Raw genomic sequence first — 53,778 nt, 5'->3', positions numbered from 1 at the left:
CTTGGCGCCGAGGATCGTCCGCACCCGGATCGCCGCGCCGGTCCGGGTGCCGAGGTCCGGGGCGCCCTTGATCGCGAAGGTGACCTTGACGTGGGAGCCGTCCAGGTCGACGTCCCGCACCTTGCCGACCTTGACGCCCGCGATCCGCACCTCGTCGCCCGGCTTGAGGCCGCCCGCCTCGGAGACGGCGGCGCTGTACGTGTCGCCGTCCCCGATCAGCGGCAGGCTGCTGACGTTGAAGGCGGCCAGGGTGAGCAGTCCGAGGACGGTGACGCCGACGGTCCCGATCACCACGGGATTGCGCTCGCGGAACGGGGTGCGCGGCCCACGAGGGAGAGTAAGCCGCTTCATGAGCCGCACCTCGCCCTCGCGATGTGCACCTTCGGCGTCAGGACCTGTTTCGTCTTCGGCAGCACGACGCGGCCGTCGAAGTCGCAGAGGTAGAAGTTGAACCACGAGCCGTAACTCGCCGTCCCCGTCAGCTTGTTGAGCTTGTTCGGCAGCCTTCGCAGGACGCCCTCCACGGTCTTCTCGTTGTCGTCGAGCGTCCCGGTGAGCCGGCCGAGGCCCGCGATGTCGTCCTTGAGGGGCGGCCGGGCGTCCTTGAGCAGACCCGACGTGGCCCCGGTCAGGTCGCCGATGCCCACCAGCGATTCCCCGATCGGTTTGCGGTCGGCGGCCAGGCCCGACACCACCCGGCGCAGCTGCTTGAGCAGTCCGGCGAAGCGGGCGCCGCGCTTGTCGAGCGTCTCCAGGACCGTGTTCAGGTTGTCGATGACCGAGCCGATCAGCTTGTCGCGGCCCGCCAGCGTCGTGGTGAGCGAGGCCGTGTGCACGAGCAGGCTGTTGACGGTGCCGCCCTCGCCCTGGAGCGTCTTGATGATCTCCGTGGCGAGCTGGTTGACGTCCCTGGGGCTGAGCGCGGCGAACAGCGGCTTGAAGCCGTTGAGCAGGGTGTTCAGGTCCAGGGCGGGCTGCGTACGGGACAGCGGGATCGTGCCGTCGGGCGCCAGGCGCGCGCGGTCGCCCGCGCCCTCGGTCAGCGCCACGTACCGCTGCCCGACCAGGTTCCGGTAGTGGATGACGGCGCCCGTGCTGCGCAGCAGCGGACGCTCGGCGGTGACGGTGAAGGTGACCTCCGCGAGGGTCCTGTCCTTGATGCGGGCGACCCCTATGTGGTGAACCTGACCGACCCGCACCCCCGCGACCCGCACGTCGTCGCCCTCCTCCAGGCCCGTCACATCGCTGAACACCGCGTGGTACGTGTCCTTGTCCGTGCCGGAGATGTTCACGATGGTGGCGGCGAGCAGGGCCGTCGCCAGGATGGTCACCAGCGCGAAGAGGCCGAACTTGACGAGTGGTCCTGTGGCCCGGCGGGCGGGGGAGGCCCGCAGGCGGCCGGTGCGACGCGGGCGCCCGGTGCAACTCAGGCGCCCGGTGCGACTCAGGCGCCCGGTACGACGCAGAGGGTTCATGCGACGCTCACCCCCGTCCCCCGCGCGAGCGGCCCGAACAGCAGCGTCGCGACCGGCGGCACGTCATCGGCCGGTACATCGAGGACGGGCGCCACGAGCGCGCCGACGGTGTGCTGCTCGGCGCGCGTCGCGGAGGCGTCGGCCGGGCCGTCCGGGGAGAGCGGCAGGCCGGGCGAACCGTGCTTCGACCCGTCGTCGTGCCGCACGCCGGGCGAGGGCACCTCGGGGTGCGGCAGGCCGTGGCAGTCGGGCCCCGAACGGGCGCCGTATCGGGGCTCCTCGCCCGGCCGGTACGGCTGTTGAGGCTGGACGACCTCCAGCGTGATGTGCATCCGGCCGCCCTTGAACACCTCCTGGGACAGTTGGTCCTGGCGCACCATGCCTTCGAAGAAGCACGGGTACACGGGCGAGTAGCGGGAGAGCAGGGCGAGGGTGGGGCGGGCGACCCGGTTGACGGTGATGAGGCGCTCGCCGTTCTTCCGCAGGACGTCGTCGGCCGTGCCCGCGACGCCGGTCGTCGAGGCGAGCGCGGACGCGAGCCGGTCCCGCTTCTCGACCAGCGTCCGGCTGGTGGTGACGGTGTTGCGCAAGGTGTCCAGGAGGTCGGGCGCCGCGTCCCCGTACACATCGGCGACCTCGGCGAGCCGTGCGATGTCCTCGGTGAGGTCCGGCAGATGCGGGTTGAGCTCGCCCAGATAGTCGGCGACCCGCGTGAGGTTGTCCCCGATCCTGTCGCCGCGTCCTTCGAGCGCGCCGGCGAACGCGCTGAGCGTGGCGTTCAGCTTGGCGGGCTGCACGGCACGCAGCAACGGCAGCAGATCGTCGAGGAGTTGCTGCACCTCGGTGCCCACGCGGGTGCGGTCCTGGGTGATGACGTCCCCGGCGCGGATGGCGCGGCCCGCGGTGTGCGCGGGTGCGATCAGGTCGACGAACTTCTCGCCGAACAGCGTCTTGGGCAGCAGCCGCGCGTGCACGTCAGCGGGGATCGAGGCGACGTGCCCCGGCTTCAGCGCGAGGTCGAGCGTCGCCTTCGCCCCGTCCGCGCGCACGGACCGCACCTCGCCGACGAGCACACCGCGCAGCTTGACGTCGGCCCGCTCGTCGAGCTGGTTGCCGGTGGAGTCGGCTTCGAGGGTGATCCGTACGACAGGGGTGAACTTCTGCTCGTAGACGGCCACGGACAGGGTGACCAGCAGGCCGAGTACGACGATGAACACCACCCCGTACAACCGCAGTTGAATCGCCTTCGCCCCTCTCACGCCGCTCACCCCGCGATCCGTACGGTCGTGGTGGCGCCCCAGATCGCGAGCGACAGGAAGAAGTCGACGACGTTGATCGCCACGATCGACGTCCGCACCGCCCGCCCCACCGCGACCCCGACCCCCGCCGGGCCCCCGCGCGCGTAGTAGCCATAGAAGCAGTGCACCAGGATGATCACGACGGCGAAGACCAGCACCTTCCCGAAGGACCACAGCACGTCGACCGGCGGCAGGTACTGGTGGAAGTACTGGTCGTACGTGCCCGCCGACTGCCCGTAGTAGAAGGTGGTGATGGTGCGGGCGGCGAGGTACGAGGACAGCAGCCCGATCACGTACAGCGGGATCACCGCGACGAACCCGGCGATCATCCGCGTCGTCACCAGGTAGGGCAGCGAGGGGATGCCCATCACTTCGAGGGCGTCCGTCTCCTCGTTGATCCGCATCGCGCCGAGCTGCGCGGTGAACCCGGCGCCCACGGTCGCGGACAGGGCGAGCCCGGCCACCAGCGGGGCGATCTCACGGGTGTTGAAGTACGCGGACAGGAACGCCACGAAGTTCGATGTGCCGAGCTGTTGCAGCGCCGCGTAGCCCTGGAGGCCCACCTCCGTGCCGGTGAAGAACGACAGGAACGCGATGACGCCGACGGTGCCGCCGATCACGGCGAGCGCGCCACGCCCGAAGCTCACCTCGGCGAGCAGCCGCAGGATCTCCTTCTTGTAGCGGCGCAGGGTGCGGGGCGTCCACGCCAATGACCGTCCGTAGAAGGAGAGTTGGGCGCCGAGGTCCTCCAGTGCGCGGAGCGGGCGGGCGACGAGTGCTCTGGCGAGGGGCGGGCGCATCGGCTATCCCCGCTGCGGGACGGCCTGGAAGTACACCGCGGTCATCACGAAGTTCGTGACGAACAGCAGCATGAACGTGATGACCACGGACTGGTTCACCGCGTCACCCACCCCCTTCGGGCCGCCTCTGGCGGTGAGTCCCTTGTACGAGGCGACGACCGCGGCGATCGCGCCGAACACCAGCGCCTTGACCTCCGCCGCCCACAGGTCCGAGATCTGCGCGAGCGTGGTGAACGAGGCCAGGTAGGCGCCCGGAGTGCCGTTCTGCAGAAGGACGTTGAACGCGTAGCCGCCGACGATGCCGACCACCGACACCAGTCCGTTGAGCAGCACGGCGACGACCATCGACGCGAGTACGCGCGGCACGACGAGGCGGTGCACCGGGTCGATGCCGAGCACCCGCATCGCGTCGATCTCCTCGCGGATCTTCCGCGCCCCGAGGTCCGCGCAGATCGCCGTCCCGCCCGCGCCCGCGATGAGCAGCGCCGTCACGATCGGCGAGGCCTCCCGGAGCACCGCGAGGACGGAGGCGGCGCCCGCGAAGGACTGTGCGCCGAGCTGCCGGGTCAGGCTGCCGATCTGCAGGGCGATGACCGCGCCGAACGGGATGGACACGAGGGCCGTCGGCACGATGGTGACGCTCGCGATGAACCAGGCCTGCTGGATGAACTCCCGTGCCTGGAAGGGGCGTTTGGGCAGCATCCGCAGGACGTCGAGGGCGAGCGCGAAGAGGCTGCCCGCGTGCCGAAGCCCGGCCGTCGGAGACAGGCTCATGCGTCCGCCTCCTGGTGTGCGGGCGAAGGGGCCTGGCGGCGCGCGATCTCCTCCCAGCGGGGCGGTCTGGTGATGCCGGGGCCCGGAAGGAGACGCGGGGGAGGGGTGCGGACCTCGGAGGACGCGTCTGTGAGCCGGGCCAGTTCCTCCTCGACGAGCGCGGCGTCCTTCTCCTCCGCCATCCCGATCGGGCCCTCGGTGCGACCGTCGAGAAACTGCCGCACGACGGCCTCGTCGCTGGTCAGCAGCTGCTCGCGGGGGCCGAACAGGACGAGCTCGCGTCGGAAGAGGAGACCGATGTTGTCGGGGACGGTGCGGGCCGAGGCGATGTCGTGCGTGACGATCAGGAAGGTCGCGCCTGTCCGCGCGTTCAGGTCGACGATCAACTGGCTGATGTAGGCGACCCGTACGGGGTCGAGTCCGGAGTCCGGCTCGTCGCACAGCACGATCTGCGGATCCATCATCAGCGCCCGCGCGAGCCCCGCCCGCTTGCGCATCCCGCCGGAGATCTCGCCGGGCAGCTTCTCCTCGGCGCCGAGCAGCCCGACCATGTCGACCTTCTCCATGACCATGCGCCGGATCTCGGCCTCGGACTTGTGGGTGTGCTCGCGCACCGGGAACGCGATGTTGTCGAAGAGACTCATCGAGCCGAACAGGGCGCCGTCCTGGAACATCACGCCGAACATCCGCCGCACGTCGTACAGTTCGTGCTCGCGCAGCCGCGTGATGTCGCGCCCCGCGACGCTCACCGAGCCGCGGTCCGGCTTCAGCAGCCCGACGAGCGTCTTCAGAAAGACCGACTTGCCGGTCCCCGAAGGGCCGAGCAGCACCGAGATCTCACCGGCGGGCAGCGTCAGCGAGACATCGCGCCAGACCACTTGCCGGCCGAAGGACTTGGCAAGTCCTTCCACACGGATCTCGGCACCCATCCGGTCCCCCTCCGGCCGTGCTGACGCACTTCTGACACCTGCTCTACGGGGAGGCGGGGCCGGTCCGTCGCGGCGGAGGGGAACTTTTTTCGAGGCTCGTCAAGCCGCGGGGCAGGCGTGGCCGGCGGCGGGTTCCGCCCATCGAACCCCGCTTCCGGACGAGACCCGGCGGGGTCCGGGGCGGAGTCCCGTGGCGTGGGCGGAGGCGCGGGCAGCGACACCGTCACGCCCGGCACCGACACTCCCAGTACCGAAACGGAGTGCAGTGTCACCGCCGGCAGGGCAAGCGCCGGCAGCGCCACGGTCGGCAGCCCTTGCAGAGGGGCCTCCTCGGTGGAACGGGGACTCGGACGCGGACTCGGAAGCGTGCGTCCGGGCGGCGTAGCGGCCCCGTGGTGTGCGACCTGCGTCTCGCGGACGCGAGGGAGTGCGGAGGGATCGCGCACGGGCCGTACGTATCCCGTGGGTGCCTCGGCCACCCGTGGCCCGGCGGCCGGTGGGGCGACCCGCCCGCCGGCGTCCGGCACCACGAACCCCGCCACCACCAGGCCCGCCGTCGCCGAGGACACCGCCACGGCCTGCGCGGGACCGCTCGCGAGGAGCTTTCCGCGGCCCCACAGGAGCGCGGCGAGCCCCAGCGTCCCCGCCAGGGTGTGGCGCAAGGTGCGCCGGGCCCGCGCGAGCAGCGATTCGACGGTCCGGTAGCCGAGCCGCATCCGCTGGGCGACCTCGCCCACGTCGAGGCCCTCGGACTTCAGCCGCAGCGCCTCGGCCTGGCGCTCGGGCAGCTGGGCGCTGCGGGCCGCCAGCCAGCGCGCCTCGTCCCGGTCGCAGACGGCCTCGTCGACGGGCACGGGGCCCGGGACCGTCAGCGTCGGGCTGCGATGCACCTCGGCCTCCCGCGTGACCTGCCGGTGCCGGTCGACGCACAGCCGCATCGTCACCGTCGTGAGCCACCCGCCGAGCCGCTCGTCGTCCAGGCCGGGCCGCTCCGCCGCGCGCAGCATCGCCTCGTGCACCGCGTCCTCGGCGTCCTCCGGCGACATGGATCTGCGCCGGGCGACCCTGAGCAGGTCCTCGCGGTGGCTCCACACGCGCAGCCAGCGCTCGGGGTACGTGCCGCGGCCCGTGGCCGCGGCGGCATTCGGTGTGTCCGGCCTGTCCATCGGCATGAGGGCCCCTTCGCGCTCATCCGCCGGTCCTGTCCCGTCCGGCCCGCGAGAGTACAGCCGGAGATCAAAGGTGGGGAGAGGCACAGACGATCGAACGTCCGTGCCTTGCCGGTGCTAGCACGACGGCGCTAGCGTGGAGGTATGGCCAAGACGCAGCTGAACGTCAGGGTGGAAGAGGGCACAGCCCGCGCCGCCCGGGAGCGCGCGCTCGCCCAAGGGGTGAGTGTGAACCGGTACATCGAGGACCTGGTGCGGCGTGACGCGGGCGAGCAGGGGCGGACGTTCGTCGACGCCGCCGCCGACTTCATGAAGCAGTACGAGTCGGTGTTCGCCGAGGAGTTCGGCACGGACACCGAAGGCCGGCGCCGTCCCGTTGAGTGAACCGTCGCACGAGCCGCTGAACGAACCGCCGCATCTCACCATCGACCTCGCCTGGCTGCTGATGGTCGCGGAGCAGAAGACCCCCGGCGATCCGCAGGTCACCGACTGGGGCGCCCTCGTGAGCGCCGTCGCCCGCCACCGGGCCGCGATATTCGACGTGCCGGTCTACGACTCGCCGCACGCGCGCGCCGCGTCGCTCCTCCAACTCCTCATCCACGTACCGGCGTTGGAGCGCTCGAACGCGATGTACGCGACGGCCGTCGCCTACGCGTACCTCGTCGCCAGCGGGCTGAAGATCGTCACGTCGCCCGAGCAGATCCGCGACCTGGCGCGCCTGGTGAAGACGGGCACGGCAACGATCGACGACATCGAGAAGGAACTCCGCACCTGGTGCTTGTGAGGCCTGGAGCCGCGGCGGCTACGACTGGTCCTCGGGCTGCGCGGGGCGCCTGGCCGTGCCCAGGACGCAGTACGACGTCGGCAGGCGCGGCCCCTGCTCCGGCACGGTCAGGGCGCGGTGGGCGCCGAGCTCGAAGCCGGCCGCGCGCAGCGAACCGAGGGCGTCCCGCCGCAGGTGGCAGCCGCCGAGGCACAGGGGCCAGACGGTCCGGTCGAGGGCGCCCTGCACGAGGCGCATGCCGCGCCCCGGAGCCCGCACATGTTCGAAGAAGCGCACCTCGCCGCCCGGACGCAGCACGCGCCGCACCTCGCCGAGCGCGCGTTCCACGTTCCGTACGCTGCACAGCACGGTGCTGAGCACCACGGCGTCGTACGCCTCGCTCTTCACGGGCAGCGCCTCCGCGGCGCCCGGCACCACGTCGACCGGCACGTCCACGCGCTGCGCCGCGTCGACGGCGATCCGGCGCAGGGTGCGCTCGGGTTCGATGGCGACGACCTCGGAGACGGTGGTCGGGTAGTGCCCGAAGCCGATGCCGGTCCCGGCGCCGATCTCCAGTACGCGCCCGGAGAGCCCGGCGACGAGCTCGCTGCGCAGGGGTGCCATGACGGGCTCGGCGCGCTCGATGGCCTGCGCGTAGTACCGCGCGAACACGGGGTGGTGCACGGCGTCCCCGCGCCGCGCCGCCCTACCGGCTGACCGTGCCAGTGCCTTGCCCACGATGGCGCCTCCTCCGGGTGGCGGTGGCCGCCCCCTCACCTTCCTTCTTGCCCGCGCACGCGGGTGCGGACCCCTGGGCAAGGCCGGGAAGGCGGGCAGGCGGCCCCCGGTGCCGCGCACCCCTCACGAAGGCGTCGGCACCGGAAACGCCTCGGGACACTCGCGCCGCGCGAACGACTCGGCGTCCCACGCCCCGCCCAGGGACGGCGCGAGCCACCCCCCGGCCCCGGCCCGGAACACCTCCGGTGGCATCGCCCCGGCCCCCGCGGGCACCGCGCCCAGCAGCTCCGCCCCCGCCACCACCGGCAGGTCCGCCACATTGCAGCGCTCCGCGAGCCCCGGGTCGCCGGGCCAGCTGCCGATGACGACACCCGCCTGGCGAAGGCCGCGCGACCGCAACGCCTCACCCGTCAACTGCACGGAGTTCAACGTCCCGAGCCCCGCCGCCGCGACCACGAGGACCGGCGCCCCGATCGAGCCCGCCACATCCGCCAACGTCGCCCCCTCCGCGTCGAAGCGCACCAGCAGCCCGCCCGCCCCCTCGACCAGCACGAGGTCGTGCGACGCCGCCAACTTCTCGACGGCGTCCGCGACGTGCCACGGCCGCACGGGCGCGAGCCCGGCCCGCGCCGCCGCCGTCCCGGGCGCGAGCGGCTCCGGATACCGCGCCAGCTCGACCCCCGTCACCGCGTCCCCCGCGAGCCGCACCACCTCGTCCACGTCCCCCGGCTCCCCGGGCGCGACGCCCGTCTGCGCCGGTTTGAGCACGGCCACCGAACGCCCGGACCGCGCCGCGACGGCCGCCAGCGCGGCCGTCGTCACGGTCTTGCCGACCTCGGTCCCGGTCCCGGTCACCACCAGCACACCCATCCCGGCACTCACCCTTTCCCTGTGGCAGCGGCGGCGACCGCGCACACCGCGCGACCGATCCGTGCCACGTCCTCGTCGTTCGTGACGTACGGCGGCATCGTGTAGACGAGGTCCCGGAACGGCCGCAGCCACACACCCTCCGCGACCGCAGCCCGCGTCGCCGCGGCCATGTCGACCTCGCGGTCGAGCTGGACGACGCCGATGGCGCCGAGGACGCGCACATCCCGAACCCCGGGAATCTCGTGCGCTTCTGACAGGGCATCACTCAGCCCCGCCCCGATCCGCTTCACCTCACCGCGCCAGTCCTGCGACAGCAGCAGATCGATCGACGCGCAGGCGATCGCCGACGCCAGCGGGTTCCCCATGAACGTGGGCCCGTGCGCGAGCACCGGCACCTCGCCGCGCGAGATCCCCTCGGCGACCCGCGCCGTGCACAACGTCGCCGCCATCGTCAGATAGCCGCCGGTCAACGCCTTGCCGACGCACATCACATCGGGCGACACCCCCGCGTGCCCTGCCGCGAACAGCTCACCGGTGCGCCCGAACCCCGTGGCGATCTCGTCGAACACCAGCAGCACGTCGTGCGCGTCGCACGCCTCCCGCAGCACCCGCAGATACGCGGGGGAGTGGAAGCGCATCCCGCCCGCGCCCTGCACCACCGGCTCCACGATCACGGCCGCCACCTCGTGCGCGTGCCGCGCGATCGCCTCCCGCAGCTGCTCCGCGTACGACTCGTCGTACGCGTCGAAGCCGCTCGGCGGCTCGTCCACGAAGATCTGCTCCTGGAGCACACCCGCCCACAGTCCGTGCATCCCGCCCTCCGGGTCGCACACGGACATCGGCTGCCAGGTGTCACCGTGGTAGCCGCCGCGCCACGTCAGCATGCGCCGCTTCTCGGGGCGGCCGAGGGAGCGCCAGTACTGCAGACACATCTTCAGGGCGACCTCGACCGACACGGATCCCGAATCGGCGAGGAAGACATGCTCCAGTCCCTCCGGTGACATGTCGACAAGGCGTTCCACGAGCCGTACCGCCGGCTCGTGCGTCAGGCCACCGAACATCACATGGCTCATCCGCCCCAACTGGCCGCGCGCCGCCTCGTCGAGCACCGGGTGTCCGTAGCCGTGGATCGCCGACCACCACGACGACATCCCGTCCACCAGTTCGCCGTGCCCCGCGACCCGCAGCCGCACCCCGGCCGCCGACTCGACGACCAGGGGCCGCTGCGTGCCGGGCATCGGACCGTACGGGTGCCAGACGTGGCGCCGGTCCAGGTCGAGCAGTTCATCGAGGTTCAGTTCAGGCATTGGGCGCGACGTCCGTCCCCGCACCCCGGCGACGTACGGCGACGAGATCGGTACGCGCCCCCTCGACCTCGGTAGCTGCCTTGGTAGCTGCCTCGGTTCCGGTCTCGGGCGAAGGCGCACAGGTCGAACCGCATCCACCCCCGGCCCGGTGCTCCGGCAGCGTCACCCGGTCGGTGCCCTCCACCTCGAAACCGGCGTCCGCGATCATGTCCAGGTCGGTCTTCCCGGCCTGGCCCTCGCTCGTCAAGTAGTCGCCCAGGAAGATGGAGTTGGCGATGTGCAGCGCGAGCGGCTGCATCGAGCGCAGATGCACCTCGCGGCCGCCCGCGATCCGCACCTCCACGTCCGGGCACACGAACCGCACCATGGCCAGGATCCGCAGACACCGCTGCGGCGTCAGGTTCCACTCCTTGGCCAGCGGTGTCCCCTCGAACGGGATGAGGAAGTTCACCGGCACCGAATCGGGGTCGAGTTCGCGCAGCCCGTAGACGACGTCGACCAGGTCCACGTCGCTCTCGCCCATGCCCGCGATCAGTCCCGAGCAGGCGGAAAGACCCGCCTCGTGGGCCTTCTTCACGGTGTCGACGCGGTCCGCGTACGTGTGTGTCGTGGTGATGTCGGCGTACGTCGCCTCGGAGGTGTTGAGGTTGTGGTTGTACGCGTCGGCTCCCGCGCCGCGCAGCCGCTCCGCCTGTCCCTCGCCGAGCAGACCGAGGCAGGCGCACACCTCCACGCCCTCGTTCTCGGACTTGATCGCGTCGATGGTGCGTGCGACCCGGTCCACGTCCTTGTCCGTCGGTCCGCGCCCGCTCGCCACCAGGCACACCCGCTTGGCGCCGCCCGCGACCCCGGCGGCCGCCGCCTTCGAGGCCTCGTCGGGCTTCAGCCACGTGTACTTGAGGATCTCCGCCTTCGAACCGAGGCGTTGCGAGCAGTACGAGCAGTCCTCCGGGCACAGGCCCGACTTGAGGTTCACCAGATAGTTGAGTTTCACCCGCCGCCCGAACCATTGGCGGCGCACCTTGCCGGCCGCGGCCACCACGTCGAGCAATTCGTCGTCCGACGTCGCGAGTACCGCGAGCGCCTCTTCACGGCTCGGCAGTTCGCGCCGAAGCCCCTTGTCCACCAGCGTGTTCAGCAGGTCCATGGGCCCTGATCCTTACCTATCCCGTGGTCCCGGGGAAAGGAGAGTCTCTACAAAGGACGGCGTACGTCGTGTGGGTATTGCCACACCCTGCCCGAGTGGCGTGGGCGCTAGTGTCTGTGCATTACCTACAAAGCACCGCTCACCCATTGCCGGACTCGCAGAGGGACCCATGGCCACGCCCCACACATCCGCGTTCGGCTGGATCGGCGCGCAGCGGCGCGCCCGCGAGGCGGCGGGACTCGTCCGCACGCTGCGCCCGCGCCCCGCGGACAGCCCGGTGCTCGACCTCGCGAGCAATGACTACCTGGGCCTCGCCCGGCACCCCGAGGTCGTCGAGGGCGCGGCCGAGGCGGCGCGCCGGTGGGGCGGCGGGGCCACCGGGTCCCGTCTGGTGACGGGCAGCACCGAGCTGCATGCCCAACTGGAGTGGGAGCTGGCGGAGTTCTGCGGTTTCGAGGCGGCCCTCGTGTTCTCCTCCGGGTACGCGGCGAATCTCGCGGCCGTCACTGCGCTCGCCCCGCACGGCTCACTGATCGTGTCCGACGCGGGCAACCACGCCTCGCTGATCGACGGATGCCGGCTCGCGCGGGGCGCCACCCAGGTGGCCCCGCACGCGGACCCGGAAGCCGTCCGCAAGGCACTCGGCACGCATGAGGGACCGGCCGTCGTCGTCACCGACTCGGTCTTCTCGGTGGACGGCGATCGGGCCCCGGTCGGTGAACTGGCGCAGGTGGCAAGGGAGTTCGGGGCAGGGTTGATCATCGATGACGCGCACGGGCTCGGCGTCGTGGGCCCCGGCGGGCGCGGCGTTCCGTACGCGGCCGGACTCGCGGGCACGGCCGACACCGTCGTCAGCGTCACCCTCTCCAAGTCGCTCGGCAGTCAGGGCGGCGCGGTGCTCGGCCCGGCCCATGTCATCGACCATCTCGTCAACGCGGCCCGCACCTTCATCTTCGACACGGGTCTCGCCCCTGCCGCGTGCGGCTCGGCCCTCGCGGCGCTGCGGCTGTTGCGCCGCGAGCCCGAACGCGCGGCGCGCGCACGGGACGTGGCGACGTCCCTGCATCAACTACTGCTGAAGGACGGCTTGTTGGCTGTCCGTCCCGACGCCGCGGTCGTCTCCGTGCGTGCTCCCTCGCCCGATGCGGCGGTCCGCTGGGCGGCGGACTGCCGGGACGCGGGTCTCTCGGTGGGGTGCTTCCGGCCGCCTTCCGTTCCCGACGGGATCGCGCGGCTGCGGCTGACCGCCCGCGCCGACCTCACGGAGACCGAGGTCGCCGGGGCCGTCCGGGTGATCAGCCGCACCGCTCCCAACGGTGCGTCTACCGCAGGGAGTTGACGAACGCCCGCCATGTCGCGGACGTGAACAGGAGCGCGGGCCCTGTGGTGCGCTTGGAGTCGCGGACGGCCAGCAGGCCGCCCATCGCGCTCGTCCTCAACGGGGCTGTTTCCACACAGTTGTTGGCGCCGGTGCTGCGGCTGCTGCGCCGCCATCGGACGCCGCTCAGCGACGTACTGCGGGCAATGGCCATGGTGCCTCCTCACGCGGTGCCGGCGCACGACGAGGTGTCGGCGTCCTCGCTTACCCGGCAATCTCTGCGATGAATTCCAGTGAATCCTCGGGTGACCTGGCGTGGAGCAGAAGAGCGTCGAAGGCGTCTGTGTACGCCTTGAGGTCTTCTTTCCGTTCGAGGTAGAGGCTACTCGTCAAATGGTCGAGAACAACCACATCCAGATCAGATGTGTTCGGAAATGAGAACACAACGAAAGGTCCAGTCAAGCCGATATGGCCACCCGTCGAGAACGGAAGCACATGGATCCGGACATGCGGCATTGATGCCGCCTCGGCCAGATGTGCCAACTGCCGCCGCAGCACTCCGCTCCCGCCCACCTCCCTGCGCAGCACGGCCTCGTCGAGCACGGCGGTGAGCCGCAGCGGCGGCTCGGCGCGCAGCACGTCCTGACGCGCGAGCCGCACCTCCACCAGCGCGTCGATGTGCTGGTCCGACGCCCCGTTCAATACCGAACGTGTCACCGCGTGCGCGTACTCGGGTGTCTGCAGGAGTCCCGGTACGACGCTCGTCTCCAGGGTCCTGATGCGACACGCCTGGGACTCCAGGCTGATGAAGTCGCGGTACGCGGGCGGCAGCAGACCCCGGTACGCGTGCCACCAGTGGTGCCCGCCCGCCTCGTCCCCTCCGGCCAACGCGATCACCAGTTCGCGCAGGCGGGGATCGCGGGCCTCGAAGGCGTCGAGCAGCCGCAGCACGTCCGAAGGCTTCACGCCGCTGCGCCCTGTCTCGATCCTGCTGACCTTCGACTGGTGCCAGCCGACGAGCCGGGCCGTCTCCCCGCTCGTGAGGCCGGCCTGGACGCGCAGCGTCCGCAATTCGGCTCCGAGCTTGCGGCGGCGTACCGCGGGACCGTATTTCATGGAGGACTCCTCGGGCTCCTCGCGCCACCCGGCCGGACTCGCTCCCGGCCCGCACGGGGCGCGTGTCTGAGCCGACGGTAGAGGACGGAGCGCACCTCGGCCCAAATACGGTCCACCGTGGCAGAGTTCACCGCATCGAGCGACAGATATATGCATATCTTGGGGGATCGGCACCACGGTGGTACGTCCAAGTGGCAATCTGGCGCGAAGCAGTTGCCGGGGGCCCCGCGCGAGCGATCCGTGAGGCCGGACGAGCCACCTCGGCGGGAAAGGGACACGTCGCCATGGCAGACCACCAGGAAGCATCCGTCACGCTGCCGAGCGATCCCGCCTCGGTCTCGGCCGCCCGCAGGTATGTCGCCTCCGTTCTCACGGAGTGGGGGATGGCGCCGGGGAGCGACGAGGCGGACACCGTCCGCCTGATCGTGTCCGAACTCGCGACGAACGCGGTGCAGCACACCCTCGGGCAGTCACCCACGTTCACCGTCGACATGGAGCTGGAGCGCGACGAACGGCTGCGCATCGGCGTCACCGACAGTCACCCCCGCTACCCCAAGCGGCTGCCGGCCGCGGTCCAGCAGGACAACGGCCGGGGCATGGTCATCATCCGCTGCCTCACCGCGGAGTACGGCGGCACGCTGACGGTGCGGCCGACCCCCGAGGGCGGCAAGACGGTGTTGATCACGCTGCCCTGGGTGGTCCCGGTCAGTCGTCCCGCCTGCTGACCGCTCGCCGCAGCAGCCACGGCAGCAGCCCCCACAGGCCCGTGAGGACGCAGAACGCCCCCGCGCCCGCCGCGATCCCGCCGCCCCTGCCGACCGTCACATCGACCACGAGCAGCACGGACCCGGTCAGCGCCAGCACCAGCGCCGCCATCCCGTACGCGGCGAGCCGCGAGGACACCCGTACGATCAGCCGCTTCGCGCCCAGTTGGAACAACATCCGGTGCACCGCGGCCGGCGCCGTGAACAGCGCGGCCGCGATGACCGTCAGGAGCAACGTCGTGACATACGTGGCTCGTTGAACCGTGTCGAGCGACGGGAAGCGCGGCGTGAACGCCAGGGTCAACAAGAACGCGAAGAGGAACTGCACGCCGGTCTGGGTGACCCGGAGCTCCTGAAGGAGTTCTCCGAAGTTCCGATCGGCGCGTTCCAACGGCGTCTCGTTGCGCTCGTTCATCTCCTCCGAGTATCCGCTCGCGGCATGCTCAAGCGCGAGCGCTGCGGCTCACCGCACCCGGCCGTACAGCACGCTGTTCGTCCAGATCCGCTCGAGACGCACCACGGAACCGGTCTTCGGGGAGTGCCAGATGCGGCCCTTACCGGCGTAGATGCCGACGTGGTAGATGCTCCTGCCGGAGCGGAAGAACACCAGGTCACCGCGTGTGCGATGGGACCTGGAGACATGCCGGGTCCTGTTGTACTGCTGGGCCGCCGTGCGCGGCAGCTTCTTGCCCGCGCGCTTGAACGAGTAGAGCGTGAGGCCCGAGCAGTCGAACCGGTGCGGCCCGGTGGCGCCCCACTTGTACGGTGCACCCTTCTTGGACGCGGCGACGTGCAGTGCCTTGACGGATGCCGTGGCCGCTGATGCCTCGGAAGCGGCGCCCGGGACCATGAGTCCCGCGCCGGCGACGGCGATGCAGAGGGCGGAAGCGGTACCCGCCCGGGTCAGCAGCGACGGAACACGATTCAGCGCAGTCATGCGCAACCCTTCGTCAGCTGGCGCCTGTGAAGGATGACCTGTCGGGTTCGGGCCGGCGAAGTTGCCCGGCCGCATGCTGCGGCTTCACCCCAAGGACCGTCCGGCGCGGCCTCTGACGAGGCGCGGCGGGGGCCCGTCGTGCTCGGGTCCTCCACTCCTGCCGATGCACTCCTGTCGACCTGGCATCCGCACGGCGGCAGGACTCGGCGTCCGTGCGGACCGCCCCGCCGCGGTGGCGGGGGCTTGTCGTCGCAACGGATCTTCACGCACTGCGGAGGCGAAAACCGAGTTGAACCGGCGGTAAGTGAGGCTCGTCACGCTTGACCCGTTCGGGTGGACGGTGCGGCTTTCGCCCCCGACCGCCGACACCCGACGAGCCCCGCACCAGCGACGGAACGCCGGATTCCGGCAGCGGCCTACGGCTCGGGCGCAACTTTGCCGGGCTCATTGGCGTACCGGAGGTTAGGCCGTACGGGGGACCCCATCCGGGTCGTTTGGATCGCGGCGTGGCGGTTCGGGATGAACGGTGAGCGGTCCCTGACTTCAACTGACCGGTTCTGATGGCAAAGTGACCCGCTGGGTGCGCCGCTCGCCGTCCAGAACGCGCAGTGCCCGTGCCAGCGTGCCGGCGTGCACCCGGCTCTCGCCCCTCTGGTGCATCAGGTTCAGCGCGTCCCGCAGTTCCGTCGCCCGGCTCACCAGTGCCTGTGCCGCGCGCAGCCCGCTGTAGGTGTCGTCGCCCCGGGCCGGGTTGATCCGCGCGATGAGGTCGACCACCTCCAGATAGCGGTCCACGAGCTCGCACTCGGCGCGGGTCATCGCGGGCAGCGGCGGAAGTTCGGGCGGATACATCGGCCGATCACCTCGCGCCGGGGGAGTACGGAGTGGCGGTCCGGTTCTCCACGACGTGGTCCACCAGGCCGTATTCGAGGGCCTGTTGCGCCGTCAGTACGGTGTCCCGCTCGATGTCGGCACCGACCTGTTCCTTGGAGCGCCCACTGTGCTGGGCGAGCAGTTCCTCCAACTGGTCGCGCATGCGCGTGAGTTCGCTCGCGTAGATCTCCAGGTCGCTCGGCTGTCCCTGGGCGGGCTCGGGCAGCGAGGGCTGGTCGATCACCACGCGCGCGCCGGGCAGCGTCATCCGCTTCCCCGGCGCCCCCGCCGCGAGCAGCACGGCGGCGACGGACGAGCACTGCCCCAGACAGGTCGTCGCCACGTCGCAGCTGACGAACTGCATCGTGTCGTAGAGCGCGGTCATCGCGCTGAACGAGCCGCCCGGGGAGTTGATGTACAGGGCGATGTCCCGGTCGGGCGCCAGGTACTCGAGGTGCATGAACTGCGCCATCACATCGTTCGCCGAGATGTCGTCGATCGGCGTCCCGAGGAAGACGATGCGCTCTTCCAGGAGCTTCGAGTACGGGTCGAGGGTGCGGCTCCCCGAACTGGTGCGCTCGGTGAACTCGGGCAGGACATAGCGGCCGGACGGACGGGTCATGGTGCCTCCTCAAGGCGCTGCTTCAGGGACTGGCTTCACTACCTGGCTTCACTACCTGGTTCGGTAAAAATGTACAGGACGTACATGACGTACGATGGTGAGCATGGCCTACGAGATTCCGGTGACGCAAGCCAGGGCTGAGCTCGCCGACCTGATCAACCGCGTCGTGTACGGCAGTGAGCGCGTGGTCGTCACCCGGCACGGGAAGCCGCTCGTCGCCCTGGTCTCGGCCGCCGACCTGGAGCGACTCGAGGCGATGGGGGAGTCCGCCGGAGATGCCGTGGATGAACCGGTGATCACGTCTGTGTCACGAATTGGCACCCTGACGTCCGCTCCCGGCGAACAGCAAAGGTTCGGTATTGCCGCCGAGCACCGCGGCCCCGAGATGAGGTAGCGCGGTCGGCGTTCAGCAATAAGACGGTCAAGCGTCGGTTAACGCCGTTGAAACTCCGCTCAATTACCCTCCAGTCCCAGGTCATCGGCCGCTTTTCGGGGCAGGGTCCGCACGGATGTGCACCTTTGTTGTGTGTTACATCTAGACCCGTCGCGGTGGCCGCGGCAGCCGGGCCCGCACGGTCCGGCATGAAGGACTGTGAGGTGGATTCGTGCAACTGACCCCGCACGAGCAGGAGAGACTGCTCATCCATGTGGCATCCGACGTCGCCGAGAAGCGTCGGGCCCGGGGTCTCAAACTGAATCACCCCGAGGCGGTCGCGCTGATCACCTCGCACATTCTCGAAGGCGCCCGGGACGGGCGCACCGTCGCCGAACTCATGGCATCCGGCCGCAAGTTGCTCACCCGCGACGACGTCATGGACGGCATCCCGGAGATGATCCACGACGTGCAGGTCGAGGCGACGTTCCCGGACGGCACCAAGCTCGTCACCGTCCACGAGCCGATCGTCTGACGGGGGAGCGGCAGTCATGATTCCCGGAGAAATACTCTTCGCCGACGAACCGGTCGTATACAACGAGGGCCGCGACGTCCTGCGTATGACGGTGCTCAACGCCGCCGACCGCCCCATCCAGGTGGGTTCCCACTACCACTTCTACGAGGCCAACCCCGGCCTCGACTTCGACCGCGCCGCCGCCCGCGGCAAGCGGCTCAACATCGCCGCGGGCACCGCCGTACGCTTCGAGCCCGGCATTCCCGTCGACGTCGAACTCGTAGCCATCGCAGGCAATCGCATCGTCACCGGCCTGCGCGGCGAGACCGGAGGTGCCCTCGATGCCTGAGTTGTCCCGTGCGGCCTATGCCGACCTGTTCGGCCCTACCGTGGGCGACCGCATCCGCCTCGCCGACACCGACCTGCTCGTCGAGATCGAGGAGGACCGCTCCGGCGGGCCCGGCCTCTCCGGCGAGGAGTCGGTCTTCGGCGGCGGCAAGGTCATCCGCGAGTCCATGGGTCAGTCGCGCGCCACCCGCGCCGACGGCACCCCGGACACGGTCATCACCGGCGCCGTGATCATCGACCACTGGGGCGTCGTCAAGGCCGACATCGGCATCCGCGACGGCCGCATCACGGCGATCGGCAAGTCCGGCAACCCGGACACCATGGACGGCGTCCACCCCGACCTCGTCATCGGTCCGGACACCGAAGTCATCGCGGGCAACGGCAAGATCGTCACCGCCGGCGGCATCGACACCCACATCCACTTCATCTCGCCGACCCAGTTCGACGAGGCCCTCGCCTCGGGCGTCACCACGCTGGTCGGCGGCGGCACGGGCCCCGCGGAGGGCTCCAAGGCGACCACCATCACCCCCGGCTCCTGGCACCTCGCCCGGATGTTCGCGGCGATGGAGAACAGCCCGGTCAACATCGGCTTCCTCGGCAAGGGCAACACCATGTCGAAGGAGTCCATGCGCGCCCAGCTGCGCGGCGGCGCCATCGGCTTCAAGATCCACGAGGACTGGGGCGCGACCCCGGCCGTGATCGACGCCTGCCTCGACATCTGTGAGGAGTCCGGCGTCCAACTCGCCGTCCACTCCGACACCTTGAACGAGGCCGGCTTCGTCCAGGACACCTTCGACGCGGTCGCCGGGCGCACGCTGCACGCCTTCCACGTCGAGGGCGCGGGCGGCGGGCACGCGCCCGACATGATCACCGCGGTGTCGCTGCCCAACATGCTGCCGAGCTCGACCAACCCGACCCGGCCGCACACCGTCAACACCGTCGAGGAACACCTCGACATGCTGATGGTCTGCCACCACCTCAACCCGGCGGTGCCCGAGGACCTGGCCTTCGCCGAGTCCCGCATCCGGCCCACCACCATCGCGGCCGAGGACATCCTGCACGACCTCGGCGCCATCTCGATCATGTCCTCGGACTCGCAGGCCATGGGCCGCGTCGGCGAGGTCATCATGCGGACCTGGCAGACCGCGCACGTGATGAAGCGCCGCCGCGGCTTCCTGCCCGGCGACACCCGCGCCGACAACGCGCGCGCCCGCCGCTACGTCGCCAAGTACACGATCAACCCGGCCGTTTCGCAGGGCATCGAGCACGAGGTCGGCTCCGTCGAGACCGGCAAGCTCGCCGACCTGGTGCTCTGGGACCCGAAGTTCTTCGGAGTGAAGCCGCAGCTCGTCGTCAAGGGCGGACAGATCGCGTACGCGCAGATGGGCGACGCCAACGCGTCCATCCCCACGCCGCAGCCGGTGCTGCCGCGCCCGATGTACGGCGCGTACGGCAAGGCCCCCCAGGCCAACTCGGTCAACTTCACCAGCGAGTGGGCGATCGAGGACGGGCTGCCGGAGCGGCTCGGGCTCGGACGGTCGTTCGTGCCGATCCGCTCGACGCGTGGCCGCGGCAAGGTCGACATGGTCAACAACGACGCCATGCCGCGCGTCGAGGTCGCCCCCGACTCGTTCGCCGTGACCATCGACGGTGAGCTCGTCGAGCCCGCACCCGCCGCCGAACTGCCGCTCGCGCAGCGGTACTTCCTGTTCTGATGCGGACTCGTACGGGCCGGGTGCGTACATCATGACGCGCGCCGCGCTGCTCATCCTGGCCGACGGCCGCTTCCCCGCCGGAGGGCATGCCCACTCCGGCGGGGCGGAGGCCGCCGTCAAGGCGGGACGCATCACCGACGCGGCGAGCCTGGAGGCGTTCTGCCGGGGCCGTCTGCACACCAGCGGCGCCGTGACCGCCGCCCTCGCCGCGGCGGCGGCGCTCGGCATCGACCCCGTCGTGCTCGACGAGGCCGCCGACGCGCGTACGCCGTCGGTCGCGCTGCGGGTCGTCGCGCGCAAGCTCGGGCGGCAGATGATGCGGGCCGCCCGCGCCACCTGGCCGCATCCCGAACTCGACGCCCTGGCACGGCGGTTCCCCAAGGGGGCGCATCAGCCCGTCGTGCTCGGGCTCGCCGCGAGGGCGGCCGGGCTCGGGGCCGAGGACGCCGCGTACTGCTCCGCGTACGAAGGGGTGGGTGGGGCCGCGACCGCCGTGGTGCGGTTGCTGAGCCTCGATCCGTTCGACGCGACCGGGGTGCTCGCGCGGCTCGCGCCGGAGGTCGACCGGGTGGTCGCGGACGCCGTGGAAGCGGCGCGGCGGGCGGTCGATCTCGGGGTCGACGCGTTGCCCGCCGGGTCGGCGCCGCTGCTTGAGATCGGGGCCGAGGCGCATGCGGCCTGGCCCGTGCGGTTGTTCGCCTCTTAGGTGACGTCGGCCCGCCGCACCCCGGGGGGCTTCGCCCCCGGACCCCCTTGTCCTCAATCGCCGGACGGGCTGGTGACGCCAGTCGACCACGGCTGGTGGCTATGCCGGCCGGAACGGTGAATCATCTCTTTGGAGTCGTGATCTTCATGCACCTCGGACACACCCACGACGAAGCCTCCGCCGTATCCGCCGACGCCCGTCGGCCCGACGGCACCCGGCGGGCGCTGCGCATCGGGCTCGGTGGGCCCGTCGGCTCGGGCAAGACCGCCACCGTCGCCGCGCTCTGCCGCGCGCTGCGCGAGGAGCTCTCGCTCGCCGTCGTCACGAACGACATCTACACGCGCGAGGACGCCGCCTTCCTGCTGCGTGAGGCCGTGCTGCCGCCCGAGCGGATCACCGCCGTGGAGACCGGCGCCTGCCCGCACACCGCGATCCGGGACGACATCTCCGCGAACCTGGAGGCCGTCGAGGACCTGGAGGACGAGGTCGGCCCGCTCGACCTGATCCTCATCGAGTCCGGTGGCGACAACCTCACCGCCACCTTCTCCAAGGGCCTCATCGACGCGCAGATCTTCGTGATCGACGTCGCGGGCGGCGACGACATCCCGCGCAAGGGCGGCCCCGGCGTCACCACCGCCGACCTGCTCGTCATCAACAAGACCGACCTCGCCCCGTACGTCGGCTCCGACCTGGCGCGGATGGAGGCCGACGCCAAGGAGGCGCGGGCCGAACTCCCCGTCGTGCTGCAGTCCCTGCGCTCCGAGGTCGGCGTCGGGGACGTCGCGACCTGGGCGCGGGCGCAGCTCGCCGCGTGGACCGCGTGAGCGCGGGGGTCAGGTCCACCGCCCGGATCGTCGCGCGCGGCGACGTGCGGGGCGGGACCGCGCTGCCCGTCCTGGAGGGCGAGGGCTCGTTCGCGCTGCGCCGCACGCGCGGCGCGAGCGCCGGTGAGGCCCGCGTCATGCTCGTCGGCGCCATGAGCGGCCCGCTCGGCGGCGACCACCTCACCGTGCAGGCGCGCGCCGACGAGGGCGCCCATCTGCACGTGGGCTCCATCGCCGCGACCATCGCCCTGCCGGGGCAGGCCAAGGACGAGGCCCGCTACGACGTACGGCTCGACGTCGCGGACGGGGCCCGCCTCGACTGGCTTCCGGAGCAGTTGATCTCGGCGGGCGGGAGCGATCTGCGGGTGACCACGCGCGCCGAACTGGCTCCGGGCGCGCGGCTCGTGCTGCGCGAGGAGCAGGTGCTCGGGCGTGTGGCGGAGGAGCCAGGTCGGCTCACCAGCCGGCTCACCGTGTACCGGGCCGGGCGTCCGCTGCTCGACCAGGAGCTGGCCTGCGGCCCGGGCGCGCCCGGCGGCTGGGACGGTCCCGCCGTCCTCGCCGGCCACCGGGCCCTCGGCCAACTCGTCGTCGTACGCCCGGAGTTCGAGACGGACAAGCCGTCCGCCGCGCTTCTCGACGAGGCAGGAACCGCCGCGCTCACGCCCCTCGCGGGCCCCGCCGTGCTGGTCACGGCGGTCGCGCCGGACGCCCTGCGGCTGCGCCGGATGCTCGACGAGGCGCTCGCCCGACTGGCCTGAACCGCTCACCGGGCGGGTCATACCGTTTATCGGATTGGTAAAGAACGCCCGCTGTCTCTGTTGTCAGGGGCACTGCACGCGTCAGGATCCGCGTACCGATCAGCAACACGATCGACGTACGGATCGAATCGATGTGCGGGAGGCCCCACTTGAGACGGACCAGACAGACAGCGCGCGGCAGCCGGAAGGCGGTGATCGGCTCAGCGGGCGCGTTCGCCGCGGCCGCGCTGATAGCGGGCGCGGTCAGCGCCCCCGCCGCCCAGGCCGACGCCCCCAGGTCCGGCAGCAGCACCGCCGACCTCCAGGCGCGCGGTGCGGCCCTCGCCGCCGCCAAGGCCGCGAAGGCCGGCATCGACTGGAAGGACTGCCCCGCGGACTGGGGCATCGCCAAGCCCATCCAGTGCGGCTGGGTCAGCGTGCCGCTCGACTACACGAAGCCGCACGGCAAGCAGATCAAGCTCGCCGTGGACCGGATCGGCAACACCGGCACCAAGGGCGAGCGCCAGGGCTCCCTCGTCTACAACCCGGGCGGCCCCGGCGGCTCCGGCATGCGCTTCCCGACGCGCGTGACGACCAAGAACCCGATCTACGCCAAGATGGCGAAGGCCTACGACTTCGTCGGCTTCGACCCGCGCGGCGTCGGCCACTCCGCGCCGATCTCCTGCGTCGACCCGCAGGAGTACGTCAAGGCGCCCAAGGCCGACCCGGTCCCCGACAGCGAGGCGGACAAGCTGGCCCAGCGCAAGCTGGCCAAGGAGTACGCGGACGGCTGTTACGACAAGAGCGGCGAGATGCTGCCGCAGATGACGACGCCGAACACCGCGCGCGACCTCGACGTCATCCGTGCCGCGCTCGGCGACAAGAAGCTCAACTACCTCGGCGTCTCCTACGGCACCTACCTGGGCGCCGTCTACGGCACGCTCTTCCCGGGCCACGTCCGCCGCATGATCGTCGACAGCGTCGTCAACCCGGCCAAGAGCAACATCTGGTACGAGGCGAACCTGAACCAGGACATCGCCTTCGAGGGCCGCTGGAAGGACTGGCAGGACTGGGTCGCCAAGAACGACGCCACCTTCCACCTCGGCGACACCCGCGCCAAGGTCCAGCAGCAGTGGGAGACGCTGCGCGCCGCCGCGAAGAAGAGCCCCATCGGCGGGGTCCTCGGCCCGGCCGAACTGATCGCCTTCTTCCAGAGCGCGCCGTACTACGACTCCTCGTGGGTGCCGGTCGCCCAGACGTGGAGCAAGTACGTCGCCGGTGACACGCAGGCCCTGGTCGACGCCGCCGCCCCCGACATGTCGGACACCGCGGGCAACGCCTCCGCGGAGAACGGCAACGCCGTCTACACGGCCGTCGAGTGCGCCGACGCCAAGTGGCCCACCAGCTGGTCCAAGTGGGACAAGGACAACACCGCGCTCCACAAGCAGTACCCGTTCATGACGTGGGCCAACGCGTGGATGAACCTGCCGTGCGCCACGTGGAAGACCAAGCAGCAGACGCCGCTGGACGTGAAGACCGGCAAGGGCCTCCCGCCGGTCCTCATCGTGCAGTCCACGCGTGACGCCGCCACCCCGTACGAGGGCGCCGTCGAGCTGCACAAGCGGTTCAAGGGCTCCCGCCTGATCACCGAGAAGGACGCGGGCTCGCACGGTGTCACGGGTCTGACCAACCCCTGCATCAACAACCGGGTCGACAGCTACCTGCTCACCGGCGAGACCGACGCCAAGGACGTGACGTGCGCGCCGCACGCCACCCCCAAGCCGTGACCGTCTAGTCGTGGTCTACGCGGCCGAGGACGCCAGCCAGGCGTCCTCGGCCGCGTAGTCGAAGAGACCGGTCGTGTACGACGCGACCATCTTCGGGAAGCCGCTCTCCCAGTCCTGCTCCCGCAGCCGCGCGGTCAGCCACTCGACCGTCTCCGGGAGCGCGTCGGCGTACGTCGTCACCGGCTTGTACCCGAGCTCGCGCTCGGCGGCGGACATGTCGAGGATCAGGGGCCGCGGCACCGACCACGGGCTGTCCCCGACGTTCGGCGCCGGGGGAGGACCGTCGACCAGCACCGTCCCGGTCTCCACGCCCATCAGCTCGTCGATCATCGCGCCGATCCCGGCGACCGAGGGATGGTCGGGGTCCGCCGCGTTCAGGACCCGGGATCCGGGCCGCGCCGCCGAGAGCCGCACCAGCTCCGCCAGATTCCGTACGCTCGCCGGATGGAAGCGGCTCTCGCCGTTGTACGCGAGAACGCGCGTACGGCGACCGTCCAGGTTCCGCTTGACGAAGTAGAGCTCCCGAGGCGTGCGGCAGTACGGGCCGTGCACGGCGGACGGCCGCAGCACGGTCGTCGGCAGCCGGTCACCGAGAGCCAGCAGTTCCTGCTCGATCCGTACCTTGCGCGCCCTGGATCCGTCCCCGGGCCCCGCCGTCCGCAACGTCTCCGGGATCGGCACCGGATAGTGCGGCCAGCCGTCCGGCTCCCCCTGCGTGTGGAAGCCGCGCCCCCGCTCGTCCTCGTACACCGCCGCGCTGGAGACCACGACCGCCGAACCGATCCGGTCGGCGAGGCCCGCGAGCTGCCGGCCGTGGACCGGCGTGAAGGCGATGAGGTCGACGACGAGGTCGACCCCGTCCCCGACGAGCGCCGCGACCGCGTCCCCGTCCTCCCGGTCGAGCCGCACCGCCCGTACGTCCCCCGACCAGCTCGCGTCCCGCCCGCCACCGCGCGAGGCCGCCGTCACCTCCCAGCCGTCCGCCGCGAGAGCCCGCACCGTGGGCCGCCCGATCTGCCCCGCCGCACCGATCACCAATGCCTTCTTCATGACCGGACCGTACGTGGGCGGGGGCCGCCCGGACCCCGGAATCTGCTCAGCGCAGAGCGCAGAGCGCGGAACCCGGGGGAGGTCAACTCAGCGGCAGCCGCGGGAACTTCCGGGCCTTCTCCTCCTCGGCCTCCGCCTTCACGAGGGCCGCGTACTTGTCGACGTACTCCTGCCCGGACAGCTCCAGGATCGCGTACATGATCTCGTCGGTGATCGCCCGCAGGATCGCCTTCTCGCCGTCCATCCCGATGTAGCGCGAGAAGTCGAGCGGCTTGCCGAACCGGATCGTCACCCGGTGCATCTTCGGGATCTTCTGGCCGGGCGGCTGCGCCTCGAACGTGCCGATCATCGCGCACGGGACCACCGGCGCCTGCGCCTTGAGCGCCATCGCGGCGACGCCGACCTTGCCCTTGTACAGGCGCCCGTCGTGCGAGCGCGTGCCCTCCGGGTAGATGCCGAGCAGCTCCCCGCGGCGCAGCACCCCGAGGCCCTCGCGGATCGCGGCCTGCCCGGCCTCCTTGCCCGAGCGGTCGACCGGGATCTGGCCCGCGCTGCGGAAGAACGCGGCGGTGAGGCGGCCCCTGAGTCCTGGCCCGGTGAAGTACTCGGCCTTCGCCAGGAACGTGATCCGCCGCTTGATGATCGCGGGCATCAGGAAGTGATCGGCGAACGACAGATGATTGCCCGCGACGATCGCCGCGCCGGATTCCGGTATGTGCTCCAGACCCTCGATCCGGGGCCGGAAGAGCAGCCGCAGAAGCGGCCCGAGGATCACGTACTTGAGCAGCCGGTAGAACATCCCGATCGCCTTCCCCCACAAACCACTTGGACCGCTTGTACCGCCGCGTGTTTGCGCACAGTAACCAATCGGAAGCGCCGGCGCGAGAGCCCGATCGGGCCCTGTCCGGGGCCTGATCGGCGCGTCCGCTTGGCGGTGGCGGCCCCGGCGGGTGCTCTGTTCCCACCCTGACGTCCCAGCACCGGAGGTTTTCCGTATGCGTTCCGTCCACGTAGCCGCGGCCGCGCTCCTGTCCCTGGCCGCGGCGGCCCCGGCCGCCCACGCCGCGACCGCCGGGCCCGAGCAGTCGCGGGGCCTGTTCCTCACCGTCTCCGGCTCCGAGAACACCTGGGTCCGAGGTGTCCGCCTGAACTGCGCGCCCCAGCCCTCGGGCCACCACCCGCACGCCGCCGAGGCCTGTGAGGCCCTCGACGCCGTGGACGGCGACCTGGACGCGCTGCCGGTCGAGCAGCAGATCTGCACCAAGGAGTACGACCCGGTCACGGTCGCCGCCATCGGCACGTACCGCGGCAAGGCGATCGCCTGGCACAAGACCTTCGGCAACGCCTGCGAGCTGGACGCGTCGACGGGCTACGTCTTCCGCTTCTGACCCCCGCGGGTGCCTGCCGTCAGCTGCTGCGGGAGGCCACCATCGCCACGGTGAGCAGACCGAGCACCACCCAGCCGAACCAGAGCCACCCATTGCTGCCGAGCGCCACCGTGTAGGCGGTCACGGCCACCAGGCCGCCCACGGTGAACGCACCCATCGTCTTCGTGGAACCGGGCATCACACCCTCCTCCCAGCAGCCGGACCATGTCCGAGCCGCGACCAGGAGGCCATATTCACCTGTAACGGGGTAGTGGCGCTACTGCCACGCGCGTGATGGTGCTACTGACCGCGCGCGTTGAGGGAGGCCAGGTAGGCGTTGTACGCCGCCAGCTCCTTGTCGCCGTCCCGGTCCGCGGCCCGGTCCTTGCGGCGCGCCTGCCGGTCGTCCGACTTCTTCCACTGGAAGAGCAGGGCCAGCAGCACCAGGACCGAGGGCACCTCGCTGAACGCCCAGGCGATGCCGCCCGCCGCCGTCTGGTCGGCGAGCGGATCGATGCCCAGCGAGGCCGGCGGGTTCTCGAACGTGCCGACCATCGTCGTCGACGCCATCATCAGCGCGATGCCGAAGAAGGCATGGAACGGCATGCCCGCGAACAGCTCCAGCATCCGCATCACATAGCCGGGCCGGTTCGGCCCCGGGTCCACGCCCATGATCGGCCAGAAGAACACCAGGCCCACGGCGAGGAAGTGCACCATCATCGCGAGGTGGCCGACCTTGGACCCCATGAGGAAGTCGAAGAGTGGCGTGAAGTAGAGCGCGTACAGGCTCGCGATGAACAGCGGGATCGTGAAGGCCGCGTGCGTGATGATCCGCATGTAGCGGCTGTGCAGCAGCCACAGGAGCAGCTCGCGCGGCCCCTTGCTGCCGCGCTTCGCGGCCACCGGCAGCGCCCGCAGCGCGAGCGTGATCGGGGCACCCATCAGGAGCAGGATCGGCGACAGCATGCTGATGACCATGTGCTGCACCATGTGCACGCTGAACATGACCATGCCGTAGTCGTTGAGCTTCGTGCACATCACCAGACCGATGGTGAGCACGCCCACGACGAACGAGATCGTCCGGGACACCGGCCACGCGTCGCCGCGCCGCATCAGGCGCACCACACCCCACCCGTACAGGGCGAGCGCCAGCAGGCAGCCGACGAGGAAAAAGGGGTCGGCCGACCATTCAAGGCCACGCCCCAGCGTGAACGGCGGCAGATCCATGTTCATGCCGTGCCCGCTGTGATCCATCCGCCGGCTCCTGTTGCTCGTTTCGTACGGATTGTGCGCACCCAGAGTAGAACTGCCCCCGGCCGATGTTTCGGCCGGGGGCAGTTCTGTGTGATCAGAGGTGGTGTGTGGTCAGAGCACGCACTCGGCTTCGGCGTACCGCTCGTCCGGCACCGTCTTCAGCGTCTCCACGGCCTCGGCCAGCGGCACCATCAGGATGTCGGTGCCACGCAGCGCGGTCATCTTGCCGAACTCGCCGCGGTGCACGGCCTCCACGGCGTGCCAGCCGAACCGCGTCGCGAGCACGCGGTCGTACGCGGTGGGGGTGCCGCCGCGCTGCACATGGCCGAGGATGACCGGGCGCGCCTCCTTGCCGAGGCGCTGCTCCAGCTCGATGGAGAGCTGCCGTGCGATCCCCGCGAAGCGCTCGTGGCCGTAGACGTCCTTGCCGCCCTCGTCGTACTCCATCGAGCCGACCCGGGGCTTGGCGCCCTCGGCGACGACGACGATGGCGAACTTCTTGCCGGCCTCGAACCGCTCGCCGACCTTCTTGGTCAGCTCGTCGATGTCGAAGGGCCGCTCCGGCACGACGACGGCGTGCGCGCCCGCGGCCATGCCGGAGTGCAGCGCGATCCAGCCGGTGTGCCGCCCCATGACCTCGACGATCAGCACGCGCTGGTGCGATTCGGCGGTGGTCTTGAGTCGGTCGAGCGCCTCGGTGGCGACGCCGACGGCCGTGTCGAAGCCGAAGGTCACGTCGGTGACGGCGATGTCGTTGTCGATCGTCTTCGGTACGCCGACGATCGGGAGGCCGCCGTCCGAGAGGAGGCGGGCCGCCTTCAGGGTGCCCTCGCCGCCGATCGGAATGATCGCGTCCAGGCCCAGGTCAGCGACGTGTCCCTTGGCCCGCTCGACGCCGTCGCGCAGCTGCGCGGGCTGTACGCGGGAGGAGCCGAGGATGGTGCCGCCGCGGGCGAGGATGCCGCCCACCGCGTCGAGGTCCAGCTTGCGGTAGTCGCACTCGAGCAGGCCCTTCCACCCGTCGTGGAAGCCGATGACCTCGTCGCCGTGATCGACGACGGCACGGTGCACGACCGAGCGGATCACGGCGTTCAGGCCGGGGCAGTCGCCCCCGGAGGTGAGGACACCAATACGCATAAGCCCGGATTACCTTTGCAAACGTGGGCCGATGGCCGGACCACGCCGTCCGGCTGGACCCCCGTACCTTATCGGCGTCCGGGGGCCCGTCCGCACCGGGCGTCCGACTGGTGGACCGGCCTGCTCACATGGGCGCGGGGGCGCCCTAAAGGGCCCTCGGTCAGGGCCCCGAGGGGGTCAGGCGGGCTGCGTCGTGGCCGCCGCGATCCGCTCGCCCCGGAGCTCCTCGTACCAGTGGTCGTTCACCGGCGGCAGCGCGTTCACGTCGAGCGCCAGCTTGATCAGCAGGTCGGCGATCTGCGGATTGCGCGCGAGGACGGGCCCGTGCATGTACGTGCCGAAAACGGTGTCGTTGAAGGCGCCCTCGGTGCCGTCCCCCGTGCCGTTGCCCTTGCCGATCCGGGTGCGGGCGAAGGCCCGCGCCGTGGGGCCGAGTTGCGTGATGCCCTGGTGGTTCTCGAAGCCGGTCAGCTCCGGCAGGCCCAACGACGGGTCGATGTCGCCCAGTACGTCACCGACGCAGCGCTCGCCCTCACCGCGCGTCGAGACGACGTCGAGCAGGCCGAGCCCGGGCTCGCGCTCACCGAGGTCGTTCACGAACTCGTGGCCGAGGATCTGGTAGCCGGCGCACACGGAGAAGACGATCGCGCCGTTGGCCACCGCGCGCTGGAGGCCGCCGTCGCGGCGCAGTCGCTCCGCCGCGAGACGCTGCGGACGGTCCTCGCCGCCACCGATGAGGTAGATGTCGCCGGAGGTCGGCACCGCCTGGTCGCTGCGCACGTCGTAGCGCTCGACCTGGAGGCGGCGCTGCTGGGCGCGGCGCTCCACCACCAGGGCATTGCCCTGGTCGCCGTAGGTGCTCAGGAGGTCGGGGTAGACCCACACGAGACGCAGGCTGTTGTCACTCATGCTCATGATCCTTCGCTGTTCGCGCTCGGTGTGGGGCTCGTCAGTTGCCCACGAGGCGGCGGACGTCCTGGAACGCGGTGTAGTTGGCGATCAGTTCGATCCGCCCCGGGGGCGACATCTGCACCGCCTCGTCGAGCGTGTCGCAGACCCGGAAGTCCAGGCCCGCGACCTCGAGCCGGACCGCGAGGTCGAGCCGACGGTCGCCGATCACGCAGATCGGGTGCCCGACCAGGCGCGTGTAGTCGACGTCCCACAGCCAGGAGGTGTCGGTGCCGTCGGCGCCCCGCGCGTTCACCGAGAGGATCACCGGGGCCGGCGGCGGGTCGATCAGAGTGAACGTTTCGAGCCAGCCGGCCGGGTTCTTGGCGAGCAGCAGCCGCAGTTCGCGCTCCTGGAACTGCACGACGTCATAGCGACCCGCCACCGCCTGCACCTGGTACATGCGCTCCAGGGCGACCTGCGGGGGCACCCCGAAGCAGGCGGCCACGGCCGCGGACGTCGCCGCGTTCGCCTTGTTGGCGCGGCCCGGCAGCTGGAGGTTGATCGGCCAGGCGGAGCCGTGCGGGTCGATGACGTGGTCGCCCTGGAGCGCCCAGCTCGCGATCGGGCGGCGGAAACCGCACTCGCCGCAGAACCAGTCGTCACCGGGGCGCTGCATCACGCCGCCGCACGCCGGGCAGGACCAGGCGTCGTCCTTCCACTCCTGGCCCGCCGCGACCCACACCACGTTCGGCGAGGAGGAGGCGGCCCAGACGATCAGGGGGTCGTCCGCGTTCGCGATCACGATGGCCTTCGAACCGGACAGGCCCTCGCGCCACTTCTCGGCGAGCATGCGGGTCTCACCGGCGCGGTCCAACTGGTCGCGCGAGAGGTTGAGCAGCGCGATCGCCTTCGGGTCGGTGTCGCGGGCGACACCGGCCAGGTACTTCTCGTCGACCTCGATCACGCCGTACTTGGCATCGCCGCCGCCTGCCAGGGCGGAGGTGATGCCCGCGGGCATGTTCGCCCCCAGCGCGTTCGAGACGACGGGGCCGCTGGCGCGCAGGGCCTCCGCGAGCAGTCGTGTGGTCGTCGTCTTGCCGTTCGTGGCCGAGACGAGCACCACGTCCAGGTGCTGGGCGACCCGCGCGAGCAGCTCGGGGTCGAGCCGCAGCGCGACCTTGCCGCCGATCACTGATCCGCTGCCGCGGCCCGCCGCCCGCGACACCGCGGCCGCGGCCCGGCCGGCCGTCACGGCCAGCTTGGCGCGCGGAGTCATCGGCTCCGAGTTGCCTGCCATCTTCCTGGGTCCTCCTTGCGTACGGCGCCGCGCCTGCCCCCGGCATCGTTTATGGGCTCAGCCTATCGAGATCCTCTGACAAGCCCGAACAGCGGCACCACCAGCGCTTCGTGGTGCGCTCAGGACCGTACCCTTACCGGCATGCGACACGGCTCGATCCCGGGCGCCTCAGGGCGCGTACGACCCCTGACCCTGCTCGGTGAATCCGTGCTGCACCAACCCTGCGCGCAGGTCACGGACTTCGGCCCGGCCCTCGCGCGCCTGGTCGAGGACATGTTCGCCACGATGTACGCGGCGCAGGGTGTGGGCCTCGCCGCGAACCAGGTCGGCAAGGGACTGCGGGTCTTCGTCTTCGACTGTGAGGATGACGACGATGTGCGCCATGTCGGCCATGTCGTGAACCCGCGCCTGGTCGAGGCCGACGGCGAGGTGATCCGCGGCCCCGAGGGCTGCCTGTCGCTCCCCGGCCTCGAGGCGGGCACGCCCCGCTTCGACCACGCGCGCGTGGAGGGGTACGACGTCGACGGCGAACCTGTGGTGATCCACGGCACGGGCTGGTTCGCCCGCTGCCTCCAGCACGAGTGCGACCACTTGGAGGGGCGTACGTACACGGAGCGGGTCACCGGGTGGCGACGCAGGAAGGTGCTGCGCCAGGCGGCGAAGGCGCCCTGGGCCTCATGAGGCGCTGAGGCGGCGCCGTCCCGGTCAGAACGCGGGGCCGCCCGCCTTGTCGCCGGCCGCGGCGAGCCGCCCCCACAGCAGGTCGGCGAGGCCGCGTACCAACTCGGCGCGCTCACACGGGCGGTCACCGAGCCACCAGTCGCCGGCGGCGTGCATCATGCCGACGATCCCGTGCCCCCAGACGCGCGCGAGCTGCTGGCTGCCGGGGCCGAGGTCCACGCGCTCCTCGATGACCTCGGCCAGCTCCTCGCCCATGCGGCGCAGCAGCGGCGCCGAGTGCCGTCCGACGTCGAACCCGGATTCGGCGGAGGTGCCCTCCGACGGATGCATCAGGAAGCGGTAGACCTGGGGGCGGGCCTCGATCGCCGCCAAGTAGGTGTCGAGCGTCGCCTCCACGCGCTCGCGCCGCTCCGCGGGCGCGTCCAGGGCGGCCCGCAGCGAGGCGAGCAGCGCGTCCGTGTGGCGCGTGGCGAGCGCGGCGTAGAGGCCGCCCTTGTCGCCGAAGTGCCGGTACAGGATCGGCTTGGTGATCCCGGCCTCCGCCGCGATCGCGTTCATCGAGGCGCCGGGGCCGTCCCGGAGCACCACGCGGTCCGCGGCCTCCAGCAGCTCGCGCCGCCGACGCTCGGCGGCGGACTGTTGGTCCGCGCGCTGATCGGTCCGCTGTGTGGTCTCCATGAGATCTCCCCGCCCCGTGCGATTGCCTGACGCACGCGAAAGGTAACACCCACCGGCCATCCGGTATCGAACGCGTACTCGGAGGTTGACATGAGCTACTCGCCAGTAACAGACTCGGGTTACCTTAAGTAACACAGTATTGCGTGCGCCCTGGAGGGGTTATGGCCGAGTTCACCATGGATCTCAGCGACGAGCAGAAGGAAGTCCGTGACTGGCTGCACGGCTTCGCCGCCGATGTGATCCGCCCCGCGGCCGCCGAGTGGGACGAGCGCGAGGAGACCCCCTGGCCGGTCATCCAGGAAGCGGCCAAGCTCGGAATCTACTCCCTGGACTTCTACGCGCAGCAGTTCTTCGACCCCTCGGGCCTCGGCATCCCGATGGCCATGGAGGAGCTGTTCTGGGGCGACGCGGGCATCGGCCTGTCCATCGTCGGCACGGGCCTCGCCGCGGTCGGCGTCCTCGCCAACGGTACCGAGGAGCAGATCGGCACCTGGATTCCGCAGATGTACGGCGACGTGAACGACGTGAAGGTGGCCGCCTTCTGCTCCTCCGAGCCCGACGCGGGCTCCGACGTCGCCGCCATGCGCACGCGTGCCGTCTACGACGAGGCCAAGGACGAGTGGGTCCTCAACGGCACCAAGACGTGGGCGACGAACGGCGGCATCGCCAATGTCCACGTGGTCGTCGCCTCCGTGGACGCGGAGCTCGGCTCCAAGGGGCACGCCTCCTTCATCGTGCCGCCGAACACCCCCGGCCTGTCCCAGGGCCAGAAGTTCAAGAAGCACGGCATCCGCGCCTCGCACACCGCCGAGGTCGTCCTGGAGAACGTCCGGGTGCCCGCCTCCTGCCTGCTCGGCGGCAAGGACAAGCTCGACGAGCGCCTCGCCCGCTCGCGCGAGAAGGCCAAGAAGGGCGGCGAGCGCGTGAAGAACGCCGCGATGGCCACCTTCGAGGCCTCGCGCCCCGCCGTCGGCGCCATGGCGGTCGGCACGGCCCGCGCCGCCTACGAGGAGGCCCTGGAGTACGCGAAGACGCGTGAGCAGTTCGGCCGCCCGATCATCGACAACCAGGGCGTGGCCTTCCAGCTCGCCGACATGCGCACCCAGATCGACGCCGCGCGCCTCCTGGTGTGGCGTGCCTCCTGGATGGCGTCCACGGGCAAGAAGTTCGAGAACGCCGAGGGCTCCATGTCCAAGCTGTTCGCGAGCGAGACCGCCAAGAAGGTCAGCGCCCAGGCCGTCCAGATCCTCGGCGGCAACGGCTTCACGCGCGAGTACCCCGTGGAGCGCATGCACCGCGACGCCGCGATCTACACGATCTTCGAGGGCACGAGCGAGATCCAGCGCCTGGTCATCGCCCGCACCCTCTCGGGCATGCCGATCCGCTAACGGGTCTCTTGAGCGGGCCTGTCAGCAGCCAGGACCAGAGCCCCGCACGATGGCGTCCGTGACCGCGGACGTCATCGTGCGGGGCTCTGGTTGCAGGCGGCGAACGCCCGTCAGGCGGCCCGGTGCGGGGAGCGAGTGGCGGTGCCTACCCGTCCTCGTCGGCGGAGCCGAGCGCGCCGGCCAGTGCCGAGGCGGGGTCGGACGCCGCGGGACCTGCGGGAGCCCAGCGGCCGCTCTGCTTGCGGTACGGCCACCAGCGCCCGTCCCGGCCGAGCCGCAGTTGGGCCTGCCCGTCGGCGGTGCTCCAGCGGCCGCGGGCGGCCTTGAGCGCGGGGCGCTCGCCGTCGTCCCAGGCCGCGTCGAGCACGGCACGCGCGCGTGCCAGGCCTTCCGCGTCCGGGGCCCACTCCTCGTCCAGCACGTCGAGCGCGGCGGCGCCCCCGTACTCCCAGGCGCGGACGGCGAGCGTCAGGCCCTCCCGGTCGCGGCCGCCGACCTCGGCGAGCCGTGCCCGGATGTGCTGCACGGGCGACGCGGAGGCCAGGCGTACGGCGTCCTGTCGCACGGTCATCTCCGGTGGGGCGGCCCGCTGTTCGTGCCCCGGGGGCAGCGCGTCCGCGAGCAGCCGGTGCGCCTCGGCCGCCGCCTGCGCGCCGAGGAAGCCGAGCGCGTCGACGTCCGTTCCCGCGGGTGGCGGTGTCTCCGTGTCGAGCGAAGGCGGCAGCCCGGGCTCGTCCGGCAGTGGCGGCGGACCAGGCAGCGGCGGCAGCACGATCGCCGACGCGTACGCCTCGGCCGCGTCCACGCCCTCGGCCTCCCGGTCCCCGCGCGGCGCTTCCGGTTCGGCGCGTACGGTGCTGCGCACCTGGAGCTCGTCGAGCAGCGCACGCTCGCCGCGCCCGCGCAGCAGGAGCAGCACGAACGGATCCTGGTCCAGCAGGCGGGCGAGCTGATAGCTCAGAGCCGACGTGTGTGCGCAGTGGTCCCAGGCGTCGCAGTCGCAGCGCGGCTCCAAGTCGCCGATCCCCGGCAGGAGTTCCACACCCGAGGCCGAGGCGTCCTCCACAAGATGTGGCGGCATGTCGCGGTCCAGGAGCGCCGCGATGTGCCCGGCCCGCGCGGCCGCCATCGTAAGGAAGGCGTCCCACTCGTCCTCGTCCAGACACTGCAGCAGCACGTCCGAGCGGTGTGTGGCGCCGCCGCGGTCCTCCACCACCGCGGTGATGCGACCCGGCAGGACCGACACCGCGCCCACCGCTCCCGCGCGCGCGAGCCGGCGCCCCGCCTTCAGTTGCGCGGTGTCGAGCGCGGTGTCCTCCAGGGCCTTCAACCAGGCCTGCCCCCACCAGGTCTGGGCGAAGGCCCGGCCGCGCGCGGGCGGCAGCGCCGCGAACGTGCGCATGTCGTCTTCCATGTGGCTCATCGGGTGCCCCCTCGCAACTCGACCAGGTCCGCCAGTTCCGCGTCGGTGAGTTCGGTCAGCGCCGCCTCACCGGAGCCGAGCACCGCGTCCGCCAACTCCTGCTTACGGAGCAGCATCTCCGCGATGCGGTCCTCGATCGTGCCCTCGGCGATCAGTCGGTGCACCTGCACCGGCCTGGTCTGTCCGATGCGGTACGCGCGGTCGGTGGCCTGCGCCTCCACGGCCGGGTTCCACCAGCGGTCGTAGTGCACGACGTGCTCCGCGCGCGTGAGGTTGAGGCCCGTGCCGGCGGCCTTCAACGAGAGCAGGAATACGGGGACCTCGCCTTCCTGGAAGCGCCGCACCATGGCCTCGCGCTCCGCGACCGGGGTGCCTCCGTGGAGGAACATCACCGGGACGCCACGGGCCGCCAGATGCCGCTCCAGAAGGCGGGCCATCTGCACGTACTGCGTGAAGACCAGCACGCCCGCGTCCTCGGCCAGGATCGTGTCCAGGAGTTCGTCGAGGAGTTCCAGCTTCCCGGAGCGGCCGGTGATGCGCGGCTTGGCCTCCTTGAGGTACTGCGCCGGGTGGTTGCAGATCTGCTTGAGGCCGGTGAGGAGCTTGACGATCAGGCCGCGCCGCTCGAACCCGGCCGCCCCGGAGATCTCCGCGAGCGTCTCCCGCACCACGGCCTCGTAGAGGCCCGCCTGTTCGGCGGTGAGGGACACCGCGCGATCCGTCTCGGTCTTGGGCGGCAGCTCCGGTGCGATGCCGGGATCCGACTTGCGCCGACGCAGCAGGAAGGGCCCCACGAGCTTGGCCAGGCGCTCCGCGGCCGCCGGGTCCTTGCCGCCCTCGATCGCCTGGGCGTAGCGCGTACGGAAGGTACCGAGGCGGCCCAGGAGGCCGGGCGTCGTCCAGTCGAGGAGGGCCCACAGCTCGGAGAGGTTGTTCTCCACCGGGGTGCCGGTGAGGGCCACGCGCGCGCGTGCGCCGATGGTGCGCAGCTCCTTGGCCGTCGCCGAGTAGGGGTTCTTCACGTGCTGCGCCTCGTCGACGACGAGCATTCCCCAGGAAGCGGTGCCGAGTTGGGCGGCGTCGAGGCGCATCGTGCCGTAGGTGGTGAGCACGAACTCGCCGTCGGCGAGGTTCTCCAGGGAGCGCCGCCCGCCGTGGAAGCGGCGTACGGGGGTGCCGGGCGCGAACTTCTCGATCTCGCGCTGCCAGTTGCCCATCAGGGACGTCGGGCAGACCACGAGCGTCGGTCCCGCGCTCTCCGGGGAGCCCTGGCGGTGCAGGTGCAGCGCGATCAGCGTGATGGTCTTGCCCAGACCCATGTCGTCGGCGAGGCAGGCGCCGAGGCCCAGCGAGGTCATGTGGGCGAGCCAGTTGAGTCCGCGCAGCTGGTAGTCGCGCAAGACGGCGTCGAGCGCGGCCGGTTGGCCGACCGGTGTCATGCCCTCGGGGTCGGTGAGGCGGTCCCGCAGGGCCGTGAGCCAGCCCGTCGGCCGCACGTCGACCCGGCGGCCCTCGACCTCCGTCGAGCCCGTGAGAACGGCGCTCAGCGCATCGACGGGCGTGACCTTGCGGTCCTGGTGGGAGCGGGCGCGGCGGGCCTCCGCGGGGTCGATCAGCACCCACTGGTCGCGCAGCCGTACGACGGGACGGTTCGCCTCGGCGAGCACGTCCAGCTCCGCGCGGCTCAACTCCTGGTCGCCGAGGGCGAACCGCCAGTCGAACGCCAGTAGGGCGTCGGCGGACAGGAAGGACGGGGCACCGGAGGTCAGTCCGTCGGCGCCCTCGCCCTCGGCCGGGCCGATCACCGCACGCGCCGTCAGCTTGCGGGCCAGCTCCTTGGGCCAGTGCACCTCGACGCCGGCCGCGGACAGCGCCCGCGCACCCTCTCCGAGCAGCTCCGTGACCTCCTCGTCGGCCAGTTCGACGGCGTCCGGCACGGTCGCGGAGAGCAACGGCGCGAGCGGTGGCCACGCGCGCATGGCGCGGCGCAGCGCCAACAACGCGTCCATACGGGCGCGGTCGCCGAAGGCCCGCCCCGAGGTGCCGGTCCCGGCCCACACCTGCGCCGCATCCGCGACCAGAGTGGGGTCGCTGACGCTGTGCAGTTGAAGCACCGCGTGGAACGCGGCGCGGGGCTCGTCGTCCGCGAGGTGTTCGAGATGTTCGAGCTGTTCGGGCGGTTCAAGACCAGGGACCTCTACGCGCAGCGAGATCCGCACGCCCGCGTCGAGCCCCGCCGCGACATCCCCCGCCCAGGGGCGCAACTCGGGCACCCGCTGCGGCTCCCGCGCCGCGAACGCCGGTCCAGCGGCGGCGTGCGCGGCGGCGGGGGAGCGCGGCAGGGCGTCGGCCACCGCGTCCAGGAACGCGCGCAGCAGCCGTTCCGGGGCGTGCAGGCGCGGCGGTTCGGTCCCGTCCAGCGGCACGGCGTGCGCCTCGGGCGGCATCGCGGCGGCCAGCTCCCTGACCCGGTCGAGGTCGTCGGCGCCCAGCGGACCGGCGCGCCAGGCGTCGTGCCCCTCGGCGCTCACCCCCGGCAACAGCAGTCCACGGGCCACGAGTTGGAGCGCCAGGAGCCCGGCCGTGCCCCAGAAGGTCGCCGTCGGGTCGGCGTCCGCGGTGGCACGCGCGCGGGTGAGCACCGGCAGCGCGGCGCGCACGGGCAGGGCAACGGCCGGTACGGTCACCGGCTCCAAGCCGTCCTCGACGGGCAGCGCGAGGCGCAGCTCGGTGCGGGTGCCCGCGTCCGGCAGCGGTGGTTCGCCGCCTTCGGGTCGCCAGAAGGCCACGGTCGACGTGCGGGCCGGGTCGGCGGGGGTGAACACGACGCCGCAGCGCGCGAGTTCGGTGGTCTCGGACGGGGTGGGCGGAGCGGTGTGGGTGTGCTCGGAGATGGCGAAGTCCTCGTATTCATCAAACTTGACTACTCACCCTGGAGGCGCCGAGGGTACACCCCCGGATCAGTCGGATGCGCCTCCATATGTCGTGACCTGGGTCACTGAACCCTTAAGGGTGGGGCTTACCCCCCTCTCTAGGTGGGGTGAACCCAGGCGGTACTCGGGTGGTGGCGCCATGGCCGATCAAGGTCCGTGATCCATAGGTTCCTAGTGGTCGGGCGACGCGTAGCCCGCCGCGTCGACCTCACCCACCACAGACCGGAGACCGTCATGCCCTCGGCCGTCGGAACCCTGCCGGAACCCGCCACCAGGCCGGCCTCCCCCGAAGGGGGAAGCGAGTTCACGCCACTGCTGCGCGCCATCAAGGGGCAAGGACTGCTGGAGCGGCGCACCGGATGGTACGTGCGCACCATCGTGGTCAACGCCCTCTGCCTCGGCGCCGTCGTCACGGGCATGGCCCTTCTCGGCGGCTCGTGGTGGGTGCTCGTCCTCGCGCCGGTCCTCGCGGTGCTGTGCGCACGCACCGCCTTCGTCGGGCACGACGCGGGCCACGCCCAGATCACCGGGAACCGCTCGGTGAGCCGGCTGATCGGCCTGGTCCACGGCAACCTGCTGCTCGGTATGAGCTACTCCTGGTGGAACGACAAGCACAACCGGCACCACGCCAACCCGAACCACATCGAGAAGGACCCCGACGTCGCCGCCGACGTCCTCGTCTTCACCAGCAAGCAGGCCGCCACGCGCGCGGGGTTCCGCGGCTGGCTCACCCGCCACCAGGCCTGGCTCTTCTTCCCGCTCACCCTGCTCGAGGGCATCGCCCTGAAGATCTCCGGATTCCAGGACCTGCGCCGCCAGGGCCGCCGCGAACGCCTCGTGGAGGGCGCGTTCCTGGTCGCGCACGTGGCCGGCTACCTCACGCTGCTCCTCACCACCATGCCGCTCGGCCACGCGCTCGTCTTCGCGGCCCTCCATCAGGCCCTGTTCGGGCTGCATCTCGGTATGGCGTTCGCGCCCAACCACAAGGGCATGGAGATGCCGGACCCGGACGGCGACAAGTGGGGCCACCTGCGCCGCCAGGTCCTCACCTCGCGCAACATCAAGGGCGGCGCGCTGACCGACTGGTTCCTCGGCGGGCTCAACTACCAGATCGAGCACCACCTGTTCCCGAGCATGCCCCGCCCCCACCTGCGTCTCGCCCAACCCATGGTGAAGGCCCACTGCCGCGGGCTCGGCATCCCCTTCGTGGAGACAGGCCTTGTCGACTCCTACCGCCAGGCGCTGCGCCACATGTATGAAGTGGGAGAGCCGCTGCGGGCCGACATCTGACAGCCTCCCGGCCGTGTGAGGGGGGGCGGAATCAGGGATGTCTCAGGGTCACTCGACGGAACTGCGGGCGATGTGGGCCCGTTTCTCACAGCAGAGGCGGGTCCGCTCCACTCAGGCGAGGGCGGGCCGCCCCGAAGGAGGCCACACATGTCGAAGAACGCGAAGATCGCCGCGGGAGGTGTGGCGGTCGGCATCATCCTGCTGATCTGGCTGCCCTGGTGGGCGGCCCTGCTCATCGTGCTGGGTGCGCCCGCCGCCGCGTACCTGATGCTCGACCCCTCGCAGCGGCGCCGGCTGCGCCGCGTCTCGCGCAAGGAACTGGGGCGCTGAGGGGCATCGTGACGGCAGGAGCCGCGCGGGGCGCGAACGCCCCGTGCGGCTCCTGCGGTTCACCGGTTGGGACTCAGGCGGGGCGTACGGCCATCTTGTCGAGTGCTTCGAGCAGGCTCGGCAGCTCCCGGCCGCGGCCCACCGGCAGCACTTCGCCCGGTTCGTCGTCGAGGAGCACGAAGGCGATGTCGTCGGTCCGCGCGACCAGCGACCAGCCGGGCCCGTCGGCGCGCAGCGTCCGGGCGTCGCCGGAGGCGAACGCGGAGCGCACGCGGCCCAGGGGCGGCGGCGCGTCCACGTACCCGCGCACCTCCGAGAGGACCCGCCGGATGCCCGTGTGCGTACCGCTCGGCCCGGCCTCCGCGGTGTCGCCCTCCTGAGGCGCCTCGGCGTCCTCCTCCGTGGCGAACTGGGAGTCGTCGAGCTGTTCCCGCCACACGGCCCACTGGAGCGCTATCTCGTCCGCTCCCAGGCGCCGTTGGGCCGGGCCCCACGTCTCCGTGTCGGGCGGCGTCAGTGGCGGCGTGTCGGTGTACTCGGGGTCGCTCTCGGGATCGGGGTCGTGCGGCTCGGGGACGCCCGGGGCGGCCACGGCGAGCGCGAGCGGCCAGCCCGGCAGCGCGGCGACCATGCTGTCCTCGTCGGGTGAGAGCTCGTACTCCATGCCGCAGTCCCACGACGCGATGGCCACGGCGACCAGCGACACGTCGTCGACCACGACGGTCCAGCGGGCGCCCTGCCCGTCCTGGCCGAGCACCAGGCCGTATCCCTCGGCCAACGGCGCGAGCCCCAGGGCCCCGCAGGCCTCCGGGTAGTCGTCGCCGAGCACGCTCGGAAACTTCGCAGGTGTCAGCAACACCGCCGTCAGTACGTACAGCGCGTCGTCCCCTTCGACCGCTGCTTCGTCCACTCCGGCCACGCCAGCCTCCCCTGAACTTCGTTCCACCGGCGAGACCTTAGCCAGTGCCCGATGGCGCCGTACAGGGGGGTCCATGGTCGATGACCAGGAAAGTCGGCAGCAGTTCGGCTCCTGTAGCCCTGCCGTGGACGAATTGTCGACGTCACGTGCTCATGATGTGCGCCTCGCGCGCGGGTGGGGTGCGGGTGGGGTGGTGGGTCAACCGGCCGGCAGCCCAAGGAGGGTGCGGGCGACGGTTCGTGGCGGTTCGTCGCGTTCCCGCGCGAGGGCGATGACGGCCCTGCAGGCGAGCTCGTTGACCCCGAAGGCCAGCGCGCTCGGCTCGACCCAGCCCGCCGCCTCGTCGGCACGCTCCTGGTCGTCCTCGACGCACGCCACCACGTAGGCGGCGGCCGCCTCGAAGAGATTGTGCGCACGCTCTCTCCTGCTCGGCGTGCCGCCGTCCTCGCGCCACGTCCTCCACGCCTTGCGGACTCGATCGATCATGGACGCCACCGTCCCCCTGCCCGTAACCGCCAACGTGTGTCGCGCAGTTGCGGCCATGGTGACAGAACCGGCCACGGAGCGGATCCCGCGCGGTGGGGCTCAGCGGGCCCGGGTTTCCAGGTCCTTGATCGTGGCGCGCGGCCACGTGAGCTCAGTGAGGCTCAGCCCTCCTCCCGCACCGCGAGCGCCAGGAAGCGCTCGTCCTCGTCGACGTACGAGGTCATGCGCCAGCCGGCGGCGGCGAGCAGCGGGCGCAGGTTGGGCTCGGCGCGCAGGTCGTCAGGCGTGAGCGCGCGGCCGTGGCGGGCGGCGAGGGCGGCCCGGCCGATGGGGTGGAACAGCGCGAGCAGCCCGCCGGGACGCACCACGCGCGCCAACTCGCGCAGGTTTTCGGACGGATGCGGCAAGTGCGAGATGAGCCCGGCCCCGAACACCGCGTCCAGCACGCCCGTGCGCAGCGGCAGCCGGGCCACGTCCGTGAGCAGCAACCGCCCCTCGGTGTCCCTGCCCGCCCGCACGGCCCGCTCCAGCATGGCCGCCGTCAGGTCGGCGCCCAGGACCACTCCGGAGGGCCCCACGGCCGCGCGCAGCGGCGACAGTGCCCGCCCCGTGCCGCATCCGGCGTCGAGCACACGGCTGCCGGGACGCAGCCCCATCGCGGTCACCGCGGACGCGTAGGCCGGGCCGTCGTCGGGGAATCGGACGTCCCAGTCGGCGGCCCTGGCCGTGAAGAACTCCTGCACACGCGTGGCGTCATCGCTCATGCGCTCCATGATTGCGCAGCGCACTGACAGCGGCGCCCAGGCGCGTGCTGTGACACGAGTGGGGGACGCAGGATCGAAAGGTCCCGTTCTCCGTCGAAGACTTCGTCGAAGACATCGCATGCGCGTGCGGTGCGCATGTTCGACTTTCCAGCGACCGTTCCGAACCGTATCTCCTTCGTATTCCAAAACCTTTCGAACTGCGCCCCTGCCGCACGCCCCCACCGGCATACCGTCCCTGACTCATGGGACACCTGGACCACGCCGCCTTCGGCTGGCTTACCCCCGTGCTGTCGTACGCGATGGCCTGCATCGGCGCCGCGCTCGGACTGCGCTGCACCGTGCGCGCCCTGAACACCACGGGGAGCGCACGGCGCAACTGGCTGCTCACCGCGGCCTCCGCCATCGGCACCGGCATCTGGACCATGCACTTCGTGGCGATGCTCGGGTTCACCGTCACCGGCACGGAGATCCGCTACAACGTTCCGCTGACCATCCTCAGCCTGGTCGTCGCGGTGACCGTCGTCGGCGTCGGGGTCTTCGCGGTCGGCCATCACCGCGAGCGCGGGCCCGCCCTGGTCCTGGGCGGCCTCACCACGGGGGTCGGCGTGGCCAGCATGCACTACCTGGGGATGGCGGCCCTGCGCCTGCACGGGCAGGTCGGCTACGACCCGCTGCTGGTGGCCCTCTCCGTGGTGATCGCCGTCGTCGCGGCGACCGCCGCACTGTGGGCCGCCCTCAACATCAAGTCGCCGGGCGCCGTCGCGGTCGCCTCCCTCGTCATGGGCGGCGCCGTGAGCAGCATGCACTACACCGGGATGATGGCGGTGAGCGTGCGGGTGACCCCCTCCACGGCGGAGCTCGCCGGGGCCACGGCGATGCAGTTCATCTTCCCGCTGGCCGTGGGGCTCGGCTCCTACCTCTTCCTGACCTCGGCGTTCGTCGCGCTGTCCCCGACCGCGGACGAGAGGGAGGCCTCCACGTCGGCGCAGCGCCCGCTGGAGCACCAGACTCCCTGACCGCACCGACACCACCGGACACCGGCCCGGCACCAGCAGCGCGAAGGTGCCCCGACCCCGATCGAGGAGGCCATGCGCCCGCCCCGCAGAACCCCCAGCTCCGGCCCCGAGCACGAGAGTTCGGCCCCCGCGCGCGGACGGCGTGCGCACGCCGGGCTGCCCGCCGACGAAGACGTCCTGGTGGAGCCGGAGCCCCGCAGGGCGTCCCCCGCGCGCGGGGGAGCCGTGCATCTACGGCCGCGTACGGTCCGGGCGAAAATCGTCTGCCTCCTGATGGTGCCCGTCGTCTCGCTGCTCGCCCTGTGGGCCTTCGCCACTGTGAGCACCGCCCAGGACGTCGCGCGGCTGCGGCAGTTGCAGCGGGTCGACGAGACGGTGCGCGCCCCCGTGGGCGCGGCCGTGGCCGCCTTGCAGGCCGAACGCACGGCAGCCGTCTCCTACGCCACCGAACCCACCGCCGACCGCCGCGACGGCCTCACCCGGCGTGCAGCCACCACCGACCGCGCCGTCTCCGCCCTGCGCATCGGCAAGGACGGTACGGTCGCGGACGGAGCGGACCTCCCGCGCGCGGTGGCGGGCCGACTTGACTCGTTCGTCAAGAACGTCGAGCACCTGCGAAGTGTGCGCAAGGCCGTACAGGAGCGACGCACCGGCTGGGACGACGCGTACGGGCAGTACACCAGGACCGTCGACAGCGCCTTCGCGGTCAGCGGCTCGCTCACCGGCATCCAGGACTCCGAACTCGGCTCCGACGCGCGCGTGCTCCTGGAGTTCGGCCGCTCCGGCGAGATGCTCGCCCGGGAGAACGCGGTGCTCGTCGGCGCACGCCTGGCCGGTTCCCTGGACGGCGAGCGGCTGCGGCTGTTCACCGGGGCGGTGGGGACCCGCGAGAACCTGATCGGCACGGCCGCGAGCGACCTGCGCGGGCCCGAACGAGCATCCTGGAAGCGCCTGGCGGCAGGCACCGCCTACGGCAACGTGCGTGCCGTCGAGGACCGTACCCTCATCGCGGAGCCAGGGGAAAAGGCGCTCGCCGCCGCGTCCGCCGACTCCTGGAACACGGCGTACGCGACCGTGCAGGACCGATTGCGCGCCATCGAGACGGACGCCGCACGCGGCGCCGCGGTCCGCGCGGACCCGCTCACCCGCGGGCTGCTCTCCCCGGCGGGTGCGGCCGTCCTGCTCGGGCTCGTCGCCGTGGCGGCCTCGCTGGTGATCTCCGTGCGCATCGGCCGCGGCCTCGTCGTCGAACTGGTCAGCCTGCGCAACACCGCGTTGGAGATCGCCCGCCGCAAACTGCCCGACACCATGCGCAGGTTGCGGGCCGGCGAGGAGATCGACGTGGCGGCCGAAGCGCCCCAGGGCCCGCCCGCGGAGGACGAGACCGGCCAGGTGTCCGAGGCGCTCACCACGGTGCACCGCGCGGCCCTGTACGCCGCCGCGGAGCGCGCGGAACTCGCCAGCGGCATCTCCGGGGTCTTCGTCAACCTCGCCCGCCGCAGCCAGGTCCTCGTCCACCGTCAACTCGGGCTCCTGGACCGCATGGAGCGTCGCGCCGAGGACCCGAACGAACTCAGTGACCTGTTCCGCCTCGATCACCTCACCACACGGATGCGCCGCCACGCGGAGAGCCTGATCATCCTCTCCGGAGCCGCACCGGGCCGCGCCTGGCGGCAGCCCGTCCCGCTGACGAACGTCGTGCGGGCCGCGGTCTCCGAGATCGAGGACTACGCGCGCGTGGAGGTGCGCCACCTCTCCGCCGCCCAGGTGTCCGGCGGCGGCGTCGCCGACGTCACCCACCTGGTGGCCGAACTCGTCGAGAACGCCGCCCAGTTCTCGCCCCCGCACACCAAGGTCCGCGTCAGCGGCGAGCCCGTCGGCAACGGGTACGCGATCGAGATCGAGGACCGCGGACTCGGCATGGGCAAGGAGAGCCTCGCCGAGGCCAACCAGCGCATCGGGCACTCGGAGGCCCTCGACCTGTTCGACAGCGACCAGCTCGGCCTCTTCGTGGTCAGCAGGCTCGCCAAACGCCACGACATCAAGGTGCACCTGCGTACGTCCCCGTACGGGGGCACCACCGCCGTCGTCCTCCTGCCCACTCCCTTGCTGCACAAGGACGGCGAGGTCGGGCCGAGCGCCCATGACGCGCACCGACTGTCCAAGGAAGAGCGCCGCTACGCGCGCGTGCCCGAGCCCGAAGCGGGATCGATGAACGACAGCCACTCCGTCCCCGCGCCGGCGCCCCGCCCGGCGCTCGCTCCCTCGGCGGAGCCCGAGAGCCCCCGGCACCCGCCGGGCGTCACCGCGCTGCGCCTGCGCACTTCGCCGGAGCCCGCACACCCCGAACACCCCGAGCACACCGGGGACGACACGGCCCCACCCTCCGACGGCCTCCCACGCCGCGTACGCCAGGCCAGCCTCGCGCCCCAACTGCGTGAGCGGCCGACCGAACCGGTGCCCCCCGCGCGCGTGCCCGCACCGGACGAGCGCACCCCCGAGCAGGTCCGGGCCCGGATGGCCTCCTTCCGGGACGGCTGGGCCAGAGGCGGTGGCCGACCGCCCGGCCCCGACACCCATGAAGGAGATCTCGCATGATCAAGGAACCGAGCATCACGGGGACGGCCCACGGTTCCGGCGAACTCGACTGGCTCCTTGATGACTTGGTGCTTCGAGTGCCCGAACTGCGGCATGCCGTGATCCTCTCGAACGACGGTCTCGCCGTCGGCTCCTCCAACGGCCTGCGCAGGGAGGACGCCGAACATCTCTCGGCCGTCGCATCCGGCTTCAACAGCCTCGCCAAGGGCACGGGACGGCACTTCGGTACGGGCGGGGTGCGGCAGACCATGGTCGAGATGGATGAAGGATTCCTCTTCGTGGCGGCCGCAGGCGACGGTTCCTGTCTCGCTGTCCTGAGCACCGGCAACGCCGATATCGGGCTCGTCGCCTACGAGATGGCGCGCCTGGTCAAGAGGGTCGGCGAACACCTCTACACGGCCCCGAGATCCGCCGGGCCGCCGCCCACCGCGGGCTGACGGGCACGGTCGGCGACATGAACGACAACGACCCTGGCAGCCAGTGGTTCGACCAAGAGGCTGGGCCCCTGGTCCGCCCCTACGCGATGACCGGTGGACGGACCGCGCCGGGGCCCCAGGGAGCGCACTTCGACCTGATCGCCCTGGTGTCGCTCGACACCGCGGCACCCGGCGTACACGACGACACCGCGCTCGGTCCCGAGCACCGGTCGATCATCGAGCTGTGTCGCACGGAGACCCAGACGGTCGCCGAACTGGCCGCGGGCACCGACGTACCCGTGGGTGTGGTCCGCGTGCTCCTCGGCGACCTGCTCGAACTGGCCTGCGTGAAGGTCAGCAGGCCGGTGCCGCCCGCACAGCTACCTGACGAGAAGATCCTGAGAGAAGTCATCGATGGGCTCAGAGCACTCTGACACCACGGCCGAAGGACCCACCACAGCCCTGGCCCTGAAGATACTGGTCGCGGGCGGATTCGGGGTGGGCAAGACCACCCTGGTCGGCGCGGTCAGTGAGATCAGGCCGCTGCGCACCGAGGAACGCCTGAGCGAACTGGGCCAGCACGTGGACGACACCGGGGCGGTCGAACGCAAGACGACCACGACCGTCGCCATGGACTTCGGCCGCATCACCATCAGGTCCGGTCTGTCGCTCTACCTGTTCGGCACACCGGGCCAGGACCGCTTCTGGTTCCTGTGGGACGAGCTCTCGCAGGGCTCGCTCGGCGCCGTGGTCCTCGCGGACACCCGGCGGCTCGAGGACTGCTTCCCCGCCGTGGACTACTTCGAGCACCGGCACATTCCGTTCGTCGTGGCGGTGAACTGCTTCGCGGACAGCAAGGCCTTCGGGGCGCACGAAGTGGCCCGGGCCCTGGACCTCGACCGCGGGACCCCCGTGGTGCTGTGCGACGCGCGCGACCGTGACTCGGGGAAGGAGGTACTGATCAGGCTGGTCGAGTACGCCGGGCGCATGCACTCCGCCCGGCTGCTCGACTCCGTGGGCTGACGCTCGGGGACGGCCGGTTCAGCCGGCCATGTCGCCCAGCGCCACGACCTTCTCGACCCGTACGCGGACGACGAGCTCACCCGGCACCGCGTTGCGCCGGCCGAACTCCTCGGCGCGGTCCGCGCCCATGTACCGGCCACCGATCCTGGTGGCCGATTCCAGCAACTCGTCCGAGTCCTCGCTGAGTTCGGCGCGGCCCTGGATCGACACGAACGAGAACGGGGGCCGCTCGTCGTCGATGCAGAGGGCCACCCGCCCGTCCCGGGCCAGGTTGCGGCCCTTGACCGTGTCCTTGCCGGTGTTGAACACGATGTCGTCGCCGTCGAGAACGAACCAGACAGGCGCGATGTGCGGGCTGCCGTCGGCCCGCACGGTGGACAACTTGGCGGTGTGAGTGCCCTCGGAGACGAAGGCCTTCCATTGCTCATCGGTCATCTTGTGTGCCATGCGCCCATCCTCCTTGCCCGGATGCCCACCGTGGGGAAGGCTTGCGAGCGAGATCCTCCGGGCAGGGGAGCGGATCCCCTCCGGGGCGGGGCGCCACAGGGAAGCGGGGACAGGGGACCATGGGGCAGCAGTACGAAGGACTGGGTTGGCTGCTGGACGACCTGACGCAGCGCGTCGAACATGTGCGGCACGCTCTGGTCCTGTCCAACGACGGCCTGGTGGCGGGGGCCAGCACGGGCCTGCGCCGCGAGGACGCCGAACACCTCGCCGCGGTCTCGTCCGGACTGCACAGCCTCGCCAAGGGATCCGGAAGGTACTTCGGCACCGGCGGAGTGCGCCAGACGATGATCGAGTTCGACGACGCGGTGCTGTTCGTCACCGCGGCGGGCGAGGGCAGCTGCCTGTGCGTGCTCAGCGCGGCCGAGGCCGACATCGGGCAGGTCGCGTACGAGATGACGCTGCTGGTGCACCGGGTCGGCGAGCATCTCACCGTCGACGTGCGAAATCCGGAGCGAGGTCCGCTCGCAGACCTCTGACCTGCGGCGATCCAGGTGTCGGAAGGGTTATCCACAGGCTCGAACGGCGCCGGGTGATCCGGGCTACGGTTCTCTCGAGCGGTCACGGAGAGTGACCGCGTCTGATTCGCAGACGGGGGAGAACCATCGTGCAAGGCGACATCATGACCAGGCCCCAGAGCAGCGCGGCGCGGGAACTGGGGCTGAAACGCGGCGAGTTCGACCTCGCCGTCCGGCTGGGCCGCATCCGGACCGTCCCGGCGCCGGGAGGCGGCCGACGCCGTGTCCCGCGCGAGGAGATCGACCGCATCCGTGAGGCCGAGGGGTTCCCTGACACGCTGCTCCAGCAGGTCAGGGTCGTGGGCACGGCGGAGGGCGCCGACCTCATGAACATCCCCTCGACCCGCTTCACCAGGCTGGCTCGCGCCGGGATGCTGACGCCCGCGAAATTTTATGTGAACCGGTACCGCACCGTGGTGTGGCAGTACCTCGCCCAGGAACTACGGGAGTTCGCGGCGGCCGAGGTCAACGGGCCGCTCCTGACGGGGCGGGCGCCCGACAGGGTGCGCGCCAGGCTCCAGGCCGGTGCGGATCTGCGGCCGAAGAACTGGCGGGCCAGGCACGCCGGATATCTCCTGGGGCAGGCCGAGGGCCCGTGGGAACGGGCGGCGGCCGTCGCCACGCTCCTGGACCCGACGCAGCTCGCGGAACTCGTCGCGAGCCCCTGCGAGCGGGCCCATCTGCTCCGACTGCGGCCCGACGAGTTCTGGTACGGAGCACCGGAGTCGCCGAACGCCGCGATCGTCCAGCGCATCCTGACCGCCGACGACCCGGACGAGATCAGCTGGCTGCGCGGGATCCTGCTGCTCAATCTGGAGGAGGCCCGAAGGCGGCGCCCGGCACCACGGCCCGCCGGGCACATGGAGCCCGAGGCGGCGCCGCCGGAGCCCGTGGCGGAGCCTCCAGAGGCGCGGCCGCGGAGCCTGTGGGCCCGTCTCGTCGGAAGAGGGGCCTGAGCCGCCGCGCGGCCGCCGCCTGTTCGATCGCCCTGGGCGGGCCACCGGCCTCGCGCTCGGTCAGCCCTCGAGCTTGCGGAACAGCCCCTCCTGGACCACGGAGACCAGCAGGCGACCCTCCGTGTCGTAGATGCGGCCACGGGCCAGGCCACGGCCGCCCGTCGCGATCGGCGACTCCTGGTCGTACAGGAACCACTCATCGGCACGGAAAGGACGGTGGAACCACATGGCGTGGTCGAGCGAAGCCATGTCGAAGCCGCGCGGACCCCACAGCGGTTCGACCGGCAGCCGCACGGCGTCGAGCAGTGTCATATCGCTCGCGTAGGTCAGCGCGCACGTGTGCACGAGCGGATCGTCGCCGAGGGGGCCCACGGCGCGCATCCACACCGCGCTGCGCGGCTCGGCCGCCTCGATGTCCTCGGGCGACCAGCGCAGCCGGTCGACGTAGCGGATGTCGAAGGGCTGCCGGCGGGCCATCCGCTCCAGGGCATCGGGCAGCGCGCCCAGATGGCCCCGCACCTCGTCGGCGATCGTCGGCAGCGAATCCGGGTCCGGCACCTGCCGGGCCGGCGGCAACTGGTGCTCGAAGGCACCCTCTTCGGGCTTGTGGAAGGAGGCGGTGAGATTGAAGATCGTGCGGCCCTGCTGCACGGCGGTGACGCGCCGTGTGGTGAACGAGCGCCCGTCGCGCATCCGCTCGACCTGGTACACGATCGGCACGCCGGGGCGGCCGGGGCGAATGAAGTACGCGTGCAGCGAGTGCACGGGGCGGTCGCCCTCGGTGGTGCGTCCCGCCGCCACCAGGGCCTGGCCCGCGACCTGCCCGCCGAAGACGCGCTGGAGGGACTCGTCCGGGCTGAGTCCGCGGAAGATGTTGACCTCGATCTGCTCCAGGTCGAGCAGGTCGACGAGCCGCTCCGCAGGATTCGTCATGGGTGGATCTCTCTCGTGTGTGCGGCCGGAGGGGCCCGGCGCAGGGGCGCGGTCGGCAGCTGCCGACCGACCGTCCTTGGATTTACAACTGACCGACGTCCGTGACCCGGACGACGGCACGGCCCTCGGCGTCGGACGCCGCGAGGTCGACCTCGGCGCTGATGCCCCAGTCGTGGTCGCCATTCGGGTCCGCGAAGGTCTGGCGCACCTTCCACAGCCCGTGCTCCGGGTCCTCCTCGATCATGAGCAGCTTGGGGCCGCGCGCGTCGGGTCCGGTGCCGAGGTCCTCGTACTCGTCCCAGTACTTGTCCATCGCGTCGCCCCAGGCGTCCGCGTTCCAGCCCGAGTCGCCGTCCAGCTCGCCGAGTTCCTCGACGTTGTCGAGCGCTGCGAGTTCGACGCGGCGGAACATGGCATTGCGGACGAGGACCCGGAAGGCGCGCGCGTTCGCCGTGACCGGCTTGACCTGGTCGGCCTTCTCCTGGGCCTCCTCGGCGGTCATCTCACCCGGGTTGGCGAGCTGCTCCCACTCGTCCAGCAGGCTGGAGTCGACCTGGCGCACCATCTCGCCGAGCCAGGCGATCAGGTCCTCCAGGTCCTCCGACTTCAGGTCGTCCGGCACCGTGTGGTCGAGCGTCTTGTACGCGCTCGCCAGGTAGCGCAGGACGATGCCCTCGGTGCGGGCGAGCTCGTAGTGGGAGGTGAACTCCGTGAAGGTCATGGCCCGTTCGAACATGTCGCGGATCACGGACTTCGGCGACAGCGGGTGGTCGCCGACCCACGGGTGGCTCTGCCGGTACGTGTCGTAGGCGTGGAAGAGCAGCTCTTCCAGGGGCTTCGGGTACGAGATGTCCTGGAGGCGCTCCATCCGGTCCTCGTACTCGACCCCGTCCGCCTTCATCAGCGCCACGGCCTCGCCGCGCGCCTTGTTCTGCTGGGCGTGCAGGATCTGTCGCGGGTCGTCGAGCGTGGACTCCACGACGGAGACCATGTCGAGGGCGTACGACGGGGACTCCTTGTCGAGCAGGTCGAAGGAGGCGAGGGCGAACGTCGACAGCGGCTGGTTGAGCGCGAAGTCCTGCTGCAGGTCGACGGTCAGACGCACGATGCGGCCGGTCGGATCCGGAGTGTCCAGCTTCTCGACGATGCCGCCGTCCAGGAGCGAGCGGTAGATCGCGATGGCCCGGCGGATGTGCCGCAGCTGCGCCCTGCGCGGCTCGTGGTTGTCCTCCAGGAGGTGCCGCATCGCGTCGAAGGCGTTGCCCGGACGGGCGATGATCGACAGGAGCATCGTGTGCGTGACACGGAAGCGCGAGGTGAGCGGCTCCGGGTCGGAGCCGATGAGCTTCTCGAAGGTGCTCTCCGACCAGGCGACAAAGCCCTCCGGGGCCTTCTTGCGGACGACCTTGCGACGCTTCTTCGCGTCGTCCCCGGCCTTGGCGAGCGACTTCTCGTTCTCGATGACGTGCTCGGGCGCCTGCGCCACCACGAGGCCCGCCGTGTCGAACCCCGCGCGTCCGGCGCGGCCCGCGATCTGGTGGAACTCCCGCGCGCGCAACGTGCGTACGCGCGTGCCGTCGTACTTGGTGAGGGCCGTGAACAGCACGGTGCGGATCGGGACGTTGACGCCGACGCCGAGGGTGTCGGTGCCGCAGATGACCTTCAACAGGCCCGCCTGGGCGAGCTTTTCCACGAGGCGGCGGTACTTCGGCAGCATGCCGGCGTGGTGCACACCGATGCCATGACGTACGTAACGGGACAGGCTGCGGCCGAACTTGGTGGTGAACCGGAAGTTGCCGATCAGGTCGGCGATCTGGTCCTTCTCCGCGCGCGTGCACATGTTGATGCTCATCAGCGCCTGCGCACGCTCGACGGCCTGCGCCTGCGTGAAGTGCACGATGTAGACGGGCGCCTGCTTCGTCTCCAGCAGCTCCGTCAGCGTCTCCGTGAGCGGCGTGAGTCGGTACTCGTAGGAGAGCGGTACGGGGCGCGTGGCGGAGCGGACCACCGACGTGGTCCTGCCGGTGCGGCGCGTGAGGTCCTTCTCGAACATGGAGACGTCGCCGAGCGTCGCCGACATCAGGATGAACTGCGCCTGCGGCAGCTCGAGCAGCGGAATCTGCCAGGCCCAGCCGCGGTCCCCCTCCGCGTAGAAGTGGAATTCGTCCATCACGACCTGGCCGATGTCGGCCTGCGCGCCGTCGCGCAGCGCGATGGACGCGAGGACCTCGGCGGTGCAGCAGATGACGGGCGCGTCCGAGTTCACGGAGGCGTCGCCGGTCAGCATGCCGACGTTCTCCGTACCGAAGAGCTTGCACAGCTCGAAGAACTTCTCGGACACCAGCGCCTTGATCGGCGCCGTGTAGAAGGTGACCTCGTCCCGCGCCAGCGCGGCGAAGTGCGCACCGGCGGCGATCATGGACTTGCCGGACCCCGTGGGCGTCGAAACGATCACGTTCGCGCCCGAAACCACCTCGATCAGCGCCTCCTCCTGGTGGGGATAGAGGGTGAGCCCACGCTCCTCGGACCACGACTCGAAGGCGTCGTAGAGGGCGTCCGGGTCGGCGGTCTTCGGGAGCTGATCGATAAGGGTCACGGCACCATCTTGCCTGCCTTCCGGCTCGATCCGGCAATCGGATGTCCGAGTGAAGATCACGAAGGCTACGCTGGGTCGCCGACGGGGCGTCAGCACGCGCGCGGCCCTCACGGGGCAACTCGGCGCAGCAACAAGCGACATGTCGGTACATCGCGCGCGGCCGGCACAACAGAAGCAGGGGCGGAACACAGCCATGATGGGACCGGCACACTCGCTGTCAGGAGCGGCGGCCTGGCTGGGGGTGGGGGCGGCGACGACGGCGGCCGGGTACCCGATGCCGTGGCCGGTCCTCCTCGTCGGAGCGCTGATCTGCGCGGGCGCCGCGCTCGCCCCCGACCTCGACCACAAATCGGCGACCATCTCCGGCGCCTTCGGCCCGATCTCCCGCGGGCTCTGCGAGATCGTCGACAAACTCTCGTACGGCGCCTACAAGGCCACCCGCAAGCAGGGCGACCCGCGGCGTTCCGGCGGCCACCGCACGCTCACCCACACGTGGGTCTGGGCTGTCCTGATCGGAGCGGGCGCGTCCTTCGCGGCGATCACCGGCGGCCGCTGGGCGGTCCTCGGGATCCTCTTCGTGCACATGGTGCTCGCCATCGAGGGCCTGCTGTGGCGGGCGGCCCGCGGCCACAGCGCCGACCTCCTCGTATGGCTGCTCGCGGCGACCAGCGCGTGGATACTCGCGGGCATCCTGGACCAGCCCGGCAACGGCTCGGACTGGCTGTTCACGGACCCCGGCCAGGAGTACCTGTGGCTGGGCCTGCCGATCGTGCTCGGCGCGCTGGTTCACGACATCGGGGACGCGCTCACCGTCTCGGGCTGCCCGATCCTGTGGCCCATCCCGATCGGCCGCAGGCGCTGGTACCCGATCGGACCGCCGAAGCTGATGCGGTTCCGAGCCGGCAGCTGGATCGAGCTGAAGGTGCTCATGCCGGTGTTCATGCTGGCCGGCGGCGTGGGGTGCGCGGCCGCGCTGAACTTCATCTGACCGAGGGCCGCCCCCGCGACGGGCGGCCGTCAACCGTCCAGGTCGGCGGACGACCAGACCCGGCCGGTGTCGTCCACCAGGTCGACCCGGTCGATCGAGCTCGCCGCTCCGTGGGCGATCCAGGTGGCCCGCCCGGACGACGGCAGCCACCAGTGGCCCGCGTCGCGCACGGAGCCGTCCTTCATCTGGAGCCGGCACGTGTAGTAGCCACCGGCGCCGCCGTCCGCGATCTGCATGACCACCACGCGCTGGTCGCCGACGCGGCTGGGCTCGACCGTGCCCACGGTCGTGCCGGAGCCGGTGACGAGCGCCGCGCCGTGGTCGCTCGCGGTGACCGCGGGCGGGTTCCCCCGGTCGAGGTGGCCGAGGACCGTGGCGCCGGCGCCTCCCGCACACACGCCGGCGAGCACGGCCGCGACGACGAGCAGGGCCGGC

General features: G+C 71.2%; 59 protein-coding genes (1 of these 59 only partly in view). 25 read left to right on the top strand and 34 right to left on the bottom strand.

Features of this window, described 5'->3' with window-relative positions; all coding sequences use genetic code 11:
* The 7 genes in view from OKJ99_RS27140 to OKJ99_RS27110 are tightly spaced (at most 3 nt apart) and all read right to left on the bottom strand, a layout consistent with a single transcriptional unit that may run on beyond the window.
* Positions 1-351, bottom strand: the 5' end (the start) of a protein-coding gene (locus tag OKJ99_RS27140) for an MCE family protein (protein ID WP_326020214.1). Its footprint begins 660 nt before the window's first position; 351 of the gene's 1,011 nt are visible here — the first part of the coding sequence; the start codon lies at positions 349-351; the stop codon falls past the left edge of the window.
* Positions 348-1,475 (bottom strand): MCE family protein, encoded by a 1,128-nt coding sequence (locus tag OKJ99_RS27135; RefSeq protein ID WP_407700771.1) that lies wholly within the window; start codon positions 1,473-1,475, stop codon positions 348-350. Before OKJ99_RS27135 ends, OKJ99_RS27140 begins: the two co-directional genes overlap by 4 nt.
* Positions 1,472-2,743, bottom strand: a complete 1,272-nt coding sequence (locus OKJ99_RS27130) for an MCE family protein (RefSeq protein WP_326020212.1) — start codon at positions 2,741-2,743, stop codon at positions 1,472-1,474. The genes OKJ99_RS27135 and OKJ99_RS27130 overlap by 4 nt, the downstream gene beginning before the upstream one ends.
* Positions 2,740-3,573 (bottom strand): MlaE family ABC transporter permease, encoded by an 834-nt coding sequence (locus OKJ99_RS27125; RefSeq protein ID WP_326020210.1) that lies wholly within the window; start codon positions 3,571-3,573, stop codon positions 2,740-2,742. The genes OKJ99_RS27130 and OKJ99_RS27125 overlap by 4 nt, the downstream gene beginning before the upstream one ends.
* Positions 3,574-3,576: 3 nt before the next feature.
* Complete coding sequence (locus OKJ99_RS27120) at positions 3,577-4,347, bottom strand: MlaE family ABC transporter permease (RefSeq protein WP_326020208.1); 771 nt, start codon at positions 4,345-4,347, stop codon at positions 3,577-3,579.
* Positions 4,344-5,276, bottom strand: a complete 933-nt coding sequence (locus tag OKJ99_RS27115; protein WP_326020206.1) for an ABC transporter ATP-binding protein — start codon at positions 5,274-5,276, stop codon at positions 4,344-4,346. Before OKJ99_RS27115 ends, OKJ99_RS27120 begins: the two co-directional genes overlap by 4 nt.
* Positions 5,201-6,448 (bottom strand): sigma-70 family RNA polymerase sigma factor, encoded by a 1,248-nt coding sequence (locus OKJ99_RS27110; protein ID WP_326020205.1) that lies wholly within the window; start codon positions 6,446-6,448, stop codon positions 5,201-5,203. The genes OKJ99_RS27115 and OKJ99_RS27110 overlap by 76 nt, the downstream gene beginning before the upstream one ends.
* 141 nt (positions 6,449-6,589) lie before the next feature.
* On the opposite strand from OKJ99_RS27110, the gene OKJ99_RS27105 reads away from it, so the two are divergent.
* The gene (locus tag OKJ99_RS27105; RefSeq protein WP_326020203.1) at positions 6,590-6,829 is read left to right on the top strand and encodes a toxin-antitoxin system HicB family antitoxin; all 240 of its coding nucleotides are present in this window, start codon (positions 6,590-6,592) and stop codon (positions 6,827-6,829) included.
* A 61-nt stretch (positions 6,830-6,890) separates the two neighbouring features.
* The gene (locus OKJ99_RS27100; RefSeq protein ID WP_326020251.1) at positions 6,891-7,229 is read left to right on the top strand and encodes a fic family toxin-antitoxin system, toxin component; all 339 of its coding nucleotides are present in this window, start codon (positions 6,891-6,893) and stop codon (positions 7,227-7,229) included.
* 18 nt (positions 7,230-7,247) lie between these two features.
* Here OKJ99_RS27100 and OKJ99_RS27095 read toward each other — a convergent pair whose 3' ends face one another.
* The 4 genes from OKJ99_RS27095 to bioB all read right to left on the bottom strand — a co-directional run bounded on the left by OKJ99_RS27095 (position 7,248) and on the right by bioB (position 11,270).
* Positions 7,248-7,946, bottom strand: coding sequence for a class I SAM-dependent methyltransferase (locus tag OKJ99_RS27095; protein ID WP_326020202.1), 699 nt, complete (start codon positions 7,944-7,946; stop codon positions 7,248-7,250).
* A 123-nt stretch (positions 7,947-8,069) separates the two neighbouring features.
* Positions 8,070-8,816 carry a dethiobiotin synthase gene (bioD, locus tag OKJ99_RS27090; protein WP_326020200.1) on the bottom strand — a complete coding sequence of 249 codons (747 nt, stop codon included), beginning with the start codon at positions 8,814-8,816 and terminating at the stop codon, positions 8,070-8,072.
* An 8-nt stretch (positions 8,817-8,824) separates the two neighbouring features.
* Positions 8,825-10,123 carry an adenosylmethionine--8-amino-7-oxononanoate transaminase gene (locus OKJ99_RS27085; protein ID WP_326020198.1) on the bottom strand — a complete coding sequence of 433 codons (1,299 nt, stop codon included), beginning with the start codon at positions 10,121-10,123 and terminating at the stop codon, positions 8,825-8,827.
* Positions 10,116-11,270 (bottom strand): biotin synthase BioB, encoded by a 1,155-nt coding sequence (gene bioB, locus OKJ99_RS27080; protein WP_326020196.1) that lies wholly within the window; start codon positions 11,268-11,270, stop codon positions 10,116-10,118. Before bioB ends, OKJ99_RS27085 begins: the two co-directional genes overlap by 8 nt.
* A gap of 169 nt (positions 11,271-11,439) precedes the next feature.
* Here bioB and OKJ99_RS27075 point away from each other — a divergent pair, with 169 nt between their 5' ends.
* Positions 11,440-12,609: an 8-amino-7-oxononanoate synthase gene (locus OKJ99_RS27075; RefSeq protein ID WP_326020194.1), complete on the top strand. Its 1,170-nt coding sequence runs from the start codon at positions 11,440-11,442 to the stop codon at positions 12,607-12,609.
* Here OKJ99_RS27075 and OKJ99_RS27070 read toward each other — a convergent pair.
* Both OKJ99_RS27070 and OKJ99_RS27065 read right to left on the bottom strand, forming a co-directional pair.
* Positions 12,593-12,802: a DUF397 domain-containing protein gene (locus OKJ99_RS27070; RefSeq protein WP_326020192.1), complete on the bottom strand. Its 210-nt coding sequence runs from the start codon at positions 12,800-12,802 to the stop codon at positions 12,593-12,595. The two genes, OKJ99_RS27075 and OKJ99_RS27070, sit on opposite strands and share 17 nt — an antisense overlap.
* A 50-nt stretch (positions 12,803-12,852) precedes the next feature.
* Positions 12,853-13,704, bottom strand: coding sequence for a helix-turn-helix domain-containing protein (locus tag OKJ99_RS27065; protein WP_326020190.1), 852 nt, complete (start codon positions 13,702-13,704; stop codon positions 12,853-12,855).
* A 284-nt stretch (positions 13,705-13,988) separates the two neighbouring features.
* Between OKJ99_RS27065 and OKJ99_RS27060 the strand changes: the two genes are divergently transcribed.
* The gene (locus OKJ99_RS27060) at positions 13,989-14,429 is read left to right on the top strand and encodes an ATP-binding protein (protein ID WP_326020188.1); all 441 of its coding nucleotides are present in this window, start codon (positions 13,989-13,991) and stop codon (positions 14,427-14,429) included.
* Here the strand turns inward: OKJ99_RS27060 and OKJ99_RS27055 are convergent.
* The 4 genes from OKJ99_RS27055 to OKJ99_RS27040 form a co-directional block, all read right to left on the bottom strand.
* Positions 14,410-14,883 carry a DUF6328 family protein gene (locus tag OKJ99_RS27055; RefSeq protein WP_326020187.1) on the bottom strand — a complete coding sequence of 158 codons (474 nt, stop codon included), beginning with the start codon at positions 14,881-14,883 and terminating at the stop codon, positions 14,410-14,412. The genes OKJ99_RS27060 and OKJ99_RS27055 overlap by 20 nt on opposite strands.
* A gap of 48 nt (positions 14,884-14,931) precedes the next feature.
* Entirely contained in the window at positions 14,932-15,405 is a 474-nt protein-coding gene (locus OKJ99_RS27050; protein WP_326020185.1) for a C40 family peptidase, read from the bottom strand.
* Positions 15,406-15,948: 543 nt separating this feature from the next.
* Complete coding sequence (locus OKJ99_RS27045; protein WP_326020183.1) at positions 15,949-16,257, bottom strand: hypothetical protein; 309 nt, start codon at positions 16,255-16,257, stop codon at positions 15,949-15,951.
* A gap of 7 nt (positions 16,258-16,264) precedes the next feature.
* Positions 16,265-16,900: an ATP-dependent Clp protease proteolytic subunit gene (locus OKJ99_RS27040; RefSeq protein WP_326020182.1), complete on the bottom strand. Its 636-nt coding sequence runs from the start codon at positions 16,898-16,900 to the stop codon at positions 16,265-16,267.
* Between the two features lie 103 nt (positions 16,901-17,003).
* Here OKJ99_RS27040 and OKJ99_RS27035 point away from each other — a divergent pair, with 103 nt between their 5' ends.
* The 8 genes from OKJ99_RS27035 to OKJ99_RS27000 all read left to right on the top strand — a co-directional run bounded on the left by OKJ99_RS27035 (position 17,004) and on the right by OKJ99_RS27000 (position 23,907).
* Positions 17,004-17,294, top strand: coding sequence for a type II toxin-antitoxin system Phd/YefM family antitoxin (locus OKJ99_RS27035; RefSeq protein WP_326020180.1), 291 nt, complete (start codon positions 17,004-17,006; stop codon positions 17,292-17,294).
* A 211-nt stretch (positions 17,295-17,505) separates the two neighbouring features.
* Positions 17,506-17,808: an urease subunit gamma gene (locus OKJ99_RS27030; protein ID WP_326020178.1), complete on the top strand. Its 303-nt coding sequence runs from the start codon at positions 17,506-17,508 to the stop codon at positions 17,806-17,808.
* 16 nt (positions 17,809-17,824) lie between these two features.
* Complete coding sequence (locus OKJ99_RS27025; protein ID WP_326020176.1) at positions 17,825-18,136, top strand: urease subunit beta; 312 nt, start codon at positions 17,825-17,827, stop codon at positions 18,134-18,136.
* Entirely contained in the window at positions 18,129-19,850 is a 1,722-nt protein-coding gene (locus OKJ99_RS27020; protein WP_326020174.1) for an urease subunit alpha, read from the top strand. The genes OKJ99_RS27025 and OKJ99_RS27020 overlap by 8 nt, the downstream gene beginning before the upstream one ends.
* A 31-nt stretch (positions 19,851-19,881) precedes the next feature.
* Positions 19,882-20,556 (top strand): urease accessory protein UreF, encoded by a 675-nt coding sequence (locus OKJ99_RS27015; protein WP_326020173.1) that lies wholly within the window; start codon positions 19,882-19,884, stop codon positions 20,554-20,556.
* A 146-nt stretch (positions 20,557-20,702) separates the two neighbouring features.
* Positions 20,703-21,380 carry an urease accessory protein UreG gene (gene ureG / locus OKJ99_RS27010; protein WP_326020249.1) on the top strand — a complete coding sequence of 226 codons (678 nt, stop codon included), beginning with the start codon at positions 20,703-20,705 and terminating at the stop codon, positions 21,378-21,380.
* Positions 21,368-22,141: an urease accessory protein UreD gene (locus OKJ99_RS27005; protein ID WP_326020171.1), complete on the top strand. Its 774-nt coding sequence runs from the start codon at positions 21,368-21,370 to the stop codon at positions 22,139-22,141. Before ureG ends, OKJ99_RS27005 begins: the two co-directional genes overlap by 13 nt.
* 149 nt (positions 22,142-22,290) lie before the next feature.
* Entirely contained in the window at positions 22,291-23,907 is a 1,617-nt protein-coding gene (locus OKJ99_RS27000) for an alpha/beta hydrolase (RefSeq protein WP_326020170.1), read from the top strand.
* Positions 23,908-23,922: 15 nt separating this feature from the next.
* Here OKJ99_RS27000 and OKJ99_RS26995 read toward each other — a convergent pair whose 3' ends face one another.
* The gene (locus OKJ99_RS26995; protein ID WP_326020168.1) at positions 23,923-24,957 is read right to left on the bottom strand and encodes an NAD-dependent epimerase/dehydratase family protein; all 1,035 of its coding nucleotides are present in this window, start codon (positions 24,955-24,957) and stop codon (positions 23,923-23,925) included.
* An 82-nt stretch (positions 24,958-25,039) separates the two neighbouring features.
* Positions 25,040-25,756, bottom strand: a complete 717-nt coding sequence (locus OKJ99_RS26990; protein ID WP_326020164.1) for a lysophospholipid acyltransferase family protein — start codon at positions 25,754-25,756, stop codon at positions 25,040-25,042.
* A 196-nt stretch (positions 25,757-25,952) separates the two neighbouring features.
* On the opposite strand from OKJ99_RS26990, the gene OKJ99_RS26985 reads away from it, so the two are divergent.
* Positions 25,953-26,345, top strand: coding sequence for an SSI family serine proteinase inhibitor (locus tag OKJ99_RS26985; RefSeq protein ID WP_326020162.1), 393 nt, complete (start codon positions 25,953-25,955; stop codon positions 26,343-26,345).
* Between the two features lie 19 nt (positions 26,346-26,364).
* On the opposite strand, the gene OKJ99_RS26980 is transcribed toward OKJ99_RS26985, so the two are convergent.
* The 5 genes from OKJ99_RS26980 to OKJ99_RS26960 form a co-directional block, all read right to left on the bottom strand.
* Positions 26,365-26,523: a hypothetical protein gene (locus OKJ99_RS26980; RefSeq protein WP_326020160.1), complete on the bottom strand. Its 159-nt coding sequence runs from the start codon at positions 26,521-26,523 to the stop codon at positions 26,365-26,367.
* A gap of 101 nt (positions 26,524-26,624) precedes the next feature.
* Positions 26,625-27,578, bottom strand: a complete 954-nt coding sequence (locus OKJ99_RS26975) for a cytochrome c oxidase assembly protein (RefSeq protein ID WP_326020158.1) — start codon at positions 27,576-27,578, stop codon at positions 26,625-26,627.
* A gap of 111 nt (positions 27,579-27,689) precedes the next feature.
* Positions 27,690-28,715 carry a 6-phosphofructokinase gene (locus OKJ99_RS26970; RefSeq protein WP_326020156.1) on the bottom strand — a complete coding sequence of 342 codons (1,026 nt, stop codon included), beginning with the start codon at positions 28,713-28,715 and terminating at the stop codon, positions 27,690-27,692.
* A 177-nt stretch (positions 28,716-28,892) separates the two neighbouring features.
* Positions 28,893-29,624, bottom strand: a complete 732-nt coding sequence (locus OKJ99_RS26965) for a type 1 glutamine amidotransferase (protein ID WP_326020155.1) — start codon at positions 29,622-29,624, stop codon at positions 28,893-28,895.
* A 40-nt stretch (positions 29,625-29,664) separates the two neighbouring features.
* Positions 29,665-30,903: a Mur ligase family protein gene (locus OKJ99_RS26960; protein WP_326020153.1), complete on the bottom strand. Its 1,239-nt coding sequence runs from the start codon at positions 30,901-30,903 to the stop codon at positions 29,665-29,667.
* A 141-nt stretch (positions 30,904-31,044) separates the two neighbouring features.
* On the opposite strand from OKJ99_RS26960, the gene def reads away from it, so the two are divergent.
* A complete protein-coding gene (def, locus tag OKJ99_RS26955) occupies positions 31,045-31,584 on the top strand; it encodes a peptide deformylase (RefSeq protein WP_326020151.1) in 540 nt (179 codons plus the stop codon).
* A gap of 24 nt (positions 31,585-31,608) precedes the next feature.
* On the opposite strand, the gene OKJ99_RS26950 is transcribed toward def, so the two are convergent.
* Positions 31,609-32,262 carry a TetR family transcriptional regulator gene (locus OKJ99_RS26950; RefSeq protein WP_326020150.1) on the bottom strand — a complete coding sequence of 218 codons (654 nt, stop codon included), beginning with the start codon at positions 32,260-32,262 and terminating at the stop codon, positions 31,609-31,611.
* Positions 32,263-32,423: 161 nt separating this feature from the next.
* Between OKJ99_RS26950 and OKJ99_RS26945 the strand changes: the two genes are divergently transcribed.
* Positions 32,424-33,650: an acyl-CoA dehydrogenase family protein gene (locus OKJ99_RS26945; protein ID WP_326020148.1), complete on the top strand. Its 1,227-nt coding sequence runs from the start codon at positions 32,424-32,426 to the stop codon at positions 33,648-33,650.
* A gap of 145 nt (positions 33,651-33,795) precedes the next feature.
* Here OKJ99_RS26945 and OKJ99_RS26940 read toward each other — a convergent pair whose 3' ends face one another.
* Positions 33,796-35,073, bottom strand: a complete 1,278-nt coding sequence (locus OKJ99_RS26940) for an SWIM zinc finger family protein (protein WP_326020146.1) — start codon at positions 35,071-35,073, stop codon at positions 33,796-33,798.
* The gene (locus OKJ99_RS26935) at positions 35,070-37,898 is read right to left on the bottom strand and encodes a DEAD/DEAH box helicase (protein WP_326020145.1); all 2,829 of its coding nucleotides are present in this window, start codon (positions 37,896-37,898) and stop codon (positions 35,070-35,072) included. The genes OKJ99_RS26940 and OKJ99_RS26935 overlap by 4 nt, the downstream gene beginning before the upstream one ends.
* Positions 37,899-38,240: 342 nt before the next feature.
* On the opposite strand from OKJ99_RS26935, the gene OKJ99_RS26930 reads away from it, so the two are divergent.
* Positions 38,241-39,296 (top strand): fatty acid desaturase family protein, encoded by a 1,056-nt coding sequence (locus OKJ99_RS26930; protein WP_326020144.1) that lies wholly within the window; start codon positions 38,241-38,243, stop codon positions 39,294-39,296.
* Positions 39,297-39,443: 147 nt separating this feature from the next.
* Positions 39,444-39,626 carry a hypothetical protein gene (locus OKJ99_RS26925; RefSeq protein WP_326020142.1) on the top strand — a complete coding sequence of 61 codons (183 nt, stop codon included), beginning with the start codon at positions 39,444-39,446 and terminating at the stop codon, positions 39,624-39,626.
* Between the two features lie 73 nt (positions 39,627-39,699).
* On the opposite strand, the gene OKJ99_RS26920 is transcribed toward OKJ99_RS26925, so the two are convergent.
* The 3 genes from OKJ99_RS26920 to OKJ99_RS26910 all read right to left on the bottom strand — a co-directional run bounded on the left by OKJ99_RS26920 (position 39,700) and on the right by OKJ99_RS26910 (position 41,795).
* Positions 39,700-40,545 (bottom strand): hypothetical protein, encoded by an 846-nt coding sequence (locus OKJ99_RS26920; RefSeq protein ID WP_326020140.1) that lies wholly within the window; start codon positions 40,543-40,545, stop codon positions 39,700-39,702.
* Positions 40,546-40,743: 198 nt separating this feature from the next.
* Positions 40,744-41,031, bottom strand: a complete 288-nt coding sequence (locus OKJ99_RS26915) for a hypothetical protein (protein ID WP_326020139.1) — start codon at positions 41,029-41,031, stop codon at positions 40,744-40,746.
* Between the two features lie 161 nt (positions 41,032-41,192).
* The gene (locus OKJ99_RS26910) at positions 41,193-41,795 is read right to left on the bottom strand and encodes a class I SAM-dependent methyltransferase (protein WP_326020138.1); all 603 of its coding nucleotides are present in this window, start codon (positions 41,793-41,795) and stop codon (positions 41,193-41,195) included.
* Between the two features lie 242 nt (positions 41,796-42,037).
* Here OKJ99_RS26910 and OKJ99_RS26905 point away from each other — a divergent pair, with 242 nt between their 5' ends.
* The 5 genes from OKJ99_RS26905 (at position 42,038) to OKJ99_RS26885 (ending at position 46,848) form a co-directional block, all read left to right on the top strand.
* Positions 42,038-42,811: an MHYT domain-containing protein gene (locus OKJ99_RS26905; protein WP_326020136.1), complete on the top strand. Its 774-nt coding sequence runs from the start codon at positions 42,038-42,040 to the stop codon at positions 42,809-42,811.
* Positions 42,812-42,883: 72 nt separating this feature from the next.
* Positions 42,884-45,409: a sensor histidine kinase gene (locus OKJ99_RS26900; RefSeq protein WP_326020134.1), complete on the top strand. Its 2,526-nt coding sequence runs from the start codon at positions 42,884-42,886 to the stop codon at positions 45,407-45,409.
* Positions 45,406-45,846, top strand: a complete 441-nt coding sequence (locus OKJ99_RS26895) for a roadblock/LC7 domain-containing protein (protein WP_326020133.1) — start codon at positions 45,406-45,408, stop codon at positions 45,844-45,846. The genes OKJ99_RS26900 and OKJ99_RS26895 overlap by 4 nt, the downstream gene beginning before the upstream one ends.
* Positions 45,847-45,863: 17 nt before the next feature.
* A complete protein-coding gene (locus tag OKJ99_RS26890) occupies positions 45,864-46,259 on the top strand; it encodes a DUF742 domain-containing protein (RefSeq protein WP_326020131.1) in 396 nt (131 codons plus the stop codon).
* Positions 46,240-46,848: a GTP-binding protein gene (locus OKJ99_RS26885; RefSeq protein ID WP_326020130.1), complete on the top strand. Its 609-nt coding sequence runs from the start codon at positions 46,240-46,242 to the stop codon at positions 46,846-46,848. Before OKJ99_RS26890 ends, OKJ99_RS26885 begins: the two co-directional genes overlap by 20 nt.
* An 18-nt stretch (positions 46,849-46,866) precedes the next feature.
* Here OKJ99_RS26885 and OKJ99_RS26880 read toward each other — a convergent pair whose 3' ends face one another.
* On the bottom strand, positions 46,867-47,295 hold the full coding sequence (locus tag OKJ99_RS26880) for a PPOX class F420-dependent oxidoreductase (protein WP_326020128.1): 429 nt from the start codon (positions 47,293-47,295) through the stop codon (positions 46,867-46,869).
* 119 nt (positions 47,296-47,414) lie between these two features.
* On the opposite strand from OKJ99_RS26880, the gene OKJ99_RS26875 reads away from it, so the two are divergent.
* Positions 47,415-47,831, top strand: a complete 417-nt coding sequence (locus OKJ99_RS26875) for a roadblock/LC7 domain-containing protein (RefSeq protein WP_326020126.1) — start codon at positions 47,415-47,417, stop codon at positions 47,829-47,831.
* 143 nt (positions 47,832-47,974) lie between these two features.
* A complete protein-coding gene (locus OKJ99_RS26870) occupies positions 47,975-48,826 on the top strand; it encodes a DUF6397 family protein (protein ID WP_326020125.1) in 852 nt (283 codons plus the stop codon).
* A gap of 60 nt (positions 48,827-48,886) precedes the next feature.
* Here the strand turns inward: OKJ99_RS26870 and OKJ99_RS26865 are convergent, their stop codons facing one another.
* Positions 48,887-49,759 (bottom strand): acyl-CoA thioesterase, encoded by an 873-nt coding sequence (locus OKJ99_RS26865; RefSeq protein ID WP_266722381.1) that lies wholly within the window; start codon positions 49,757-49,759, stop codon positions 48,887-48,889.
* A gap of 82 nt (positions 49,760-49,841) precedes the next feature.
* Complete coding sequence (locus tag OKJ99_RS26860; RefSeq protein ID WP_326020121.1) at positions 49,842-52,355, bottom strand: DEAD/DEAH box helicase; 2,514 nt, start codon at positions 52,353-52,355, stop codon at positions 49,842-49,844.
* Positions 52,356-52,548: 193 nt separating this feature from the next.
* On the opposite strand from OKJ99_RS26860, the gene OKJ99_RS26855 reads away from it, so the two are divergent.
* Positions 52,549-53,343 (top strand): metal-dependent hydrolase, encoded by a 795-nt coding sequence (locus OKJ99_RS26855; protein ID WP_326020119.1) that lies wholly within the window; start codon positions 52,549-52,551, stop codon positions 53,341-53,343.
* 29 nt (positions 53,344-53,372) lie between these two features.
* Here the strand turns inward: OKJ99_RS26855 and OKJ99_RS26850 are convergent.
* Positions 53,373-53,778, bottom strand: a 406-nt coding sequence (locus tag OKJ99_RS26850) for a hypothetical protein (protein WP_326020118.1), incomplete at its 5' end; no start/stop codon positions are given.

Source organism: Streptomyces endophyticus, assembly GCF_035798155.1.
Taxonomy (GTDB): domain Bacteria; phylum Actinomycetota; class Actinomycetes; order Streptomycetales; family Streptomycetaceae; genus Streptomyces; species Streptomyces endophyticus.
This window is presented reverse-complemented; position numbering and strand designations above follow the sequence as displayed.

Coding starts and splice junctions, on each gene's coding strand:
- bioD (WP_326020200.1), bottom strand. CDS start 8,816: ATGGGTGTGCTGGTGGTGACCGGGACCGGGACCGAGGTCGGCAAGACC.
- OKJ99_RS27115 (WP_326020206.1), bottom strand. CDS start 5,276: ATGGGTGCCGAGATCCGTGTGGAAGGACTTGCCAAGTCCTTCGGCCGG.
- OKJ99_RS27105 (WP_326020203.1), top strand. CDS start 6,590: ATGGCCAAGACGCAGCTGAACGTCAGGGTGGAAGAGGGCACAGCCCGC.
- OKJ99_RS27110 (WP_326020205.1), bottom strand. CDS start 6,448: ATGCCGATGGACAGGCCGGACACACCGAATGCCGCCGCGGCCACGGGC.
- OKJ99_RS26870 (WP_326020125.1), top strand. CDS start 47,975: ATGACCAGGCCCCAGAGCAGCGCGGCGCGGGAACTGGGGCTGAAACGC.
- OKJ99_RS26990 (WP_326020164.1), bottom strand. CDS start 25,756: ATGTTCTACCGGCTGCTCAAGTACGTGATCCTCGGGCCGCTTCTGCGG.
- OKJ99_RS27050 (WP_326020185.1), bottom strand. CDS start 15,405: ATGACTGCGCTGAATCGTGTTCCGTCGCTGCTGACCCGGGCGGGTACC.
- OKJ99_RS26995 (WP_326020168.1), bottom strand. CDS start 24,957: ATGAAGAAGGCATTGGTGATCGGTGCGGCGGGGCAGATCGGGCGGCCC.
- OKJ99_RS26975 (WP_326020158.1), bottom strand. CDS start 27,578: ATGGATCACAGCGGGCACGGCATGAACATGGATCTGCCGCCGTTCACG.
- OKJ99_RS26960 (WP_326020153.1), bottom strand. CDS start 30,903: ATGGCAGGCAACTCGGAGCCGATGACTCCGCGCGCCAAGCTGGCCGTG.
- OKJ99_RS26875 (WP_326020126.1), top strand. CDS start 47,415: ATGGGGCAGCAGTACGAAGGACTGGGTTGGCTGCTGGACGACCTGACG.
- OKJ99_RS26915 (WP_326020139.1), bottom strand. CDS start 41,031: ATGATCGATCGAGTCCGCAAGGCGTGGAGGACGTGGCGCGAGGACGGC.
- OKJ99_RS26865 (WP_266722381.1), bottom strand. CDS start 49,759: ATGACGAATCCTGCGGAGCGGCTCGTCGACCTGCTCGACCTGGAGCAG.
- OKJ99_RS27085 (WP_326020198.1), bottom strand. CDS start 10,123: ATGCCTGAACTGAACCTCGATGAACTGCTCGACCTGGACCGGCGCCAC.
- OKJ99_RS27040 (WP_326020182.1), bottom strand. CDS start 16,900: ATGACCCGTCCGTCCGGCCGCTATGTCCTGCCCGAGTTCACCGAGCGC.
- def (WP_326020151.1), top strand. CDS start 31,045: ATGCGACACGGCTCGATCCCGGGCGCCTCAGGGCGCGTACGACCCCTG.
- OKJ99_RS26945 (WP_326020148.1), top strand. CDS start 32,424: ATGGCCGAGTTCACCATGGATCTCAGCGACGAGCAGAAGGAAGTCCGT.
- OKJ99_RS26970 (WP_326020156.1), bottom strand. CDS start 28,715: ATGCGTATTGGTGTCCTCACCTCCGGGGGCGACTGCCCCGGCCTGAAC.
- OKJ99_RS27075 (WP_326020194.1), top strand. CDS start 11,440: ATGGCCACGCCCCACACATCCGCGTTCGGCTGGATCGGCGCGCAGCGG.
- OKJ99_RS26950 (WP_326020150.1), bottom strand. CDS start 32,262: ATGGAGACCACACAGCGGACCGATCAGCGCGCGGACCAACAGTCCGCC.
- OKJ99_RS27045 (WP_326020183.1), bottom strand. CDS start 16,257: ATGTATCCGCCCGAACTTCCGCCGCTGCCCGCGATGACCCGCGCCGAG.
- OKJ99_RS26980 (WP_326020160.1), bottom strand. CDS start 26,523: ATGCCCGGTTCCACGAAGACGATGGGTGCGTTCACCGTGGGCGGCCTG.
- OKJ99_RS27065 (WP_326020190.1), bottom strand. CDS start 13,704: ATGAAATACGGTCCCGCGGTACGCCGCCGCAAGCTCGGAGCCGAATTG.
- OKJ99_RS26930 (WP_326020144.1), top strand. CDS start 38,241: ATGCCCTCGGCCGTCGGAACCCTGCCGGAACCCGCCACCAGGCCGGCC.
- ureG (WP_326020249.1), top strand. CDS start 20,703: ATGCACCTCGGACACACCCACGACGAAGCCTCCGCCGTATCCGCCGAC.
- bioB (WP_326020196.1), bottom strand. CDS start 11,270: ATGGACCTGCTGAACACGCTGGTGGACAAGGGGCTTCGGCGCGAACTG.
- OKJ99_RS27020 (WP_326020174.1), top strand. CDS start 18,129: ATGCCTGAGTTGTCCCGTGCGGCCTATGCCGACCTGTTCGGCCCTACC.
- OKJ99_RS27120 (WP_326020208.1), bottom strand. CDS start 4,347: ATGAGCCTGTCTCCGACGGCCGGGCTTCGGCACGCGGGCAGCCTCTTC.
- OKJ99_RS26895 (WP_326020133.1), top strand. CDS start 45,406: ATGATCAAGGAACCGAGCATCACGGGGACGGCCCACGGTTCCGGCGAA.
- OKJ99_RS26905 (WP_326020136.1), top strand. CDS start 42,038: ATGGGACACCTGGACCACGCCGCCTTCGGCTGGCTTACCCCCGTGCTG.
- OKJ99_RS27025 (WP_326020176.1), top strand. CDS start 17,825: ATGATTCCCGGAGAAATACTCTTCGCCGACGAACCGGTCGTATACAAC.
- OKJ99_RS26965 (WP_326020155.1), bottom strand. CDS start 29,624: ATGAGTGACAACAGCCTGCGTCTCGTGTGGGTCTACCCCGACCTCCTG.
- OKJ99_RS26940 (WP_326020146.1), bottom strand. CDS start 35,073: ATGAGCCACATGGAAGACGACATGCGCACGTTCGCGGCGCTGCCGCCC.
- OKJ99_RS27100 (WP_326020251.1), top strand. CDS start 6,891: ATGGTCGCGGAGCAGAAGACCCCCGGCGATCCGCAGGTCACCGACTGG.
- OKJ99_RS26910 (WP_326020138.1), bottom strand. CDS start 41,795: ATGAGCGATGACGCCACGCGTGTGCAGGAGTTCTTCACGGCCAGGGCC.
- OKJ99_RS27135 (WP_407700771.1), bottom strand. CDS start 1,475: ATGAACCCTCTGCGTCGTACCGGGCGCCTGAGTCGCACCGGGCGCCTG.
- OKJ99_RS26985 (WP_326020162.1), top strand. CDS start 25,953: ATGCGTTCCGTCCACGTAGCCGCGGCCGCGCTCCTGTCCCTGGCCGCG.
- OKJ99_RS27070 (WP_326020192.1), bottom strand. CDS start 12,802: ATGGCCATTGCCCGCAGTACGTCGCTGAGCGGCGTCCGATGGCGGCGC.
- OKJ99_RS26890 (WP_326020131.1), top strand. CDS start 45,864: ATGAACGACAACGACCCTGGCAGCCAGTGGTTCGACCAAGAGGCTGGG.
- OKJ99_RS27125 (WP_326020210.1), bottom strand. CDS start 3,573: ATGCGCCCGCCCCTCGCCAGAGCACTCGTCGCCCGCCCGCTCCGCGCA.
- OKJ99_RS26885 (WP_326020130.1), top strand. CDS start 46,240: ATGGGCTCAGAGCACTCTGACACCACGGCCGAAGGACCCACCACAGCC.
- OKJ99_RS26900 (WP_326020134.1), top strand. CDS start 42,884: ATGCGCCCGCCCCGCAGAACCCCCAGCTCCGGCCCCGAGCACGAGAGT.
- OKJ99_RS26925 (WP_326020142.1), top strand. CDS start 39,444: ATGTCGAAGAACGCGAAGATCGCCGCGGGAGGTGTGGCGGTCGGCATC.
- OKJ99_RS27055 (WP_326020187.1), bottom strand. CDS start 14,883: ATGAACGAGCGCAACGAGACGCCGTTGGAACGCGCCGATCGGAACTTC.
- OKJ99_RS27060 (WP_326020188.1), top strand. CDS start 13,989: ATGGCAGACCACCAGGAAGCATCCGTCACGCTGCCGAGCGATCCCGCC.
- OKJ99_RS27015 (WP_326020173.1), top strand. CDS start 19,882: ATGACGCGCGCCGCGCTGCTCATCCTGGCCGACGGCCGCTTCCCCGCC.
- OKJ99_RS26855 (WP_326020119.1), top strand. CDS start 52,549: ATGATGGGACCGGCACACTCGCTGTCAGGAGCGGCGGCCTGGCTGGGG.
- OKJ99_RS27035 (WP_326020180.1), top strand. CDS start 17,004: ATGGCCTACGAGATTCCGGTGACGCAAGCCAGGGCTGAGCTCGCCGAC.
- OKJ99_RS26880 (WP_326020128.1), bottom strand. CDS start 47,295: ATGGCACACAAGATGACCGATGAGCAATGGAAGGCCTTCGTCTCCGAG.